The sequence below is a fragment of the Streptomyces sp. NPDC014006 genome, from assembly GCF_043088925.1.
GTDB lineage: Bacteria > Actinomycetota > Actinomycetes > Streptomycetales > Streptomycetaceae > Streptomyces.
This window is the reverse complement of record NZ_JBICAJ010000024.1, coordinates 1-50,738: the sequence shown is the minus strand read 5'-3', so window position 1 is coordinate 50,738 and position 50,738 is coordinate 1. Positions and strand designations below refer to the sequence as shown.

42 protein-coding genes and 9 pseudogenes are annotated in these 50,738 nt (G+C 67.5%); 30 read left to right on the top strand and 21 right to left on the bottom strand.

What is annotated here, in order from left to right; translation table 11 throughout:
* The first annotated feature begins 245 nt into the window (after positions 1-245).
* The gene (locus ACF1GV_RS40565; RefSeq protein ID WP_391691893.1) at positions 246-1,262 is read left to right on the top strand and encodes an ATP-dependent DNA ligase; all 1,017 of its coding nucleotides are present in this window, start codon (positions 246-248) and stop codon (positions 1,260-1,262) included.
* Positions 1,263-1,406: 144 nt separating this feature from the next.
* On the opposite strand, the gene ACF1GV_RS40560 is transcribed toward ACF1GV_RS40565, so the two are convergent.
* Positions 1,407-1,604 carry a hypothetical protein gene (locus ACF1GV_RS40560; protein ID WP_391691892.1) on the bottom strand — a complete coding sequence of 66 codons (198 nt, stop codon included), beginning with the start codon at positions 1,602-1,604 and terminating at the stop codon, positions 1,407-1,409.
* Positions 1,605-1,961: 357 nt separating this feature from the next.
* Between ACF1GV_RS40560 and ACF1GV_RS40555 the strand changes: the two genes are divergently transcribed.
* The 3 genes and pseudogenes from ACF1GV_RS40555 to ACF1GV_RS40545 all read left to right on the top strand — a co-directional run.
* Positions 1,962-4,349 carry a hypothetical protein gene (locus ACF1GV_RS40555; RefSeq protein WP_391691890.1) on the top strand — a complete coding sequence of 796 codons (2,388 nt, stop codon included), beginning with the start codon at positions 1,962-1,964 and terminating at the stop codon, positions 4,347-4,349.
* A 523-nt stretch (positions 4,350-4,872) separates the two neighbouring features.
* Complete coding sequence (locus ACF1GV_RS40550) at positions 4,873-5,799, top strand: hypothetical protein (RefSeq protein WP_391691888.1); 927 nt, start codon at positions 4,873-4,875, stop codon at positions 5,797-5,799.
* A gap of 174 nt (positions 5,800-5,973) precedes the next feature.
* A pseudogene (locus ACF1GV_RS40545) lies at positions 5,974-6,348 on the top strand (HNH endonuclease family protein); the annotation flags it as partial.
* Positions 6,349-6,405: 57 nt separating this feature from the next.
* Here ACF1GV_RS40545 and ACF1GV_RS40540 read toward each other — a convergent pair.
* The 4 genes from ACF1GV_RS40540 to ACF1GV_RS40525 form a co-directional block, all read right to left on the bottom strand.
* Positions 6,406-6,597 carry a hypothetical protein gene (locus tag ACF1GV_RS40540; RefSeq protein WP_391691886.1) on the bottom strand — a complete coding sequence of 64 codons (192 nt, stop codon included), beginning with the start codon at positions 6,595-6,597 and terminating at the stop codon, positions 6,406-6,408.
* Between the two features lie 198 nt (positions 6,598-6,795).
* Entirely contained in the window at positions 6,796-8,118 is a 1,323-nt protein-coding gene (locus tag ACF1GV_RS40535) for a helix-turn-helix domain-containing protein (protein ID WP_391691884.1), read from the bottom strand.
* A 743-nt stretch (positions 8,119-8,861) separates the two neighbouring features.
* Positions 8,862-9,560: an IclR family transcriptional regulator C-terminal domain-containing protein gene (locus tag ACF1GV_RS40530; RefSeq protein ID WP_391691882.1), complete on the bottom strand. Its 699-nt coding sequence runs from the start codon at positions 9,558-9,560 to the stop codon at positions 8,862-8,864.
* 355 nt (positions 9,561-9,915) lie between these two features.
* A complete protein-coding gene (locus tag ACF1GV_RS40525; RefSeq protein WP_391691880.1) occupies positions 9,916-10,950 on the bottom strand; it encodes a hypothetical protein in 1,035 nt (344 codons plus the stop codon).
* A gap of 461 nt (positions 10,951-11,411) precedes the next feature.
* On the opposite strand from ACF1GV_RS40525, the gene ACF1GV_RS40520 reads away from it, so the two are divergent.
* The 3 genes and pseudogenes from ACF1GV_RS40520 to ACF1GV_RS40510 all read left to right on the top strand — a co-directional run bounded on the left by ACF1GV_RS40520 (position 11,412) and on the right by ACF1GV_RS40510 (position 14,405).
* A complete protein-coding gene (locus tag ACF1GV_RS40520) occupies positions 11,412-13,145 on the top strand; it encodes an NAD(P)/FAD-dependent oxidoreductase (protein WP_391691878.1) in 1,734 nt (577 codons plus the stop codon).
* A 58-nt stretch (positions 13,146-13,203) separates the two neighbouring features.
* A pseudogene (locus tag ACF1GV_RS40515) lies at positions 13,204-14,107 on the top strand (transposase); the annotation flags it as partial.
* A 31-nt stretch (positions 14,108-14,138) separates the two neighbouring features.
* Positions 14,139-14,405 carry a hypothetical protein gene (locus ACF1GV_RS40510; RefSeq protein ID WP_391691876.1) on the top strand — a complete coding sequence of 89 codons (267 nt, stop codon included), beginning with the start codon at positions 14,139-14,141 and terminating at the stop codon, positions 14,403-14,405.
* A gap of 523 nt (positions 14,406-14,928) precedes the next feature.
* Here the strand turns inward: ACF1GV_RS40510 and ACF1GV_RS40505 are convergent.
* The 3 genes from ACF1GV_RS40505 to ACF1GV_RS40495 form a co-directional block, all read right to left on the bottom strand.
* Entirely contained in the window at positions 14,929-15,099 is a 171-nt protein-coding gene (locus tag ACF1GV_RS40505) for a hydrophobic protein (RefSeq protein ID WP_121790737.1), read from the bottom strand.
* A gap of 195 nt (positions 15,100-15,294) precedes the next feature.
* Positions 15,295-16,215, bottom strand: a complete 921-nt coding sequence (locus tag ACF1GV_RS40500; RefSeq protein WP_391691874.1) for a transposase family protein — start codon at positions 16,213-16,215, stop codon at positions 15,295-15,297.
* A 410-nt stretch (positions 16,216-16,625) separates the two neighbouring features.
* A complete protein-coding gene (locus tag ACF1GV_RS40495; protein WP_391691872.1) occupies positions 16,626-17,054 on the bottom strand; it encodes a DUF6086 family protein in 429 nt (142 codons plus the stop codon).
* A 171-nt stretch (positions 17,055-17,225) separates the two neighbouring features.
* On the opposite strand from ACF1GV_RS40495, the pseudogene ACF1GV_RS40490 reads away from it, so the two are divergent.
* Positions 17,226-17,393, top strand: a pseudogene (locus ACF1GV_RS40490) (IS5/IS1182 family transposase); the annotation flags it as partial.
* Between the two features lie 9 nt (positions 17,394-17,402).
* Here ACF1GV_RS40490 and ACF1GV_RS40485 read toward each other — a convergent pair.
* Positions 17,403-17,633, bottom strand: a complete 231-nt coding sequence (locus ACF1GV_RS40485) for an e9imm peptide (protein ID WP_391691895.1) — start codon at positions 17,631-17,633, stop codon at positions 17,403-17,405.
* Positions 17,634-17,734: 101 nt separating this feature from the next.
* Between ACF1GV_RS40485 and ACF1GV_RS40480 the strand changes: the two genes are divergently transcribed.
* A complete protein-coding gene (locus tag ACF1GV_RS40480; protein WP_391691870.1) occupies positions 17,735-18,151 on the top strand; it encodes a hypothetical protein in 417 nt (138 codons plus the stop codon).
* On the opposite strand, the gene ACF1GV_RS40475 is transcribed toward ACF1GV_RS40480, so the two are convergent.
* Positions 18,100-18,375 (bottom strand): hypothetical protein, encoded by a 276-nt coding sequence (locus ACF1GV_RS40475; RefSeq protein WP_391691868.1) that lies wholly within the window; start codon positions 18,373-18,375, stop codon positions 18,100-18,102. The two genes, ACF1GV_RS40480 and ACF1GV_RS40475, sit on opposite strands and share 52 nt — an antisense overlap.
* Before the next feature lie 109 nt (positions 18,376-18,484).
* Between ACF1GV_RS40475 and ACF1GV_RS40470 the strand changes: the two are divergent.
* From ACF1GV_RS40470 to ACF1GV_RS40460, 3 genes and pseudogenes are all read left to right on the top strand, one after another.
* Positions 18,485-18,544: pseudogene (locus tag ACF1GV_RS40470) on the top strand (hypothetical protein); the annotation flags it as partial.
* Positions 18,545-18,648: 104 nt separating this feature from the next.
* A complete protein-coding gene (locus tag ACF1GV_RS40465) occupies positions 18,649-19,320 on the top strand; it encodes a hypothetical protein (protein WP_391691866.1) in 672 nt (223 codons plus the stop codon).
* A gap of 441 nt (positions 19,321-19,761) precedes the next feature.
* Positions 19,762-21,218, top strand: a pseudogene (locus ACF1GV_RS40460) (NF041680 family putative transposase).
* 155 nt (positions 21,219-21,373) lie between these two features.
* On the opposite strand, the gene ACF1GV_RS40455 reads toward ACF1GV_RS40460, so the two are convergent.
* Both ACF1GV_RS40455 and ACF1GV_RS40450 read right to left on the bottom strand, forming a co-directional pair.
* Positions 21,374-21,574 carry a hypothetical protein gene (locus ACF1GV_RS40455; protein ID WP_391691864.1) on the bottom strand — a complete coding sequence of 67 codons (201 nt, stop codon included), beginning with the start codon at positions 21,572-21,574 and terminating at the stop codon, positions 21,374-21,376.
* A gap of 282 nt (positions 21,575-21,856) precedes the next feature.
* Positions 21,857-22,342: a GNAT family N-acetyltransferase gene (locus ACF1GV_RS40450; protein WP_391691862.1), complete on the bottom strand. Its 486-nt coding sequence runs from the start codon at positions 22,340-22,342 to the stop codon at positions 21,857-21,859.
* 123 nt (positions 22,343-22,465) lie between these two features.
* Here ACF1GV_RS40450 and ACF1GV_RS40445 point away from each other — a divergent pair, with 123 nt between their 5' ends.
* Both ACF1GV_RS40445 and ACF1GV_RS40440 read left to right on the top strand, forming a co-directional pair.
* Positions 22,466-22,807 (top strand): hypothetical protein, encoded by a 342-nt coding sequence (locus tag ACF1GV_RS40445; protein WP_384280595.1) that lies wholly within the window; start codon positions 22,466-22,468, stop codon positions 22,805-22,807.
* A gap of 707 nt (positions 22,808-23,514) precedes the next feature.
* Positions 23,515-24,891 carry a helix-turn-helix transcriptional regulator gene (locus tag ACF1GV_RS40440; RefSeq protein ID WP_391691860.1) on the top strand — a complete coding sequence of 459 codons (1,377 nt, stop codon included), beginning with the start codon at positions 23,515-23,517 and terminating at the stop codon, positions 24,889-24,891.
* A gap of 580 nt (positions 24,892-25,471) precedes the next feature.
* Here the strand turns inward: ACF1GV_RS40440 and ACF1GV_RS40435 are convergent.
* Entirely contained in the window at positions 25,472-26,299 is an 828-nt protein-coding gene (locus ACF1GV_RS40435; protein WP_391691858.1) for an SDR family oxidoreductase, read from the bottom strand.
* A 548-nt stretch (positions 26,300-26,847) separates the two neighbouring features.
* Complete coding sequence (locus ACF1GV_RS40430; RefSeq protein WP_391691856.1) at positions 26,848-27,039, bottom strand: helicase associated domain-containing protein; 192 nt, start codon at positions 27,037-27,039, stop codon at positions 26,848-26,850.
* A gap of 165 nt (positions 27,040-27,204) precedes the next feature.
* Between ACF1GV_RS40430 and ACF1GV_RS40425 the strand changes: the two are divergent.
* The 3 genes and pseudogenes from ACF1GV_RS40425 to ACF1GV_RS40415 form a co-directional block, all read left to right on the top strand.
* A pseudogene (locus tag ACF1GV_RS40425) lies at positions 27,205-27,989 on the top strand (IS5 family transposase); the annotation flags it as partial.
* Positions 27,990-29,080: 1,091 nt separating this feature from the next.
* Positions 29,081-30,702: pseudogene (locus tag ACF1GV_RS40420) on the top strand (diguanylate cyclase domain-containing protein).
* Positions 30,703-30,704: 2 nt separating this feature from the next.
* On the top strand, positions 30,705-30,881 hold the full coding sequence (locus ACF1GV_RS40415) for a hypothetical protein (RefSeq protein ID WP_391691854.1): 177 nt from the start codon (positions 30,705-30,707) through the stop codon (positions 30,879-30,881).
* Positions 30,882-31,343: 462 nt separating this feature from the next.
* Here the strand turns inward: ACF1GV_RS40415 and ACF1GV_RS40410 are convergent, their stop codons facing one another.
* The 6 genes from ACF1GV_RS40410 to ACF1GV_RS40385 form a co-directional block, all read right to left on the bottom strand.
* Positions 31,344-32,357: a Gfo/Idh/MocA family protein gene (locus tag ACF1GV_RS40410; RefSeq protein WP_391691852.1), complete on the bottom strand. Its 1,014-nt coding sequence runs from the start codon at positions 32,355-32,357 to the stop codon at positions 31,344-31,346.
* Positions 32,354-33,373 (bottom strand): Gfo/Idh/MocA family protein, encoded by a 1,020-nt coding sequence (locus tag ACF1GV_RS40405; protein ID WP_391691850.1) that lies wholly within the window; start codon positions 33,371-33,373, stop codon positions 32,354-32,356. Before ACF1GV_RS40405 ends, ACF1GV_RS40410 begins: the two co-directional genes overlap by 4 nt.
* Entirely contained in the window at positions 33,370-34,122 is a 753-nt protein-coding gene (locus ACF1GV_RS40400; RefSeq protein ID WP_391691848.1) for an HAD family hydrolase, read from the bottom strand. The genes ACF1GV_RS40405 and ACF1GV_RS40400 overlap by 4 nt, the downstream gene beginning before the upstream one ends.
* Positions 34,119-34,583, bottom strand: a complete 465-nt coding sequence (locus ACF1GV_RS40395; protein ID WP_391691846.1) for a PTS glucose transporter subunit IIA — start codon at positions 34,581-34,583, stop codon at positions 34,119-34,121. Before ACF1GV_RS40395 ends, ACF1GV_RS40400 begins: the two co-directional genes overlap by 4 nt.
* Positions 34,580-34,813: a glucose PTS transporter subunit EIIB gene (locus tag ACF1GV_RS40390; RefSeq protein ID WP_391691844.1), complete on the bottom strand. Its 234-nt coding sequence runs from the start codon at positions 34,811-34,813 to the stop codon at positions 34,580-34,582. The genes ACF1GV_RS40395 and ACF1GV_RS40390 overlap by 4 nt, the downstream gene beginning before the upstream one ends.
* A gap of 162 nt (positions 34,814-34,975) precedes the next feature.
* Positions 34,976-35,701, bottom strand: a complete 726-nt coding sequence (locus ACF1GV_RS40385; protein WP_391691842.1) for a GntR family transcriptional regulator — start codon at positions 35,699-35,701, stop codon at positions 34,976-34,978.
* 290 nt (positions 35,702-35,991) lie between these two features.
* Between ACF1GV_RS40385 and ACF1GV_RS40380 the strand changes: the two genes are divergently transcribed.
* The 8 genes and pseudogenes from ACF1GV_RS40380 (at position 35,992) to ACF1GV_RS40345 (ending at position 43,855) form a co-directional block, all read left to right on the top strand.
* Positions 35,992-37,227 carry a PTS transporter subunit EIIC gene (locus ACF1GV_RS40380; protein WP_391691840.1) on the top strand — a complete coding sequence of 412 codons (1,236 nt, stop codon included), beginning with the start codon at positions 35,992-35,994 and terminating at the stop codon, positions 37,225-37,227.
* A 33-nt stretch (positions 37,228-37,260) separates the two neighbouring features.
* Entirely contained in the window at positions 37,261-37,527 is a 267-nt protein-coding gene (locus ACF1GV_RS40375; protein WP_391691838.1) for an HPr family phosphocarrier protein, read from the top strand.
* A 14-nt stretch (positions 37,528-37,541) separates the two neighbouring features.
* Positions 37,542-39,105, top strand: a pseudogene (locus ACF1GV_RS40370) (phosphoenolpyruvate--protein phosphotransferase).
* 67 nt (positions 39,106-39,172) lie between these two features.
* Positions 39,173-39,951: pseudogene (locus ACF1GV_RS40365) on the top strand (glucosamine-6-phosphate deaminase).
* Between the two features lie 20 nt (positions 39,952-39,971).
* Complete coding sequence (locus tag ACF1GV_RS40360) at positions 39,972-40,892, top strand: ROK family protein (protein ID WP_391691836.1); 921 nt, start codon at positions 39,972-39,974, stop codon at positions 40,890-40,892.
* A 73-nt stretch (positions 40,893-40,965) separates the two neighbouring features.
* Complete coding sequence (locus tag ACF1GV_RS40355) at positions 40,966-41,946, top strand: hypothetical protein (RefSeq protein WP_391691834.1); 981 nt, start codon at positions 40,966-40,968, stop codon at positions 41,944-41,946.
* 238 nt (positions 41,947-42,184) lie between these two features.
* Entirely contained in the window at positions 42,185-42,607 is a 423-nt protein-coding gene (locus ACF1GV_RS40350; RefSeq protein WP_391691832.1) for an ATP-binding protein, read from the top strand.
* 522 nt (positions 42,608-43,129) lie between these two features.
* On the top strand, positions 43,130-43,855 hold the full coding sequence (locus ACF1GV_RS40345; RefSeq protein ID WP_391691830.1) for a GntR family transcriptional regulator: 726 nt from the start codon (positions 43,130-43,132) through the stop codon (positions 43,853-43,855).
* A gap of 247 nt (positions 43,856-44,102) precedes the next feature.
* Here the strand turns inward: ACF1GV_RS40345 and ACF1GV_RS40340 are convergent, their stop codons facing one another.
* Positions 44,103-44,252, bottom strand: a complete 150-nt coding sequence (locus ACF1GV_RS40340; RefSeq protein WP_391691828.1) for a hypothetical protein — start codon at positions 44,250-44,252, stop codon at positions 44,103-44,105.
* Positions 44,253-45,053: 801 nt separating this feature from the next.
* Between ACF1GV_RS40340 and ACF1GV_RS40335 the strand changes: the two genes are divergently transcribed.
* The 5 genes from ACF1GV_RS40335 (at position 45,054) to ACF1GV_RS40315 (ending at position 50,024) form a co-directional block, all read left to right on the top strand.
* Positions 45,054-45,491: a hypothetical protein gene (locus ACF1GV_RS40335; protein WP_391691826.1), complete on the top strand. Its 438-nt coding sequence runs from the start codon at positions 45,054-45,056 to the stop codon at positions 45,489-45,491.
* 50 nt (positions 45,492-45,541) lie between these two features.
* Positions 45,542-46,510 (top strand): ABC transporter permease, encoded by a 969-nt coding sequence (locus ACF1GV_RS40330; RefSeq protein WP_391691824.1) that lies wholly within the window; start codon positions 45,542-45,544, stop codon positions 46,508-46,510.
* 110 nt (positions 46,511-46,620) lie between these two features.
* Entirely contained in the window at positions 46,621-47,625 is a 1,005-nt protein-coding gene (locus ACF1GV_RS40325; protein ID WP_391691822.1) for a sugar ABC transporter substrate-binding protein, read from the top strand.
* Between the two features lie 132 nt (positions 47,626-47,757).
* Complete coding sequence (locus ACF1GV_RS40320) at positions 47,758-49,299, top strand: sugar ABC transporter ATP-binding protein (protein ID WP_391691820.1); 1,542 nt, start codon at positions 47,758-47,760, stop codon at positions 49,297-49,299.
* Positions 49,300-49,634: 335 nt separating this feature from the next.
* Complete coding sequence (locus ACF1GV_RS40315; protein ID WP_391691818.1) at positions 49,635-50,024, top strand: hypothetical protein; 390 nt, start codon at positions 49,635-49,637, stop codon at positions 50,022-50,024.
* The last annotated feature ends 714 nt before the right edge of the window (positions 50,025-50,738 follow it).

Sequence of the window (50,738 nt, the reverse complement as noted above, 5' to 3'; positions counted from 1 at the left end):
CCCGTGACGGCCCGCGGTATCAGCGGAGCGAGCAACTCCCACTCCTGATCGGTGAGTTCATGACGACGTATCACCCCACCATGATCCACCACCCACTGATCTTTGAAGACGGACCCTAGTGCGTCAAGCTCCCGCGCGGCTGCCAGGCAACGACAACGAAGCTAACGCCGCTGGTCATCGGCGGACCTCGACACCGGTGGCTGCGCCGGGTCGCGGGGACGATGTCCAGCCCGTAGACCGGACCTATGGTGCTTCGGCCGCCGGTGGAGCCGATGCTGGCGCAGGCCCGTGACACGGTGCCCGCGCCGGGCAGGCTGCCTGGTGAGCTGCGATATCAGCCCAAGTTCGACGGCTACCGGGCGATCGTCTTCACCCCGTGGCCGGCGCCCGGCCCGCTGCTGGTGCAGTCCCGCCGGGGCAGCCTCATGCAAAGCCGCTTCCCGGAGTTCGTGGCCGCGGCCACGCACCTGCCCGACGGCCTGGTCCTCGATGGCGAGCTGGTCGTATGGGCGGACGGCCACATCTCGTTCGAGGCGCTGCAGCAGCGCGCGGTCTTGGGAGGCCGGGCCGCCGCCCGCCTCGCTCAGGAGATGCCGGCGCACTTCATCGCCTTCGACCTCCTCCAGATTGACGGGAAGGAACTGCTGCACGTCTCCTACGGCGAGCGGCGCGCCCAGCTGGAGCGGCTGTTCACCGACCGCGAGCTGAGTGCCCCGTGGACGCTCTGCCCGGAGACGACCGACCCGTCGACGGCGAAGGAGTGGCTCGCGTCCTGGACGCAGGTGCCCGGGGTCGAAGGTCTGGTGATCCGGGGGAGCGGGCAGCGGTATCTGACGGGAGCCCGCGCGCTCTACAAGGTGCGCCGACGGGACACCACCGAGGCAGCGGTCGGCGCGATCACTGGCACCATGCGCCAGCCGCAGACGCTCGTGCTGGGCCGCCTCGACGAGACCGGGGCGCTCCGGCCGGTCGGCCGCAGTACGCCGCTACGGCCGGACGCGGCACGCGACGTGGCCGAGCGGCTCACACCAGCAGGGCCTGGCCACCCATGGGAGGGCGTCCGGTTCACGGCCTCCTGGCGATCGCGAACGCCGCTCGACGCCGCACTCGTTGAACCGGAGCTGGTCGCCGAAATCATGGTGGACACAGCACTGGAGCGCGGATCGTGGAGGCACCCGGTGCGCTTCGTCCGGCTTCGGCAGGACATGGCGGTCACGGACGTCCCGCCTTTCGGCGCGGGCGCCGCCTCCGCCAGCAGTTGACCGTCCCGACCCCTCCCGACGCGGTACGGCTTGAAGATCTCTACCCGTATCACACTCGAGGACTAACGCGTAACTGTGCGTCGCGGTTCAGCTCGCTTTGGAGGCCCACCGGCACTGGAGCCTGTCCGCGGCGGGTGGGCTGGGTCAGGTGAGGAGGGTGGCGAGGGCGCCGGCCACCGCGGCGGCGAGGGTGAGGACCGCGGTGAAGGCTGTGGCGGCGCGGGTGAGGGCGGCGGGGTAGGTGGCGCCGTCCATGCGGGCGAGCTTGCCCGCGCCCGCGGCGGCCAGTACGGCGATGACGAGCACGAGTGCGGCGGTTAGGAGGACGAGCGCGACGTTCATGGCAGATTCCCGTCAGGGGTTGGGGTGTTGACGTGCACGAAGGTCTCGTAATCGGTGTGCGCCGGGGTGCGCCGGGACGAAGATGAACACCGGCGAACACATCACCACCCGCGGGGGCGAGTACGTGCACGACGAACAGACCGGTCACACTCCGGACTCGGCGCTTACGGAACTGCGCAGCAGGCTGGCCGACGGGCTGGCCCGGGCCCGGCTCAACCAGACGCAGCTCGCCACCCAGGCAAGGCTGGGGCGCACCACCGTGTCGCAGGCACTCTCGCCCAACAAGCCTGTGCCCTCTGCGGAGACGGTGGCGGCACTGGCCCGCGTGCTGAAGCTGCCGGTGGGGAGCTGCTGGAGATGCGGCGGACCGCGGCCCAGGAACCGGGCACGGCCACAGCAGACGGGCTGGGGCGTCCGATCGGTCAGTGGGATCCGCATGCGCTGGAGGTCCACCCGGCCAGCAGCGCCCAGGATGGTTCCGGCTCGCCCGGCCAGCGGCTGCTGCCCGGCTATGTGCCCCGTGAGCACGACCGGATCCTGGCGGAGGTGGTCCGGGACGCGGCGACCGGCCGCAGCCGGATGCTGGTCCTGGTCGGCGCCTCCTCGACGGGCAAGACCCGGGCGTGCTGGGAGGCCGTGCAGCCGCTGGCGGAGCAGGGGTGGCGGCTATGGCACCCCTTCGCCCCCACCCGCGCCAGGGCCGCCCTCGAGGACCTGCACCGGGTCGGCCCGCGCACGGTCGTATGGTTGAACGAGGCCCAGCACTACCTAGGCGATCGGGAGGCTGGGGAGGAGATCGCCGCGGCCGTGCATGGCCTGCTGACCAGTCCGCAGCGTGGGCCGGTTCTCGCCCTGGGCACACTGTGGGACGACTACGTCAAGCAGTACACCGCTCTGCCCCTGCCCGGTGGACCGGATCCGCACAGCCGGGTCAGGGAACTGCTCGCCGGCCGTACCGTGAGCGTCCCCGACGCCTTCGATGTCCGCGCCCTGGCCGCGGCGACGGCATTGGCTGAAGACGGTGACCGGCTGCTGGCCGACGCCCTCACCCGCGCCCGCACGGACGGACGCCTCACGCAGGACCTCGCCGGAGGCCCCGCGCTCCTGGAGCGCTACCGCACCGCCAGCCCGGCCGCCAAAGCACTACTGGAGGCGGCGATGGACGCCCGCCGCCTCGGCGTCGGCCTGCACCTGCCGCAGGCCTTCCTCACCGATGCCGTCCCCGACTATCTCCATGACACCGACTGGAACCAGCTCACCGACGACTGGGCAGAGAGGGCCTACACCGAGCTCGCCGAGCGGGTGCACGGCAAGCAGGCTCCCCTGAGCCGAGTCACCCCCCGACCGCAACGGCGTCCACCCAGCCTCGCCACGCCTGCCGACGTCCCCTCATCGCGGTCGGCGGGGCCGGTGTTCCGCCTCGCCGACTACCTCGAACAACATGGCCGCACCACCCGCCGCCATCTGTGCCCGCCTGCCTCCTTTTGGCACGCCGCCCATACCCACCTCAGTGACCTGGATGACCTCCGTAACCTCGCCCGCGGCGCTGGCCATAGGCAGCGGCTGCAGTGGGCCCATCACCTCTGGCGCAAGGTCGCCGACGCCGGCGACCCGGACGCCCTGCTCAGCCTTGCGCGAATCCGGAGGGATATTGGGGATCTGGAAGGCGCCGAGACCTTGGTCCGGCAGGCTGCCGACTCTGGAAGTCCCTTTGCCCTGGTCAGCCTAGTGACGATGCTGGAGGAGTCAGGGGACCCGGAGCAGGCCGAGATATGGGCTCGGCAGGCCGCCGACGCCGGCGACACCAGTGGCCTGGCGGCCCTGATGCGGATTCGAGGGCTGGCCCGGGGTTGGGAGGACGCCGAGGCTCTGGCCCGGCATGCCGTCGATGCTGGAGACCCCAATCTCCTGACCACGCTGGCGTTTGTGCGGGAGCTGGCTGGCGACTTGGAAGGCGCCACAGTCCTTTACCGGCAGGCCATCGACGCTGGTGACATGGGTGCCCTGACCGGCCTGGCGCGGATACGTGGAGAATCCGGCGACTTGTTGGACTCTGAAGCCCTTTACTGGCAGGCCGTCGACGCGGGCGACATCGGTGCCCTGACCGGCCTGGCGCAAGTACGAGAGCGGGCCGGGGACCTAAAGGGCGCCGAAACCCTTTACGAGCGCGCCGCTGACGCCGGTGATGCCACTGCCCTGACCGGCCTGGCGCGGATACGGGAGCAGGCCGGGGACCGGGAGGGCGCCGCAGCCCTCTACCAGCGCGCCGTCGACGCCGGCGACATTAGTGCCCTGATCAGCCTGGCGCATATACGGGAGCAGGCCAAGGACCGGAAAGGCGCTGAAACTCTGGCCTGTGAGGCCGCCGAAGCTGGCATACCCTTTGCCTTGACCAGCTTGCTATGGGAACGGGAGCAGGCCGGGGACCGGGAGGGCGTCGAAGCCCTCTACCAGCGCGCCGCCGACGCCGGTCGCCCGGATGTCTTGGCCGACTTGGCGCGAATGCGGGAGCAGGCCGGGGACTGGGAGGGCGCCGAAGCCCTCTACCAGCGCGCCGCCGATGCCGGTGACCCCTCTGCCCTGACCATGTTGGCGTGGGTGCGGAAGCAGGCCGGGGACTGGGAGGGCGCCGAGGCTCTCTACCGGCAGGCCGCCGATGCCAGCGATTCCCCACTTGGTACTGGCGGAAGACAGTGGCTGTATGGGCTGGATCCGGACGGCTCGCATACTCCTCCCTGGCACTGATCCGGGACGCCTCAGCTGCCAGAAGTGGGCATTGACCCGGGCGCAGCAGCGCGCGCTGCCGCAGGTCGATGGGGCCGTCGGCCTCGCGCAGCGAGGGGAGCGTGGGCGCCTCTGCGCACAGCCTGCACAGCCCGCACAGGCCGATTACCGGCATCGGGCTGGCACCGATGAGGCTGTGGGAGGTAGAGCTGTTGTAGACGGGCCGGCAGCAGCCGGGGCACAGCAGCCCGCCCTGACCACCGGCTCGGCCAGCGGAGCCTGGCTACACCGCCGCTCCCTGCCTCCTGCCAGCTGCTGCGCGACGACCGCATCGTCGACGAAGTCCGGGCCGCCGACGGCGACGCCCGGATCCTGGGCGGCCTGAGGCGCGTCGAGCAGCTCCTTGCGGGTGAGAGCCTCGCACCTCTTCGCTCCCGCCAGCGGCCGACAAGACCCTGCCCTAGGACCGGCGGAGCAGGCCGCAGCCGTGGTGATCGCGGAATTCGCATGCCTCTGGCCCATGGTGCGGCCTACCGTTTTGGTTGTGACGACAGATGCATGGCATGTGCTGAGCCGCTCCTTGCAGACGCTTCGCGAGGAATTCGACAACACCTACGACCGGTACAACGGCCTTGCTGCCCCCGGGGCGCCAGGCTCTGAGGAGCTTTGTGAAGACCGTGGTTTGGCGGGAGAGTGGGGGGACCGGCCGGTGCATGAAGCGCATCTGGCCACGATTTCGCCGGTCATGGCTGTCATGGATCACCTCGACAGCCTCGGTCTGCTGTTCACTTCGCCTGGCGGTCTGATGGCTTCACACACCGTTGCCCGGGGCGCGCTCGACATCGCAACCCAGCCCTGGTTTCTCCTGGAGCCGGGCATCGGCGCCCGCGAGCGGGTCCGTCGCCACATGAACTACAGACTGCAAAGCCTGAAAGAGCAGTCACTCATGGTTGGAGACCTTGGGGCATCGCCCGATGCCCAGCAGCATCTGCAACATCTGCGAGAACGCACCGAGCAAATTCTGCGTGCCGCCAGACACCACGGGTTCTCTGTCAAGGGAAAGATCGCGGATAAGTTCAGACCCTGCTACCTAGGCTCGTCGCCGGCGCCCAGCACCACAGGCCTAGCTGGACAGATCGTTGCCCCGGGCGGCAGCCCCCTGGGCACTCTGCTCTGGCGGGCTACCTCAGCCGTCGCGCACGGGCAGGCTCATGGCCTGATGATGTTCTACGCGGACGCGCCAGGAGCCCCGGGCACCGGACCCGGAGATCACTTCGCGTACCGACAACTGCAGTTCAGCCCTCAAGAGGCCGCACAACGCTGTGCGGGTGCCCCGCTGGCCACCCTGTCGATGCTGCGACGCCTATATGCCCACTGCGGTTGGCCAACCGCCGACCTCGAGAGGGTTAGCAGTGATCTTGCTCGGGTTTGGTTGCACATCAGCGGCATGACACGATCCACCGCCGCCTGACCCCGGATGCTCTCCTCCGGGGTGCCGAGGGCAGCACCAGTAGAAGGCATCCGCTTAGCGTACGTCTTTACCAAGCGTGTCGACTGCCTGCGGCCGACCGGTGACGCCCGCTGACCGCTTCCGTGAACGGTTAGCGGCGCTTATGCAGCCGCTCTACGCCCACCCCACGCCCAGTGGTACTCGCCGTACGACGACCGGTACATCTACGGCCCGCGGGGCCTGGACATCGACCATCTCGTGCCGCTGGCCGAGGCGTGGGACTCCGGCGCCTGGCACTGGACGGCCGAGGAGCGGGAGGCGTATGCCAACGATCTGGGCGATGACCGGGCGCTGATCGCGGTGTCGGCGGCGTCGAACCGGTCGAAGGCGGCCCAGGACCCCACCACCTGGCTGCCGCCGGCCGCGGGATACCGCTGCCAGTACGTCACCGACTGGATCGCCGACAAGATGCGCTGGAGCCTGAGCATTGACGAAAGCGAGCAGGCCGCCCTGTCGGAGAACCTGAACGACTGTCCCAACGTGCCGGTCACTGTGGAGCTCGCCCGCTGACGTCAGGCACGCACCGACCCGTCGCGGGCCTGTTTCCCGCAGTTTCGGTGGCGAAGGTCAGAGTTGACGCTGCAGCAACCAGAACGCGAGGCCGACAATGCCGCCGCCTGTGGCGTAGGCAGCGCCGCGCAAGGCGCTGGAGAGTGCGGCGTCGCGGCGGCGTCGGATCCACGCGGTGCTCCGCGCCAGTCGGCCGGTGCCGGGTTCTTCGGGGACCGGGCCGGGGGTGGGGAGGTCAAGCTCGCTCATGATGAAGCTCTTTCATATGGAGGTCGTAGGAGTCGGGCGCCACGGGCGGCCTGCCCTACAGAGCAAGAAGGTGCCCCGCAGGCCGCGAGGCGGAGCGTTTCCCTGTCGCAGCCGGCAGGAGGACCGGTCGGCCTGCCCTGGCCTAACATTGGGCAGGGCGGCTGGTGTGAGTCAGCGGGCCGGGCCCTTGACGGCCGCTCAGGCGCCGCTGTTCGTCGTGGCGGCGGGCACGAGGTACGTGCTGGCCCGGACGCTTTCAGCGCCTTCGCTGGACCCGGGTGTTTCCGGCGCCGGACTCTCTCCGGGGTCCCGGTGCTGACCGGCCATCTGCTCAGGCTCGTCGGGTTCGTTCCGTGTCAAGGTCTGCGGCACCACGTGCTCAGCCGCTTGAGAGAGGCTAGCCTGTCGCGCACGCTCTCGGCGCGCGTGCAAGGTGTCGTAGTCAAGGACGAGAATGACGTCCAGGTTGAAGGTCCGACGAAGACGACGGCGCAGCACTGTTTCCAAGGGCGCATGCCACGCGGTGGTACCGAGTACGGCTCCGGCCTCCTTGTTAGTCACGAACACCTGCACATCCAGCTGGTGATGTTGCAGGCGTGCCTTCAACACCGTGGAAGAGCGCAGTGCCCGCACCTCCTCGCGGCTGAAGACCCCCGACCGGTCGTCCAGGAGGTCGCCCCATGCCTCACGGACGCGCTCGTTCAGCGATGGGCAGTCCAAGCAGGTGCTACGGCCCATCACGACGTCGGACAGTTTCACCCGCAGCGTGGCACCGCACTGCAGGCATTCCACCGTCCAGGGGATCTGGAAGCCTCGGTAGCGCTCCAGGGAGTCGAAGTTCGCCTTGCGCAACAGACGTCGGGCCATCTCCTGGGAGACCGTGCCATCCGGGGCGCCTGCCACCACGGTCTCCAGTTGCTCAACCTCGCGCTTGAGTGCCCAGCTGGTGTCGTCGACACGCTGCTGCGCCCGTACCCACGCCTCAAGCCACAAAGTGTGGCGGTGTTCAGCAAGGCCGCATCCGATGAGGAAGGCCTGCAACGACGCCATGGATCCCGGACTCTGGCGACGTTCGGCGATCCGGTTCGCGGTGCTGCGTGACAACTCCAGGCCGGCAGCCCGTGCCCTGTGCTGCATCGTGCGGTAGGACGGCGCTCCCAGGGACAGGCGCAGCTCTGCCAGTGCGGCACACAGATCAGGAAGGTCCCTGATGAGGTGCGGCTGCGGTGCCTGGGCCCGGGCGGTGCGACGATCTTTACGCCCGCGGTAGGCGTCGGACCACAGCCGGTCGATTTCACCGACGTCCAGTCTGCACGCATGTGCGAATGCGCGGGCCACGTCCAGCTTGGGCACCACTTGGCCTGATGCCGCACGCTGCAGGGTTGCCGGGCTGTAGCTGCGCGTGCGCTGCGACAGTTCGGCATAGGAGAGACCGCACTGCGTGCGTCCGGCGCGCAAGGCTGTGGCGAGCTTGCCGAGCGGACTCCGGCGGTCCGGAACCGGCTTTTCAGGCCGTGCCACCGCATCCCACCTCGCTCCCGCGAAGAAGGTGACTGCTGGGCATAAGGGTGCTCTCCCGTCTCTTGCTGTCCCGCTGTGAACGTGGACGATTCAATGGCTCCAACCATTCGATGCCTAGCGGTAGTTGGCGCTACCGGAAAGGCGCACAGAATCCTGCCACCTCGTTCTTCGCCGCAGCACGCTGTTGACGGATAATTCGTTTCCGTCTCGTATTACGAGGCATGTAGTGTGTGGCATGAGACGATGTTGAAAGAACTGCTGATCAGCGGATTCGCTGAACCACGAAGATTATCTTCTCTGTGGCGTGACTGTTTAAATTCATTTTGACCCAGCGCTGCTTGCGTGGACATCGGCGGCCTGACACTATCCAGCGTCGCCGCTCGCCGCGGCGGCGCCCTGTCTCTATGGCTCCAACCGCAGTTGAACAGGGATTTCGAGCCGGAAGCGTTGGCGCGTCGGAAGGCTTGCGGAAGAAGTCGATCGCGAGGCGGTCGGCTTCTTTCGTTTTCAGAAGAAGAATCAGCCGCGTCAGGTTGTCACAGAGCGATACTCGGCCGAGTGTGCGCTTTCCTGACCGAGATACCCGCAGGAACCGGACACCCTTAGCGCTGCTCCGCGGGCCCTCTCCTACATGATTCCTCCGTGGCGAGGCGGCGCCCCTCCGCCCAGTCGACACTGGCCCACGGCCCGCCGGGGCGTCGCTTCCCACGTCCTACTCGCTCCTGCCAGGATCCCCACACTCATCAAGGCAGGGCGCGGCGAGCCACAGGCGGTTGCGGCCAAGCATGGCGCACAGGCTGCGCGTCACCGTGCTGCATGTCCTCGGTGAGCAGGTGCGCCAGGAGCAGTCCGGGCGCACGCCGGCTCAGAAGCTGGGCGGTATCGACGAGCCGTCGGTGCTCGGTGACGGGCAACGAGAGGGCGACGCTGGAGGCTCGGCCGGGCAGCCCCAGTGAGAACGCGACGCACAGCTCGGTGTCGGATTCGAGGAGATCGAACTGCGCCGAGTGGGGGCCGGGCCCGTCAAGTTGTTCGAACAGACTGTGCTTGTCGGTGATGGTGCGGTCGGTAAGCTGGAATGACGGATAGCGGCTCAGGTGATCCATTCGCGCGGCGAAGTTGAGCTGGGCCAACAGGCTTTTGCCAACGGCGCTCGCATGCCCGGTGTCGCTGAACGGCGCCCGCTCCTGCACAGGGGGCGCGCTCGCGCTGGATGCGCATTCTTGGATGGTGATCTCTCCGCTGGTGTAGGTGCTGACGTAGACCGCGGCGCTGAGTTCGTCGCGTAGTCCGGCGAGTGTGTGCCGAAGCAGGGTGCGGTCCGGGTCCGCTGCCGAGGCCACCTTCATCAAAGAGCTGGGGAAGTGCGCCCCGGCGCGGGTTTCGATGAACTGCTCTTCGCGCAGCCAGTCCAGCAGCCGCACGACGTCGTGGAAGGGCATGCGGGTGCGGCGGGCAAGGGAGCGCGTATCTACGGGGCCCCTGACCCGGCAACAGTGCAGGAATGGCTCACGGCCTGCACCCAGGTGTCCGGTCCTTCTTGGTGAAGGGCGGTTCCTGGTCCGCGCGCGGCGGCAGCTCCCCCTCGGCGAGGATGGTGTGCCGGTTGATGCGGTAGGTGACCGGGGGAGCCGGACAGAGCTGCGGGCAGGGGCTGTTCGTCGTCGACGATCTCGGCGTCGACGATTTCCAGTGGGTCGGTCGCTTCCGTTGCTGTCGTCGGCACCGTGGTCGCTCCTGAATGTCTTGTGCTGGCCGGACGGGTGCGTCACCCGTCCGGGCACCAGCGGGGTGGGGTCAGAACTTGGCGTAGTGAGCGCCAAAACAGTCGCTGCACAGGCCGAGGTCGTCTTCGCCGGGCGGGTAGGGGGTCCCGCACGAGTAGCAGAGCTCGATGGCGTCGAAGTGGGTTCCGCAGTGGCCACACAGGAACCGCTCCTCGTCGGGAGCCGCGAGCACCCGGAGCCCGGTCAGAGGGAGACGCGTCTCGTCGCATTCCGGGCATTTGGCGAAGTCGATGGTGTCCTGCTGAGTCCAAACCAGAGCCCAGTGAAATATCGCCTGGTCCGCGCCGTAGTAGAGCGCGTGGCAGAAGCGGCAGTCGATCACTTCGCTGCCGTCACCGATGACCAGCGCCCACTGGTCGCATTCGGGGCAGCGAAGGGTACGGTCGCGCGCGTCCTTCAACTCGTCGCCCAGCCGGGCGAGTCGCGTGTCGATGTAGGCATTGATGCCGCGTACCTTGCGGCTCACGTCCACGAGGTCCTCGCGCAGCTCTGTTTGCTCTTGGTCCGGAAGAGCTGGGAGGAGCTCGTCAAACGCGAAGGCTACGAGGAAGTCCAGTACCTGCGCTGCGCGTGTCTCGATCGCGCGGGCCTGCGCCCTCAGCCCGTAGTGCTGGAGGGAGTTGCGCCACTTGGAGAGGATCGCCAGGCTCTTGGTGGACTTGTCGTCGATCGCGACGCCCGCGATGTCCTTCAGTCGTGCGATAGCGGCGGTGGTGGTGCAGCTCTCGAAGTCGCCGGCATCGAACTTCTCATGCTTGGCCGTGCCTGGGTCCTTGAGCACGAGGCTCCAGTGCTCCTGCCGAAGACGAGCCTTGAGGAGAACTTCCGCGGCGGCCTGAAGGTGTAGGACGGCGTACTTCAGCATGCGCGGCGTCGGCGTGCCGAGGCTGAGGTTGTCGCAGGCGCTGTTGAGGTAGTCGACACCGTTCTCTACAGGGGGGAACTCCACCTCGTGCGCGAGAGGAGACTCCGTCTCTTGCGTCGTGCCGTCGCGGAGTCCGGGCTCGGTGCCGGCCCCCTCTTCGTTTCCTCCGCTAACGGTCAATGTTTCAATCCTTGCTGACGCGGGGTTTCCTGACCGCCCGGGGCGTGACTGGGGTCCGGTGCCCAGGGGGCGGCGGCGAGTGGTGCTCACCGCGCCATCCTGGGCCGGCGCACCGCTACCCGTCCACGGCGGCCAGGCCGTACGCGACGACCTGGCCGCCGTGGCGAGCGCAGGCGTGGGAGCTGCCTCGGCGGCGGTCGGGATGAGCGGGGCAGCAAGTGTTCCGACCGCGATGGAGGCTGTCATCACCGCTGTACCGATGTTCCAAGCGCCGGTGTCCGGTCTGTCTCGGTTCGGGGGTCGCCTACCTTCTTGACCGACCTGGACCCGTACGCCATGTGGTGTGTACGCCGTAGTGGTGGGATGCATGGGGTCATGATGAGAGAGAACCACGCTGGCCTGCGGGTGACGTGCGCTGTTGGGATGGCCACGGCCGTGGGAGGACTTAGTCGGGGGCGTGAATGATCGGGGAGCGCCCCGCGCCGCCGGTGATGTTCGTGATGCACCCAGAGGCTGATCTACGGCTGCGACTTGCGGAGCTGATCAGGGACTCGTTCGATGGCAGCATCTTGGTCCTCGGTGTGCCCAACTACAACGAGCTTAAAGCGGCGCTGAAGGATGGGATCAAGAAGAAAAACACGAAGCAGCGTCTTCGTGTCGTGGCCATTCTCGCCGATTCCACCTCCTGGAACGCGTCCCATCAGGAGTTCATCAGAGGGTTCCTCAAGAACGTGCTTGAATGCAATAGTGCGCACGTAGAACTGCCAACCGGCAAATTCAAGAGCCCCCTTCCCGCGAGTCCACGGGAAAGTATCTTCGAGGATGAGCGCGAGGAGTGGAAGTTTCAGCGCTACGTGGAAAACCTGTTCCGCGATTGGAGCCCGGATGATTATGAGCTTTCCCTCGAGAGCGAAGGAGGCCACCCGTCAGCACATGTGCACAGATTTCTCCTTCAGGAGGGAATCTCCTACAGATGGACCGAAATCCCTGATTCCGGCCGCACTCCCCGCCTCACCGCAAATCTAAGAGGAGACGACGAGTCGTTTCCTGTGACGCTCGGTGAGCTCACTCGGCGTTTGATCCTAAGAGAAAAGAATCCGCCCAGGCCCGACCGGCGGTTTGATCTCGTCATTGTGGGAGCAGGCCCTGGTGGTCTGGCTGCCGCGGTGAGCGCGGGAATGACGGGCCTGAGCACGCTCGTGATCGAATGCGAGCGGCCGGGTGGAAACGCGGCACTGTCCATCAACCGCATCGAGAACTACCTCGGGTTCCCTGGCGGCGTGACCGGTACCAAGCTGGCCAAGCTGGCGGTGGAGCAGGTGCGGGCTCTCAGAGAGGTAGAACTCTGTCCGACTGTTAAGGCGACCGGCATTGAGGAGGAGAACGGTCATCGGTACCGCATCAGCGTGACGGGGGCCAACGGCCTGTCTCACGTGTCAGCGGGGATGGTTCTCCTTGCCTGCGGGCAAACACCTCGTCGGCTGGAGACGGAGGTCGACGGACAGCGTACGGAGTTGGATCCCGTCGGCCTGGACGTCCGCTACGTCATGGAGCCCCATGATGCGATCGACGCCTACAACATGGACATCGTCATTATCGGCGGCGGTGACACTGCGGGCCAAGCGGCTCTCCTCTATCACAAAGCCGGATGCAATTCGGTGAGCCTGGTGACCGAAAAGTTCCTCATGGCTGGCAAGCTGGTTCAGGAGCTGCGCGCGCAACGCATTCATGTCCAAGAGGACTTGAGCATCATCGATATTATCCCACAAGGAGCGAGAGCCGAAGTTCAGGTATCGCCGCCGAGCGCTATGGGGTCGCTTATGGCTGATCGCGTGCATGTGCTGATCGGCGGCACGCCGAATACAGAGTGGCTCAGGAAGGACGATTCGCCGTTCGTCAAAATGGACGAAAAAAACTACATCCAGACCGACAACTACGTGAGTAATCCAAAGTTCCCATTCATGACCAGCCGCCCCGGCATCTTCGCCGTGGGGGACGTAAGGGTCTACGCGAGGCGGCGGGTCGCGCAGGCCGTGGGGCAGGGGGTAGCGGCGGTGGCGGCGATGGAGGAATGGCTGGACGTCGAGCAGGGAGGGGTCCACAACTGGGAGAGGGTCCTGGACAAAACGCAGCCAAGCCTGTGGCGGAGCTGGCGCGAAGCGAGGAAGGCGGTGGCAGACAGGCCGGACGCCTGAGTGCTGCCGACCGAGCCAGGGGTTTGGGCGGTGCCGCGGAAGGGGCTTCACTACGGCCCGCCTGGAGCCCGGCGCCGACATCGCCGCGGTAATCACGGTGCAGATCCGCGAGGTCGTCGAGCGACTGGTCGCCGTCGGCCAGTGGCGGCCGGGTGACCTGGAGGTCCTGGTCGTGCTGGACGCCGGATACGACGCCCCGCGCATCGCCCACCTGCTGGCCGACCTGCCCGTCGAGATTCTCGGCCGGCTCCGTTCAGACCGGGTGATGCGGCGTCCGACACCCACTCGCGAAGAGTTCCACCTGGCCAACCCCAAGGGTGGCCGGCCGCCCAAGCATGGCGGCGAGTTCGTCTTCGGCGACGCCACGACCTGGGGCGTCGAGCAGGCCGCAACGGTCACGGACACCCGGCTCTGTGGAAGGCGACCGCGCAGGCATGGGACCGGCTGCACCCGCGGCTGTCCCACCGGGCCGCATGGCTTGGTGGTCGCGTACCGGCGCCGCCGAGGCGGACCTCGACCGCTGCTGGCAGTCCTTCCTCCGCCATTTCGACATCGAGCACACATTCCGCCTGTTCAAGCAGACCCTCGGGTGGACCAAGCCCCGACTCCGCAGCTCGGAAGCGGCCGACCGGTGGACCTGGCTGGTGATGGCCGCCTATGCCCAGCTCCGGCTCGCTCGCCCGCTGGCCACCGACCTCCGCAGGCCCTGGGAAAGACCGACCGAGCCGAACAAGCTGACACCCTGCCGCGTCCGCAGGGGGTTCAGAAACCTGCACGCGAAGACCGGCTCACCCGCCGACGCACCGAAACCCTCCCGTCCCGGCCCAGGCCGACCGCCCGGCTCGAAGAACCGCTATCCGGCTATCCGTCATGACGTGGGACGCGTCCTCGCCACCGGCGAGGCATACAGCCGTCCCGCCCACCACAAGGTGGGCACCAAACCCCGCAGAACAGGCGGCTGACGAGCGACCAGAGGACCAGCACACTGAGCGCATGCGCTATGAGGAAAGAGCCAAGCTCACGGTCGTGAAAATCCTGGTCCGGCTGGCCTTCCTTGTCGCCTCACCAGTGCTGCTGATAGCAGGAGCGCCGATCCGCCGCCGCTACCTCCGCTACGTCTGCCGCGATGAGGCCACGCAGATCGTGGACAAGGAGCGAGGTTGGGTCAGCGCCCACTACTTCGTGGTCACCGACCCACTCCTGCAGTGGCTCTGCTGGCCCACAGAATCACTCGCCCGTCTCATCGAGCGCCGAGGTTAAACGACAAGCTCAGCGCAAGCGCACCACGGTGGCGATTGTGCTGGGAGTAGCTGCAACGGGTCGGCGATCCGTCCAGGCGAGCCCACAGCCAGGCGCTGACAACGACGGCCAGCCGCATGAGGAAGCTCCAGAGCGTCACTGCTTGGTTGGGGCCGGCTGTTAAGGCCTGGGGGGTCATGAACTGCCCCTGTGGGGGCATGAACCGCCCCTGCGCGCACGAGCGCTGGTCATGGAGAGTGGCGGTGGTGTGGCCCGCGCTGTGCGCGGGGTCGTGAACGGCGCGCGCTTCGATGACTGGTTGTTGAGTGTGCAGCGGCCCCGCAGATAGGAGGAGCAGGGTTCCACTGCTGGGTCTGCGGGGCCGGTGCATGGCTCACGTACCCCGCGGTGCGTCCGATACGCCCGATCCCTCCTAGTTGCTCGGAGGGGTGGCTGTTTACGTGAATGGGGGCTCGGCCATGTCCGGCCGAGCCCCCATCACCTTTCGCGCATGGTGCGTTTTTCGCGCCGGGCGCCTTCTTGTCTACCAGCGGTACCAGCGGCCCTTGCGGCCTGCGCCGTCCGCGGAGCGGACGACGAAGCCCAGCAGCCACACGATCAGCACGATCACCGCGATCCACCACAGCGCCTTCAAGGCGAAGCCCGCGCCGAAGAGGATCAGAGCCAGCAGCAGAACCAGAAGCAGGGGAACCATAGTTATCAACCTCCTGGCCCACGGATGCCCTTACCTCAGCCCTACAAGCACATAAAATGTGCGTTACTTCCACGAAGTACGGGGCATATGCGCGCGGCGCGCTATGCAGCGTTCCCCCGGTCGTGCCCCGCACGCACCCTTACGAGCTCGTGCACGGTAGGCGGTGAGACGTCTGGAGCTTTGGTGGGCGCGGGTTCACGTTTGCCGTGTCGGCTTCAGATCCGCGGTCTGCTGGTGGGACAGCAGGCCGGCGATCGCTTGGATGGTGTCGCTCATGTGCTCGCGGCGGCCGAGGTGGCGGGTCAGGGCCCGCCAGTTCTTGAGATGGGCGATGCCGTGCTCGACACGAATACGACGTGAGGAGTGTGCCTTGCGCTGGCGTTCGTGCATCTCCTCGTACCAGTCGGGGGCGTTCTTCTTGAACTTGCGGTGCGGTGGGGTGACCATCCGGCCGCCGGTCTGGGCGCCCAGTCCCTGATAGCCGGCGTCGGCGAGAATCTCCAGCGCCGGCCCGTCGGCCAAGAGCCTGACCAGCCCTAATTGGCGGGCGTGGGTGATGTCCGCGCAGCTTGCAGGCTGTGCTGGGCTGCACCACAGCACGCGGCCTTCGCCGTCTGTGACCCCCATGGACTTGACGGCGTTCTGCTTGTTCTTGCCGGAGATGAACTTGTCGCGGTTCTTGTGTCCGGCGGCCGGGCGGCGAACCCGGATCTCCGTGCCGTCGACGATGCCGGTCGTCCCGCTCGAGCCGAGATGGTCGACGACCTCGGCCAGGGTCCGCAGCCGCATGTCGGGGCTGACGGTGCACCCTCGCTCGGCGAGCAGGGGCCGCACCTCACCGACGGTCCGGGTGATGGTGGAACGATCCACGCCGAACCAGCAGGTCAGCACGTCATGGGTGACCCCGTGACGAAGATGGACGAGCGTGGCCAAGAGCCGGTCGACGAACACCAGCCGGTGCTTCGCGCCGGCACCCACGGCCCGCTTGTGCACACGCGTGGCAAGCCTCGTTTGGTGACGCTCCTGCCACAACGGGCCGATTTCCTCGACGAGTTCAGCAATCACTCCGGCAGTCAGACCCGTGATCCGCCGATTGCTGATGATCAGCGCACGCATCGAGTTCCCCACCACCTGACCATGATCAACCATCCAGGCTCGATGTCTCACCGCCTACCGTGCACGAGCTCGTTAGACGCCCTCACCGGGCACGTCCGGTCTTTCGCCCGGATGCTCACCGAGCGCAAGGGCGAACGTCTACCGGAATGGCTCGACGCCGTCCGGCAGGACGATCTGCCACCCATACGTACCCTGGCCGCCGACATCGACCGCGACCGTGATGCCGTCACTGCCGGCCTCACCCTGCCCTGGAACTCCGGCGTCGTCGAAAACCACGTCACCCGGTCAAGATGCTCAAGCGCCAGATGTTCGGCCGAGCCGGTTTCGATCTCCTCCGCAAGCGTGTCCTGCTCTACTCATAGGGCATCGCCTTCTGATGCCTTTGAACACTCGCGGGGGGCAGAGCAGGCTCAGGCCGCCATGAAGCGGACCAGCTCGAGTGACTTGTACTGAAGGGCGGCTGCCCAAGCCTCCTCAGAGGAAACCGGGGCCGCCGACACCTGAACATCCTTGAGGCCGCCGTTCTCGTCGAAGCCTGCTGGCGGCCAGTTCACCTCGATGTCTGCCCTCTCCGCCAGGACCAGCACCGTGGCGACGAAGCCCTCGGACAGGGCAGCCATGACTGGGTGACGCGTTCTCCAGTGCCACGCGAGCAGGGCGTCGACGAACTCCTTGAACACGAGAGGGTCGATCTGGCACTCGTCAGCCTGCATGGGGCCGATGCCGGACGGCAGACCCAGTTCGGCTTGGTAGACGCTCACCTGGCTCAGGAACAGCCGGGAGGCCCCGTTGGACGGGTTCCACAGGGTCTGGTCACCCATGTAGTAGTACTGGCTCAATGCAGCCCTCCCTGCTGGCCGTACCGGCCAGCGTCGCGAGCACATGACATTACGGTCAGTCAGCCCTCCACGAAAAGTGAGCCAGAACCCAAACTCGTGAAGACTTATCGCCCCAGAGATCGCTAACCGCTGCTCAAACTGGTCGACAAACGCTGTCACTGAAGGTGAACGAAGCCACCCGGCTTCGACGACGAGCGCTACAAGAAGCGCAACACCGTCGAACGAGCGATCAACAGGCTGAAGCAGTCCAGGGCCGTGGCCACTCGCTATGACAAACGCGGCTACGTCTTCCTCGGCACCGCAACCACCGCAGCTCTGCTCATCTGGCTTCGGAGTTGAGCCCCGACTTCACAAAGCGACTGGCCGATACGCCAGGGCTCGATCAACCACCTCATCAGCCGAAAGCTCCCGCTCCGGCGGCCAGAAGATCAAGTCCCTGACCTGTCCGGACGGGCATGTCAGGGCTCTGTCCAGCCTGTCCAGCCAGCCGTCCACCTCGTCGTCCGAGGCGTAGTCCGCCTCCATGATCCGCTGCACGAGTGCGACCGCCTCCGCGCGACTCATCTCCTCAGCACTCATCAGGTCCCTCCGCCGAGTCACCCTAACGAGATCCTTGATCGCCCGGACAACTCCTAGTCGGTAGATGTTGCGCATCCGAACGAGCAAGGAGTGCAGCAAAGTTGGACGAGTTCTCGCGCGATGTCCGATCGATTCGCCTGCCACGGTGGGGGCATGTGGCCGCGAACCCGGGCGTGGTGCCATGGCTGGTCTTCGATGAGGAAGGGCGGGCTGTCGAGCCGGTACGCCGGTACCTGATCGATTGCGTCGCCCGGTACAACCGGTCCCGCAGCGTACGCAGCTACGCCTTCGACCTGCTGCGGTGGTGGCGGTGGCTGCGAGTGGTGGATGTTCCGTGGAACCAGGCCACTCCTGCTGAAGGACGGGACTTCGCGTTGTGGTTGGGGGCGACGGTCAAGGTCCCCAATGCTGCGCGGACGATTTCCACCGCGCCAGCGGGCACCATCAACCCGATCACCAAGAAGCCCTACCTGGACGACCGGTACGGCCCCGCACCATCCGGCACAGCAACGCGGTGATCCGCAGCTTCTCCAGCGGGCATCCCGCCGTACGGCACGCACGTCACCGGGTCCACGACGCCCGCCACCTGCCCCGGGCAGCGCTTCGGGGTGCTGGCGTGGTCGTCGTCGGCGTCGGCGGCCAGGGCGGCGACGAGGAGCACCAGGGCGAGCGCGATAGCGCCGACCACCAGGGCGACGATCAGGCGGGACGTGCGGTCGCCGGGCAGGGGATTGGTCTTCACGGCGGGGCCTGGCCGTGGTGGAGATGCGGCCGCCGATGACGCGACCGCCTTCGCCATCCAGGAGTGACTCGCCGCGCGGTGCGCCCTCGCACCGGCGGACCGTACGACCCGCGAACCAGGCGTACGACTGCGCTGCTTCGTGAACCTCCACCTGGAGCCAGACGCGTAGCTGGGGGACGCGGACACGGTCATCCGCCTGTGCCATGGCGAAGGCGGGCCGCCGGGTACGACAGCAAGCTGTGGTGCAGCCGGCAGGGGCACCAGCCCGCGGCCATGGCCGCCCGGCTGCGGGTGCTGGCCAAGGTACGCAGCTTTTCTGCACGCGGTACTCTCGCCGCCATGGGGCTCGACATTACCGTCCTGATCGCCAACCGTTCGTGGCTGGAGCAGGTCCCGCCGCAGAAGCGGGTGGAGCGGTTGAGGGATGCCTGGTACGACGACGAGACGGGACTCTGGGACGAAACGCCGCGGCCCGAGGACGGGTGGGCTTGGCCGCAGGGCCCCGACGGCGCCTTCTTCGCCGCATACGAATTCCGGCACACCCTCGGCTCCTTCAAACCGCATTTCTGGGCCGGCCATCGGTGGGAACGCGTCCGCGACCATGTGGACCTCCCGCTGCGCACCGAATTGGACACATTTCTGCTCGGGCTCATATGGGACGGGCTGGATGGCGAGCCCGAGCACCTTGGTGCGGACTTCTTCGGCGAGGCCAGTTACGGCGTGCTGCTCGCACTGTCACCGGAGAACGTGCGGGAGCTGGCCGCAACCTGGGATCGAGTGCTTCCTCATCTCCACCGGCTGCAGGGGCCCTTCGCCGAGCATGCCGCAGTCTCCGACGGATGGATCAGTGACTTCGACGCGTTCGCGGACCTGCTGACGCAGTGGGGCGACGTCCTGACTGAGGCAGCCCGACGAGCCTGGTGCGTCGTGGGTGTGAGCGAGTAGTTCGCCTCGACAAGAGATGCACGGGCAAAAGGGTCACACTCCGTGTGATGTGTCGGCTTCATGGCGGTGGGGTCATGGCAGTGACGGCTGGTCAGGAGCGGCATGTGCTTGCAGGTCTCTGGCCTATGGCGATGGTTGGTCGCTGACACGAGGCGGTGCTCTGTGTTCTGGTGGCCGACAGGGCGCGGTACATCCCCAGGCGGCCCACTGTCATGTAGGCGGCACATCGCACTTCCGTGGTGACCCACATGGGAGCAGCCGCCTATGCAGGAAGGCGGTCCGGGCCTCTATGACTGCGCTAGCTTGATCTTTAACGTCCGGCGTCGAATAGCGCCTCGAACTTGATCACTCGGTTCGGTAACCGCCGCACGCCAAAGCGGCCTTCGTCTGAACATGTGCTCCGACCAAGGAACACACACGTCCAGCGCGAAGGCCGTGAGGATGAGTCTGCTGCATCGCGATGCCCACGAAGAGCCGTTGGCGGAACTGTCATGCTTCCGGGGCGAGTTCTACTCCTGTCTCACCGCTCGTTCGGATGCGTTGTTCGAGCTGGCTGACGCCGTTCTGTGCGGCGACGGGCCGGTGAGGTCGCTGGCCGAACTGTCGCTCGTGGGCGAACACCGCCGCGGTCATGGCGGGCTCTACGCTGCCGTCGCCCGTGGCCGGGTGGACACCGGCCGGCTGCAGCGGGCCCTGGCCGCGGTGCCACTGCCGCGTGCTGTCGACGGCCGGCTGGTCCTGGCCATCGACATCACCTGCTGGCTACGCCCCGATGCCCACACCTCACCACAGCGGATCCTGTGTCACACCTACGGCCGGGGCAAGGACCAGCACATCCCTGTTCCTGGCTGGCCGTACTCGATCATCTGCGCGCTTGAGCCGGGCCGCAGTTCATGGACCGCGCCTTTGGACGCACTTCGCCTGGCACCCGGTGACGACACCGCCACTGTCACCGCCCGGCAGCTGCGAGACCTGCTCCACCGACTGATCGCCGCCCGGCAGTGGAAGGAGGGCGACCCAGACGTCCTCGTCATCGCGGACGCCGGATACGACGCACCCCGCCTTGCGTTCCTGCTCAAAGACCTGCCGGTCCAGGTGCTCGCCCGGATGCGCTCAGACCGGGTCCTGCGCCGGGCTGTCCCGCCCCGCCAGCCACACACAATGGGCCGCCCGCCCCGGCACGGCGGCGAATTCGTCTTCGGGCAGCCCGATACGTGGGGCGTCCCGGACACCGAAACCGTCACCGACACACGTCTCTACGGCACCGCCAGGGCCCGCTCCTGGAACCGGCTGCACCCCAAGCTGACGCACCGCTCTTCCTGGGCAGCCGCCGACGGCACCCTCCCGATCGTCGAAGGGATGGTCATCCGCCTGGACATCGACCACCTGCCCAGCGGAGCAACCCCCAAGCCGGTCTGGCTGTGGTGGTCCGGCACCGACGGCACCCCCACGGACGCCGACCGTCTCTGGCAGGCATACCTGCGGCGCTTCGACATCGAGCACACCTTCCGCCTGTTCAAGCAGACCCTCGGCTGACCTCCCCGAAGATCCGCAACCCTGAGGCAGCGGACCGCTGGACCTGGCTGATCCTCGCCGCCTACACCCAACTCCGTCTCGCCCGCCCCCTCGCCGCCGACCGGCGTCGTCCCTGGGAAAAGCCCAGTTCCCCGGACAGGCTCACTCCCGCCCGCGTCCGCCGCGACTTCCGGCACATCCGCCCACAGACCGCTTGCCCGGCCAGAGCACCAAAACCCTCCCGTCCCGGCCCAGGACGGCCACGGGGGCGAAAGAACACTCGTCCCACACCCCGCCACGACGTGCACACACCCCGAAAAACACAGCCAGCAGAACGACAAAAGAAGAGGTCAACCACCCTCAAACCCCGCCGCACGGGTTAAAGATCAAGCTAGAGCAACCCCCCGCGGGAGCGGGGGACGGCGGTCCGTCACCCAATCTCCGTTGGGCCTGCTGCTCGTCGGGTGTTCCCGCTCTGCACCGCTTGGGGGGCTGATCGATAATTGGGTGGTGAGACCGTGATCTCCATGCCCCTGTCCTACTCGCCGGGAGTGTGCGGAGCGTGTGCCAGGGGAGACCCGGCGGCCTCCGGCATGACGCTGGCGCCGCTGAGGTCCTCGCACAAACGCAGTTCCAGCTCGACGGCGGCCGTGTCGACCCGGGCCCACTGTTCGTCGGAGAGGTCGGGCAGGAGCGGGCGTAGGTGGTGCAGGGCGAACGCGACGATGCCCGGCGCCACGCTGTGCAGGAGGTTGGCGACGGCGGCGCTGTGCGCGTCGGGATGGAGCTCGCCCCGCCCGACAGGGCGTACGCCAGCCTGTACGCGTAGTCCGCCTGCTCGGTGAGGGCGATGTTCGCGGTGGCGCGCACACCCGTGAGCCAGTCGGTGGTGAACAGCAACTGCTCGATCGCGGCACCGGACACCGTGGATTCGGCCGCAGTGGTGATGTTCTCCATGCCCGGTCAACTCCCCGACCGGCAAGGCGGGCACGGTTCCGCTCAGGCCACAGCCCAGTGCGGGTTACTCACCGGCGGTGGCAGCCGTGCCCTTCACGGCGAGAATCTCCGAGACCGGGCAGCCCCACGCCGCGCCCGGTGCGGCGGGGCCGTAGAGCGTGAACCCGCACGCCTGGAAGAACGCCTGCCGGTCAGCCGCATCGCCGCCGTCTTGCGGCACCAGTGCCAGGAACGTGTGGCCGGCTTCCTGGGCCCGGCGGGCGATCTCGGCGAGAAGCGCCCGACCGACCCCGCCGCGACGAGCGGCATGAGCGACGGCCATCGTCAAGACGAACGTCTGCTCGCCGGGATGCCCCTCCCGGCCCTCGTCGTGCCCGAAGTTGCAGTGGAGCTGGAACTCAGCGACCCCGACGACAGACCCGCGGAGTTCGGCCACGACGACGTCCAGGCCCTCGGGGTTGTAGAACCTGCCGTCTCCCAGATGGTTCGAGTACAGCAGCTCCTCCACCACCGAGTAATCGGCTTGGACGAGGTCACGGATGAGTGGCATGACCCAAGTGTTCCAGGACCGCGGGGCGGAGGCACCGTCTACGGGCTCCGCGGTCTACGAGCGCTTTGCCTGCTGGCCCATGGTGTCGACTCCGGCAGAGGTGCAGAGCACTACGCTCCTTCCATGTGGAGTGAGTCGAACAACTATGGCTTCGAGAACGAGCTGGACTACCTGCGGTCGATCAAGAAGGACGACAGCTATACGTTCACGTACCCGTTCGAGTACATCGCTAAGAACTACGGGAACGACAATTACGACATCGGCACAGCGGACATGGTGGTCCGGGTCCAGTGGAACGACGCGGAGGCCGGTTACACGGTGGCCTACGACGTCCCCGAGATGGACAAGATCGACCCCGCTGAGGGGAACGGCGATGCAGCGAGCTTCTACGAGAGCGACGTTTACTGGAGGCTCGTGAGCGACCTTGACGGCATGGGGATCAGCTCCGAGCTTCGTGCAATCTAGGCACGGGTGGCTTGCCGTTCCCCGGCCTCCAAAGGTCCGGGGAACGGTCACGGTGCGGGAGCAGGGCGGCGTCGACGGGGATGTGGTCGGCGACAGCGCGGGGCAGCATGTTCGCGAGCAGGTGGCTTTCCCCCATGGTGTCGGTCTTTGAGTCGTAAGTGATCAGGTAGACGTTGTGTATGGGGCGCTCACTGCCGTTGGCCGCATTGGCGATCCAGTAAGGCGCGGCGAGGTCGTACCCGCAGCAGTCGCCGCGTTCGTCGCGGCAGACCACTGCTTCGGCTTCTGGCGGCTTTCTTTGTTCTCCGCGCGCCGCAGGGTGACGGCGCCGACCCACAGCGCGCGGTGCTGCCGAGTCCGCTTATCCAGGCAGGGATCGTTCCCCTGTCGATGTCCATGCCTGCACTGTGTTCTGGCCAGCCGCACGAGACGTGCGTCTTGAGCGACTTCTGAGCTCTCCGCGGGCGTTGCGGGACCCGCGCGCGGCGAAGCGCCCTGGCAGCCGCAGGGGCCGGACCGGTCAACACCGCGATAGGCGTGGCGTAGTGGCCGCCGTCAGGGGCCACCCCAGGGCGACGGCTGCCTCCCCCGCCGCTGCGAAAACCTGTCTCGAAATCGCTGTGACGATCCGCTTTTCAGTCGTGTACTACTGGGCATCAACAGTGCTGTAGCCAAGTACAGCACTTAGGCTGAGAAGGGGGAGCACGTTGGTCTACGACATTCGCCCGCTCGCAAACGGGCTGCGGACGGACCACCCGGTTCCGGGTCTGCCGTTCGTCGACGACTCGCACCTGCCGCTCGACGAAGGCCCGGACGCCATCGAGGCGGTCGGCCGCAACAAGGGCGAAGGCATGTGGGGCCGCTGCGACACCTCCCACGCGGGAGGGTGGCTGGCCTTCACCACCGACCCCATCGCCCACCACCTGGGCTGGGCCGTGCGCCACCACCCCGAGCACGGCCGCACCGTCCTCCTCCTCCGCGACGAGGACACCGCCAGCCTGCACACCTACTGGTCCGGCGCGCCGCTGCTGTTTAGGGCCGGCGGTTACTGGTGGGACGGCGATACCTGGTACCGGCCCGGCCAGATCTGGGACCCGGTCACCGAGGACTACGCACGCCACACGGCACGCGCCACCGCCACCGTCCACGCCGCCGACCTCCTCGACGGTCACGCCTACCCCGACCGAGCCCACCTGCACAAGGTCGCCACCTTCGATCCGGCCACCGCCAAGCCGGAGAACTGGATCGACGACCTGACCCGGTGGGCGCAGCGCCACCAGAAGCAGGACGACCCTCTGCCGCTGGAGCGGTGCGTCGTCGACCTGGCCAGTCCCGAACTCGCCGGTGACCGGCTGCTCGGCGTGCCCGAGATGGCCGCACTGGGCGGCATCACGGCCTCCACCCTGCGCGGCTACATCTCCCGCGGCGAGAACGACGTCCCCCTACCCCAGGCGACCGTCGGCGGCCGCGCACAGTGGTCCCGCCCGGTCGCCGAAGACTGGGCCGAAGCCCGCCGCCGCTCCTCCGAGGGGCTGAAGGAGGCCATGTCGGCCGGCGACCGCCACCGTCTCGCTCCGGGGGCCGCCCAGATCCGCGACCGGCTCAGCGAGACCTTCTTCCGCCTGCTGTGGAAGCGCCCCGACACCCGCAAGCGCTGGGCGCTGCGCCACCGCAACGAGCCGAGCGTGCGGGAAGTAGCCGACCAGCTCGCCTTCGAAGTCGCCGACAGCCTTAGGCAGATCATCCCCACCGACGCTCTCGGACCGACCATCCGCCACGCCGTCCTGGAGGACCTCACCACCTCGCTGCGCACTGCCAAAGGCCGGGGCGGTGAACTCAAGGGCTTCGACCTCATCCTGTCGCTGCCCCTGGCAAAGATGATCAGCTGGTTCATCCAGCACTTCCCGACCTCGGCCCAGTGGTACCTCGGCGAGGTCATGAGCGAGGCGGACAAGCAGCTCGGCATCCCCGCTCAGGTGTCTGGCGAAGCGCTACGGCGGTCCGCGATCACGAACGGGGACCTCGACGCCCAAGCCGCGAAGGAGTTCTTCTCCCGTCTCGTGCCGAGGGAACCGGAGAGCTGAGACCACCAGCGGACACCGGGACAGGTGCGGGAGCCAGCACAGCGGCTCCCGCCTCGAGGTGGGGCGTAAGAGCGTCCCGAGTCGGTGCGGCCCGCCCTGTGAGGCGCACGTGTACCGAGGCGAGGCACGCCAGGCAGCGCCCCGCTCACTCCCGGGCGGGGCTCCGTCTGCGCCCCCCGCGTCTCTCCGCCTGGTGACTCCACGCTCCACCCCCGTCTGTGATTCCTCCCGAACATCGTCGACCGCAGTCCGCAGGGTCACCAGATGGCGTACGGGCGCCGTGCCTCCAGGCGTAGCGCGGATACCGGCTCAGCGCTGCGCCGTGCTCAACCCGGCTACGCCGGGCGCCGGGAGAAAACATCTTGCACGTGGCGGGTGTCTCGTCTCGCCCCTCGACGGGCGTCTCAGCCACGGCCGGCGGAGTCAGCCGCGGACCGCTCCTCCTGCGCCCAACTCGGGCCGCAGCTCACCGGCGCGCAGGCCGAGGCCTGGCGGATCCCCCTGTCCACGCGTCCACCTTGCCCGGCTACCTCCACCTGCGCCCCGGCCCCAGCCAGCAGCTCGGTGTCGGGCTGGGTGGTCATGCTGGTGTGGTGCAGAACTGGTGGGCGCCGCGCAGTGTGGTGCGTAGTTTCCGCTGGGTGGCTCGGCTGTCGAGGCGTACGTCGAGGGCGCCGGGAAGGGTGCTGTGGGCTCGTAGGCCCGTGGGCAGCCGGGAGGCGTCCAGGCCGTCGCGTCTGGCGATGAGGGTGCCGAGTTCGTGGCGGCTCACAGCGTGGGGCCCTGCCAGGTGGTGGACGCCGGCCGTGTCGCCGTACGCCAGTTCCAGAAGGGCGGCGGCCAGGTCGGCGACGTGCACCGGGCAGCGGACGTCGTCGGTGAACAGGACGCCGTCGCGGGTGCCGGCGGCCAGTTCGTGCACGATGCGCTCATGCACGGAATCGCCGTCGCCGATGATCAGTGACGTGCGGGCGACGACGGCCTGCGGATACACGAGGAGGATCCCGGTCTCCGCTGCCGCCTTCGCCGCCCCGTACGGGGTGACGGGGTCGGGCAGGCACGACTCGTCGTAGTGGACGCCGGCGCCGGAGAACACCGCGTCGCTGGACACGTGGACCAAGCGGCTTCCGTACCTTGCCGCCGTCATCGCCAGCCGGACGGGCCCCTGCGCCGTCACCGCCCAGTCGGCGTCGCCGCTCGATGCGTTGACGACGAGATCCGCGCCGACTTCGGCCACGACGGCGTCCACGCGTCCAGGATCCCGCAGGTCAAGTGGGTACCACGCGGCGTGGGGAGCGGTGCCGGGCCTGGTCGCGTAGGTCGCGGCCGTTGCGTGCCCGGCCATGGCCGCCTGGCGGATCAACTCGGTGCCCAGGAAACCACTGCCGCCGATGATCAAGACCGTCATGGCGCGACACAGTAGACCGTCCCGCGTCCGCGCGGACCGCTCCGCAGCAGCACCGGAAGAACTGTGACCCACGTCACCCGCGGACGGCTTCCGGGTCACCCGGGGACCGTCGATTGCCCCACCCGCTGACCAGGCACTCTACAGAAAACCCTCTAGAAAATGAGGACCTCGAATAGGCGCTCCACGACCCGGAATCCCTGGAAAATTACGGACCGCCCGCGACTTACCGCAGTCCCGCAGTCGAGTTGTTCACTCGGCGACCTGTGAGCCTTCCCTGACGGATCACCGCCGATTGGCGGCCGCAAGTTCGGATCCCTGCCAGCGCATCGTCGGCGCCCCGCGCCCGAGGCTGCATCCCGCGCCACCACTCAAGCCGTGATCCCGCGTTGCCGCCACCAGCTGGTCCTGAGGGCGCGGGCAGTGCAGGGCCTGTTCCCACCAGCGGGCCACCACCTATGCGCCAGCGTGAACGAGAGCGCGCCGAGGTAACAAGGTCGGCCACGCCATGTGTACGCTCCGGGGGCGCCGCAGGTACTGCCTACGTTGGGTTATGTCCATCGCATGGCGATGGCGGAGAGCTGCTCGATTCGCTCCGCGGAGAGGGTTGCGGCTCTGGATCTCTGGTTGCTGATCCATGCACCAAGCCGGATCTGCCATTCCTCCTGGTCCTGGCCGCTGCCGCCCTCCCTGCACGCGCCGCGTGCCGTGGCGGGGTGGGAACAGTGGTCGGAGGCGGACAAGCAGCGCCTCGGCGCGCTGTTGGGTACCCGCCATCGGGGGGAAGCGCTGCTGCACCACGTCGAGCGGACCGTCTACGACGTCTTCCATACCCCGGGCGCGGATGACCCGCTGCCCGCTCTCTACGCGCTCGGGTACAGCGAGCGGGGACGGGCGCTTGAACCGCATTGGGGCGGGGTACCTGGAGTTGGATTGTTCCGGACGGGCTATGGGAGATCGCGAAGCCGCTGATCCCGCCCTCAAGGATGCGTCCGCAGGGCGGAGGAACGCAGGACACGCCTGATGAGACGCTGTTCGCGGCGATTATCTACGTGCTGGTCAGCGGCTGCGCCTGGCGCCAACTACCGCCCTGTTTCGGCATCTCGAAATCGACGGCTCACCGTCGGTTCCTGATCTGGTCGAGAGCCGGCCTCTGGGGGCGGCTGCACGAGGCCATGCTGCACCGACTCGACGACGCCGGCCTCATCGACGTCACCCGCGTTGTCCTGGACACGGCCCACGTGAGGGCTAAAAAGGGGGCGAACACACAGGTCCGAGCCCCGTGGCCGGGGCAAGCCGGGTTCCAAGATGCACGTCCTGTCGGATGCAAACGGGTTGCCCCTCCTTGTCGGCGTCTCCGCCGGCAACACCCACGACAGCGAAGGGCTGAAGCCCATGGTCGAGGGTCACCAAACGAGACGACCCCCACCGGGGCCGCCACTTCAAGCCCCAGCGCCTCCACGCGGACAAAGCGTACGATCGCGCTGATCTGCGGAAATGGTTACGCGGCAAACGCATCGGTGTACGGATCGCACGCAAAGGCATCGAGTCCAGCGAACGATTGGGCCGTCGCCGCTGGGTCATCGAGCGGACGATGTCCTGGCTGTCCGGCTACCGACGCTTGAGCCCTCGCTACGAGCGCGATCCTCGCAACTACCTGGCCTTTCTCGGCCTCGCAGCCGCTCTCTGCTGTTGCAGCGGGCCCGGCAGGCCTACGAAGCCGGCGAGCAGGGGCGGCAACAGGCGCTGTCGATCGCCACGTTGCTGTTCGTCATGCTCGGCCAGGCCCAGGCCAAAGTCGCCGAACTGACACGCCGCGCCGACGCGCTGGAGGCGGCGGCGATCGAGACCCCGGGCGGCCAGGGGGTGGTGGAGCTTTTGTCCCGGGCGCAACGGCAGGAGACGGAGCTGCGCGAACAGCTGGTCCGTGCCGAACGGGAGCGGGGTATCGCCCAGCAGGTCGCCGACCACGCGGCCCGTCGCATTCACGAGCTGGAGCGTGAGCTGGCCGAGCTGCGGCTGCGCATGGGGGAGGACGAGCCCTCCCGGACGCAGGAGCCGGCGCCTCTGCTGTCCGGCCCCGACTTGAGCGCTTTCAGTTCTGACGATGCCGCGCTCGACGACGTGGACCGTGCGCTGGACAAGGCGCGCGCCGTCCTGGACGAGGGGCACGAGTCTGTTCAGCAGGCCGCCGACGAGATGGGCTACTGGTCGTCATCCGCGTTGCCTTCGGCTGTTGGGCCGGAAGCCGGGAGCACCGGGCCCGGACAACTCTCGCAGAACCCGGGAAGGCCGACCGGCGGGTTGTCCGGAACAACCCCGGACAACCCGCCGACCAGCCAGGATGCATCCTTTCCCGCGCTGGAATCCCCGCAGTCTCCGCTCGCTGACGCCCCGGGGGACATTTCCGAGGCGGTCCACCGGATGTCGGGAGGAAGGGATTCGCAGGACATCGCGATGCGGCTGGGCCGGGCCGTCGTTCCCACGATCGCCGATTCGGTCATGGTCTACCTGCGGGACCCGATTGCGGTGGGTGACGCGGACGAGGGTCCGCTGGTGCTGCGGCTGCAACAGGTGTATCCGCTGCACGCCGCAGCCGGTGCCGCCTTATGCGAGGTACGTCCCGGCAGCGCGCTCTTCGACGTGCTGAACGGGGGAGTGCCGGTCACCGCGGACACGCCGGTCGGCGGCATTGCGCTGCCGGAACTGCTCGGTGAGGGGCACGAACTAGGCGGGAGCCACACCGTCCTGGTGCCGCTGCACGGTCGCCGGCGCATCATCGGCATGGCTGTGCTCCTGCGCGATCCTGCCGGCCAGGCCTTCCAGGAGGCTGATCTGTCAGTGGTTGCCGAGTACGGTGTCCGCAGCGCGCTCGCCATCGACAAGAGCCACGATCTGCAGGCCGCGGTACAAGACCTCCATCTCGGCCGCAGTTTCTCGGACACGCTGCAATCAGTTGCCGACGGCATCGTGGCTCATCTGGGATATCAGCTGGCGTGCGTCAACCTGGTCCGCCCCGATGGCGACCTCGTCGTCGCCGCTCTCTCCGGCAACTCCGCCGCCGAGGCACTCATCACCGGCCGCGTCGGCTCTCGCGAGTCCTGGGAGCGCAGGCTGTCCATGGGCCAGCACTGGGGCGACCTGGTCTTCATATCGCACACCGAGGGCTGGGTCCTCGACGATGACGACGTGCCGCAGTGGTACACCGAGGGTCCCGAACCTCAATCCGAGGACGAGTGGCATCCCTCCGACCGGCTGTTCGCACCCATGTACTACCCGAACGCTTCCGGTGCCCCCAGCGAGGAGCTGGTCGGTGTGATCTCGGTGGACTTGCCCCTCACCCGCCGCCGTCCCAGGCCGGACGAGCGCCGGAACCTGGAAGAGTTCGCCTTGCAAGCCGCCATCGCGATCACCAATAGCCGTCTGCGTTCCAACATGCAGCGCGCACTGGTCCGGATGGAAGGGCAGCAGAAGGCCCTGCGCGCCAGCGAGGAGAGCTTCCGGCAGGCCTTCGAGTACGCCCCCAACGGCATGGCCATCTCCGAGATGGGCGGCGACCAGCACGGCCGCATCCTCCGGACGAACGACGCACTGTGCCGCATGCTCGACCGCCCGGCCGCTGCGATGCGCCGCTACTCGTTTTCCGACTTCATCCACCCCGAGGACATAGGCACACTCCTCAGCACCAGCCCGGAGGGCGGGTACGCGGAAGTGCGCCTTGGCCGCCGCGACGGAACCTACCTGTGGGTCTCACTGCGCCACAGCGTGGTCGCGGACGTCAGCGACGGCCCCCGGCAGCTGCTCACCCACATCGAGGACATCGACGACCGCAAGCGCCGCGAGCTCGATCTCGCCCATCGCGCCTCACACGACGCCCTCACCGGCCTGCCGAACGCCACCGAGCTGCACACCCGCATCGAGGCGCAGCTCTGCACACTCCGAGAACAGAGGCTTGACGCACCCGCGCCAGGATTCGACGACCCGTTCCTCTACGACGACCACCCTGCTGAGACCGCGCACCGCCACCTTTCGGCTCCCGCGGCCGACCACCCCCACGGCCTCGCCGTGATTTTCTTCGCTCTCCGCGACTTCAAGGCACCAACACCCATTTCGGGTATGACGCTGGGGACAGCGTGCTCATTGAAGTCGCCCGGCGGCTCCGTCAGGCCGCACGCGAAGGCGACACGGTCGCCCGATACGGCGGTGACGAGTTCGTCGTCCTCGCCGCAGAACTCGCACCCGCCGATGCGCAGACCACCGCGGTCGCGCTGCAGACGCAGATCCACCTGCCGATCACCCTGGACGACGAGATCGTGCGCATGCACGCCGGTGCCGGCATCGCATGGGCCCAGTGCGGACAGGCTCCCGCGGACATCCTGCGGACGGCCCGCGCGCACGCGGGTTGAGCTTGTCGGACCAGCTCGCTCTGCTCGTCGCGCTGCTCCTGGTCGTCGTCGTGGTGCTGCTCGCGGCCGGCGTTGCCTACGTCGTGCACCGCCACCCGACCTGGGGCCAGCCCATTGGCGCCGCATTCGGCGCGGTCACGGTGATGGCCGCTCTGGTCGGCCTGATCCTCGCTCGGTGAGCAGCATTTCCCTGCGTGCGGGGCATCGGGGAGCCCGACCACGCACGGCTCTTGGTGGAGGTCTCCCAGCACGTCAACCTCCGGGTGCGCCATGTGGCTGAGGCACTTGAGGCGGTGGTCACCGGCAAGGAGCCCTTGCCCGAGGGGCTGCGGGATCACCTGGTTGCGGCGCTATCGCGTCGGCAGATGCGTGGGTTGAACAGCGGTGGGCGGGGTAGATGGGTGCGGCCGGCCGGGAAAGGGGTCGTGGCCTGGGGAGGTCAGAGGTGCCCTTTCCCGGCCCTTTGGTGTCCGCGTCGACCATTGCAGCGATCAACGGCTTCTGGTAGGACCTTAAGACGCGAGTCCGCGGCTTGGCCGCGTGCAAGTCGCGGTCGAGTAGGACGGCTGCTGCTCCGTCACGAGAGCGCGGTCATGTCTTGGCTTGTTCAGCATGGGGCGCGTTCCTTGCGCTGCGCGCCATCACCGTGGTGCGGCAGGTTGGTTGGTGCGCAGTGACTGGTTGGCGGCAAGCACGATCTTGAGGGTTCGCAGTCCGGCGAATCCGTCAGGGTGGGCTCGCAGTCCTGTGCGTGCTGTCGTGAGGAACTCCTCGAGCATGGCGGCGTCGAGGTCGGTGGTGCTCGGTTCCCAGCGTGTTTGCGCCTGGCTGGTGTCGTAGCCGCGCAGCAGGGGCGGGAAGGCGTCGAAGTAAGCGGTGCCTTTCTGGCCTATGCAGGTCAGAGTTAGCCCGCCCCAGGTGGGGTGGGTGGGGGGATGGCTCCAGCTGCAGTCGATCGTGGTGACCAGGCCGTTGGCGTAGGTGAGGGTGATCAGGCCGCTCGTTTCCACCTGTGGGGAATCGGCTTCGTCGGCGAGGAGCCGGTTGGCCTGGGCGTAGACCTGTGTGGGCAGTTCGCCGTCTAGGAGAACGTCCATGAGGTCGGCGATGTGGACGGTGTGGTCCATGATGGCGCCGCCCCCGGCGAGTGCGGGGTCCGCGAACCAGGGCTGCTGAAGGGCGGGGTTGGACGAGTTGTTGACTCCGTGAACGGTGATCAGTTGTCCGATGGCGCCGTTGGTCACGGCGTGGCGCAGGGAGGCGAAAGCGGGGTGGAAGCGTACTGGGTAGGCGGTCATGAGGTTGACACCTGCGGACTCGCAGACGTCGATCATGGCTTGGGCGTCTATGGCTGTGGTGGCCAGGGGCTTTTCGCAGAGGACGTGGGCCCCGGCTGCTGCTGCTTGCTCGACAAGTGCCCGGTGCCTGCTGGTCTCGCTCGTGACGATCACGGCTTGAGGGGCGTCGGCAAGGGCTTCGTCGTAGGTGTCGACGTAGGGCACGTCGAGGGAGTGGGCCAGGTTCTTGCCGCGGGAGGGGTCGTTCGGGTTGCCGTCGGGGTCTGTGGTGATCAGTTCCACGTCGGGTCGTGCGCGCAGCAGTTGCAGGTAAGTGGCAGCGTGGACGTGCGCGAAGGACAGGATGGCGATCTTCACGGGACGATTTCCTCTGTAGTTGGTGCGAGCAGCGCAGTCAGTTCGATGGCCTGTCCGGTGGCGGCGGAGGCGCGGGCGGCTTCGGCCAGGCGCACGGCGGCTACCCCGTCCTCGGCACTGACTCGAGGGGTTGGCCCGTCGGCGCATGCGGTGGCGAGCTCCCTGAGTTGGGCGAGGAAGGGGTCTTCTCCCCAGTCGCCCGAGGGGACGCCTTCTGTTTCGCTGGCAGTGCTCGTGGCGATGCGCAGGGCCGGGTGGGCGAGCGAGTCGTGGGTGAGCGTGCCGTTGGAGCCAGCGATGTGGAAGGTGTATTGGAACGGCGTTGCTGGAGGCCCCCAGTGTCCTTGGACGTGGGTGATGACTCCGGAGGTGTGGGTGAGGGTGGCGGAGCCGGCCGCCACGGGGGCTTTGTGCGCAAGGGCCGTGTGGTGGCCGCGCTGGGTGGCGTGGATGCGCACCACGTCGCCGAAGAGCCAGCGGGCGATGTCGATGTCGTGCAGCATCTGATCGGTGAGAATGCCGCCGGACAGAGCGGGGTCGGCGAACCACGGGCTCCAGGTGGGATACCGGCCGGAGCGGCTGAAGCGGGCCACGGCGATGCGGCCGAGGCTGCCTTCGCGCAGGGTTTGCCGGGCACGCTCGTAGGCGGGGAAGTACCGCACGACGTGGGCGGGGAAGAGGTGCAGGCCAGCCTGTTTGGCGGCGTCGGTTATGACGCGAGCGTCCTCAGTGGTGAGGGCAAGTGGCTTCTCGCATATGACGTGCGCTCCGGCCCGGAGGGCTTCCAGCGCGAGGTCGCGGTGTGTGGGGGTGGGTGTGCAGATGTCGGCGATGCCGGCGCCGTCGAGGGCCTGTCCGAGCGAGGTGGCTGTGACGGCTCCGAATTCTTCGGCCAGGTGTTGCGCCTGTCCGTCGGTGGAGTAGATGCGCACGCGTGCGCCCAGCGCGGTCCAGGCGGCGAGGTGGGTGCGGGCGATGAAGCCGGCGCCGATCAGGGCAACGTCGAGTGTGGTCATGGCCGGATGCTTTCTTGGTCGCTGCCAGGTGGGACGGGAGACTTCTGCGACGCCGGACTTCCCTGGCTGACGGCCTCGTGGACGAGGCTGGACGTCGTCCAGCAGGCGCCGGCCCGGACGAGGTCGGTCGCGGTCGTGGTGGTGGTCACCCCGACGATGTCGCGGACGCCCGCCTTGATGAGCGCGCGGATGCCTGAGGGGGAGTCTTCGAAGGCCATGCATCGGTCAGGGACGGCATCCAGGGCTCGGCACGCGGCGAGGTAGCCCTCCGGTGAAGGTTTGCCGTGGCGTACCTGCTCGGAGGTCACGACGATGTCGATGAGATGGCGCACATTGAGAGCGCCGTTGAGGATGCGTTCGGCCCAGACGGCTCCTGCGCTGGTCACCACCGCCATGGGCACTCCTTGGGCATGCAGTCGGCGGATGAGATCGGCGGCACCGGGGACGACGGGGACGGTGTGGGCCTGGCTGAGGATGAACTCGGTCATCTCGGCCACAGCCTGCTCGGTGCGGGTGTCTGACGAAGGCCCCGGCAGACCCGGCAGGACATCGGCCGGTCGCCGGCCCATGTAACGCTGCTCGTACTCGCTGTCGGAGACAGACAGGCCCCGGGCGTCGAAGAGCGCCTGCCAGCTTCTGCGGTGGACGTCTTCGCTGAGCACCAGTGTGCCGTCCATGTCCAGCAGAACTGCCTGGGCCGATTCCAGAGCGAGGGCCGGACTGCGTTCACCGGGCTGCACATGGGTCATGAGGCAGCCCAGCTGAACAACAGTGCTCCCGCGGTGACGTTGCCGGTGATCGCGGGCGGTTGTGCGGATCCGGGAGCAGAGTCCAGGACCACGATGGGGCAGACGGCGGACAGACCGGCTGCCCGGACGGCGGCTGCGTCGAAGGTGATCACTTGCTGACCGACATGCACGTCGTCGCCCTCGGCTACATGAGAGGTGAAGCCGTTGCCGTCCAGCCGCACGGTGTCGATGCCCAGGTGGACGAGGACGCCGACGCCGTCCGGGGTCTTGATGACGAAGGCGTGCGGATGCATTTTCAGGACTGTGCCACTGACGGGTGCGAGGGCTTCCACCTCAACTGCTGCGGGAGGGGGGTCGATGGCCACCCCGGACCCCACGAGGTGGCCGGCGAAGACGGGGTCGGAAACCTTGCCCAGGGCCATGAGTGCGCCGGCGAGAGGCGCGTAGACAGCGAGGCTCACAGCATGTCCTTGATGTCGTCGGCAAGGCTTTCCGCCTCAGCTCCCACGACGACCTGCACCACAGATCCCGAGGTCAGCACACCGTGCGCACCCGCCTGCCTGAGCGCCTGGACATTCACGACGGAAGGGTCGCGGATCTCGGTACGCAGCCTGGTGATACAGGCTTCCAGATCGGTGATGTTCTCCGCGCCGCCGAGTCCGTCAACGATGCGTTGTGCCTTTTCTGACATCAGTTGCTCCTTCGGACCGCACTGCCCGGGGACCCTTCCACGGCAGTGGTAATTACCAGTAATGACCAGACCGTAGCGCGGCGAGCAAACCCGTGCAAGGCACCGACATTCATGAGCATGACAATTTGCGCCTGAAAGCCCCACCGCCGCGGAGCCGACCGCCTACTCGGAAAGGGTCATATGCACCTTGTACCGATCGGCCCGGAACCACGTGTAGGCGTGCTCGACCGGCCGGCTGCCGCTGTAGGCGATCCGGTCGAAGGCCAGCACCGGGGAGCCCTTGGCAATGCCCAGCACAGTAGCGATCTCCGGGGAAGCCGAGGCGGCACCGACCGTCTGCTCGGCGCGGTCGACCGGCAGGCCGTAGCGCGCGGCCAGGGTTTCGTAGACGGAGGCGCTGAAGTCGACGTCGTCCAGATCGGGGAGCAGTTCGCTGTCGTACCAGGCGTCGTCGACTGCGATCGGGGTTCCGTCAGCGAGCCTGAGCCGGCGAACGCGCCAGGCCTGGCGCCCGTCGGGCAGCTCCAAGCCGGCAGCGACGGCCGCAGAGGGCGTGTCACGGCCGACGGACAGCACAACGGTGCCCGGCTTGAGCCCAAGGCGGCGCATGTCCTCATGGAAGGAGGCAAGGCGAAGCTCGGAGCGATGAGCCCGTTCGGCCACGAAGGTACCGCGCCCGTGCACTCTGACCGCGAGCCCTTCGGCGACGAGCTGCCCGATGGCTTCCCGTACGGTCACACGGCTGACGCCGTGGTCCGCGCACAGCTGGCGCTCGCTGGGCAAGGCGTCGCCGGCGGCGAGCTGGTTGGTGCACATGTCGACGAGGATGGCGCGCAGCTGGGCGTGCTTGGGCAGCACACCCTTGGCGTCGATCTGCTGCTTGCTCATGGGATTCCCCCTACGTGAGGGCGCTGGAGCGCGCTCTGTGGTCATGACCAGTATGCACCTCGGATTCTCATGCGGCCGGTGTACGCCCCGGAACTGGCATGCATGCATGCATGCATGCGGGCGTGCACGGGCATTGACACCTCTCAGGCTAGGGGTAATTCTGGCCATGCAACTGGTCATGACCAGACAGGACCTGTACTGTCCTCGTTCATCCCAGCTTGCTCATCGCCGGATACGGCCCGTTTCTCCGCCGTGGTCGTCCCCTCCAGCTCACACCCGTTGAGGTCGTCATGAGTGCCACCACATCCTCACCCGCAGCCCCGGCCCGCCGTTCCGGCCTGGGGAACCTGCAAAAACTCGGCCGCAGCCTGATGCTGCCGATCGCCACGCTGCCTGCCGCCGGGCTTCTGCTGAGGCTCGGGCAGGACGACGTGCTCGGCCGCTTCGCTCCTCTGAAGGACGCGGCCTCCGTGATCTCGGCCGCGGGAGGCGCGCTCTTCACTCACCTGCCACTGATCTTCGCTGTCGGTATCGCCATCGGCTTCGCGAAGAAGGCCGACGGGTCCACAGCCCTCGCAGCAGTGGTCGGCTACCTCGTCCTGGACGGGGTCTTCACCGCCATGTCCCCCATCGTCCTCAACGGCGAGAAGGATCCATCAGGCGCACAGGCGACGATCAACTTCGGGGTGCTGGGCGGCATCGTCATCGGTCTGCTGGCCGCTGTGCTGTGGCAGCGCTTCTACCGCACCACGCTCCCGCCCTACCTGGGCTTCTTCAGCGGGCGCAGGCTCGTCCCCATCATCATGGCCCTCATGGCCCTCGTGGTGGGCGTCCTGATGAGCCTGATCTACCCGCTCTTCAACAACGGGCTGACGGCCGTCGGTGAAGCCGTCGACCAGAACAGCATCATCGGCGGCGGCATCTACGGCATGGCCAACAAGCTGCTGATCCCGCTGGGTCTGCACCACATCCTGAACTCCGTTGTGTGGTTCATTCTGGGCGACTACAACAACGTCCACGGGGACCTCAACCGCTTCTTCGCCGGCGATCCCCATGCGGGAATCTTCATGACGGGCTTCTTCCCGATCATGATGTTCGCCCTGCCGGCCGCCGCCCTCGCCATCTGGCGCGAGGCACGCCCCGAGCAGCGGAAGACCGTGGGCGGCATCATGCTCTCCGCCGCGCTGACCAGCTTCCTCACCGGCATCACCGAGCCGATCGAGTTCTCCTTCCTCTTCGTCGCCTGGCCGCTGTACCTGGTCCACGCCTTCCTGACCGGCACCTCGCTCGCCCTGTGCAATGCCCTGGGCATCCACGACGGGTTCACCTTCTCCGCCGGCCTCATCGACTACGTACTCAACTGGGGCAAGGCCACCCACCCCCTGCTGCTCCTGCCCATCGGCCTGGGCTACGCCGTCCTGTACTACGTGGTGTTCCGCTTCGTCATCCGCCGCTGGAACCTGCGCACCCCCGGTCGGGAAGACGACCCCACCGAGCAGAGCCAGCTTGAAACCGCCTCCCCCTGAAATGTCCATCCCCCGCTACGAAAGGACTCGTCCATGGCGCAGCGCGTCGTCACCATCGGCTCGCACGGCGGCCTTCATGCCCGTCCCGCGGCTACCTTCGCTCAGGCCGCTGGCCAGGCACCTGTTGCCGTCACCATCGCCGTCGACGGCAAGGAACCCGTTGCCGCCAGCAGCCTGCTGGGCGTCATGGCCCTCGGCGCACGGCACGGAGACCAGGTCAGGCTCACGGCCCACGGTGAGAAAGCTGAAACTGTCCTGGACGAACTGGCGCAGCTCCTGGAAGGGGAGCACGACGCGTGACCACGACGGCAGCCATGCTCATGTCCGGCCACGGTGTCAGCCAGGGCCTCGTTTGCGCCCCGGTAGCCCGGCTGAGACCCCCAGCGACCACCGACCCCGATGCAGCTCCCGGCGGCGATCCAGCACACGAGGTCCAGCGGGTACGCGACGCTCTGGCCCAGGTAGCACAGCAGCTCGCAGCCGTCGACGGCGGAGTAGTGGGTGACATCTTGCGGGCCGGAGCTGCAATGGCTCAGGATTCTGCGCTCCTGCAGGTCATCGCCGGCCACATCGGCCGAGGCAGCCCGACCGCTCACAGCGTCACCCTCGCCATCGACACCTACTGCCGCCAGTTGCGGCAGCTGGGCGGATACATGGCAGACCGTGTCACCGACCTGCAGGACATACGCAACCGTGCCGTCGCGCTCCTGCTCGGCGTCCCCCTGCCCGGCGGCCCCTTCGTCCTGGTCGCCCACGACCTGTCACCGGCCGACATGGCAAACCTCGCCACCAGCGATGCCGTCGCCCTGCTCACCGAGGCCGGCGGACCCACCAGCCACACCGCCATCCTCTCCCGCAGCCTCGGCCTACCCGCTGTCGTCGGCAGCCACGAGGCCGCCATTCTCACGGACGGCACCCCCGTCATCCTCGACGGGACATCGGGCACGGTGGAAGTACACCCCATGCCCCAGCGCCTGGATCAGGTCTGCCGTCAGTCCCAGGCCACACCGCAACACCAGACCTCCGGCCCCGGACACACGGCGGACGGCCACCGCATCGCCCTGCTGACCAACATCGGCACCGCGGCCGACGCGGCCAGAGCGGCAGCAGCCGACACCGCAGGCGTCGGGCTGTTCCGAACCGAGTTCCTCTTCCTCAACCGCTGCGAAGCACCCATAGCGGACGAGCAGACCGAAACCTACATCAAGGTCTTCCAGCACTTCGCCGGACGTCCGGTCACCGTGCGCACCCTCGATGCCGGATCCGACAAGCCCCTGCCCTCCCTCGGCCTACCAGACGAAGAAAACCCCGCCCTGGGCATCCGCGGCCTGGGCACGGCCCGGCTCCAGCCCGACGCGCTCACCACACAGCTCTCCGCGCTCGCCGCGGCCCAGCATCGCACTGGGGCGCAGCTCAGAGTCATGGCGCCCATGGTGTCCACCCCGAGCGAGGCCGCTCACTTCGCCGACCTGGCCCGCAGCCACGGCCTGGGCACCGTGGGCGTCATGATCGAAGTCCCCGCAGCCGCGCTGCGCGCCAGCGACATCATCCAGCACGTCGACTTCGTCAGCATCGGCACACCTGTGGCAGCCGGCCGTCCTCTCCCTCGTCGCGCAAGTTGGCAGGGCTGCCACCGATCTCGGGCGGCCGGCAGGCGTGTGCGGGGAGGTCGCCGCCGATCCGCTCCTGGCAGCCGTATGGGCGGGGCTGCAGATCACCAGTCTGTCCATGGCCACCCCGGCCGTTGCCGCCGTCAGAGATCAGCTCACCCGCCTCTCCCTGAAGCAATGCCAGGAGATGGCGTCGGCGGCCCTCGACTCATCCGACCCAGATCAGGCGCGCGCCGCCGTGCAGAAAGCGATCAGCCAGTTCTCATGACCCGTTCCTTCTCTCCGTCCCCACGGCCCGGCAGCCGATCCTGCGCTCTCACGATGGGAACACCGGTATGGAGGTCGTAATCCGCCCCGACGCCGGCGAAGCCGGACGCACGGTGGCCGACATCGTGGACCGGGCACTGCATGACGGCGTACGCACGCCGGGCTGGCCACCGGCTCCTCCCCGCTCCTGGCCTACCGGGAACTGATCCGCCGGCACCAGGACGAGGGACTGAGCTTCGCCGGTGTCGACGCCTTTCTCCTCGACGAGTACGTAGGACTGCCCGCCACCCACCCGCAGGCCTACGCCCAAGTCATCCGCCGTGAGTTCACACAGCACGTCGACCTCGATCCCGCGCGCCTGCATACACCCGTGTCCACAGCCCCCGATCCGGTTGCTGAAGCTCGCCGCTACGAGAAGGCACTGGCCGCCCACGCCCCTGTCGGCGTACAGATCCTCGGCATCGGCAGCAACGGGCACATCGGCTTCAACGAACCCGCGTCCTCCCTGGCCTCACGCACCCGGCTCAAGACACTCACAGACGCCACCCGCCGGGACAATGCACGCTTCTTTACAAGCCTGGAGGCCGTGCCACGGCACGTGATCACCCAAGGACTGGCCACCATCAGTGAGGCCAGTCACCTGGTGCTGATCGCCACCGGCCCCCACAAAGCCCACGCGATCGCCGCCGCGGTGGAAGGACCGGTCAGCACCCGCTGCCCGGCTTCCGTCCTGCAACTGCACCCGCACGCCACCGTCGTGCTGGACGAGCTGGCGGCGGCCCAACTGCAAGACCTGCCGTACTACCGGCACGTGGCCCGCCACAAACCGGTCGGTCAGAGGTACTGATGAAAAACGCACCCAGTGTGGTGGCCGTCGATCTCGGCGGTACTACGATCAAGGCAGCGCGCCTGACCCCTCAGGGAACGGCAGAGGAAACACTGCGGCTGCCCACCCCCGTCGAGCGAGGGCAAGAGGCGATCCTCAACGCTGTCGCCGAAACCGCAGCCGCGCTCACTCGGCCTCACACTGCCGCCGTCGGCCTCTGCTCCCCCGGACTCGTCGACTCGGCCTCTGGAACGGTCCGCTTCGCAGCCAACCTCCGGCTCCGCGACGCCCCCCTCGCGCAACAGGTGGCCGAATGCACCCGTCTACCCGTCATCCTCGAACACGACGTCCGAGCCGCAGCCCTGGCCGAACACCGCCTGGGCTGCGGCAAAGGACTCGACGATCTATTCGTCGTCGTTCTCGGCACCGGAGTGGCCGCCGGAATCATCAGCGGGGGCCAGCTCATCCGCGGCGCAGAGGGCATGGCCGGTGAATTTGGACACCTCACCGTTCACCCCGACGGCGAACCCTGCGACTGCGGACAGCGTGGCTGCGTCGAGGCCTACGCCGGCGCCCGCGCCATCGTGCGCCGCTACAGCCGCACCGGCCGACACGTCCCCACCGCAGCCGACATCACTGCTCGGCTGGAGACGGACCCGGCCGCCGCACACATATGGAGCGAGGCGGCCGACGCCCTGGGTCGTGCCCTGGCCAACGCCACCGTGCTGCTGGACCCCGAGATGATCGTCCTGGCAGGGGGCATGTCCGTCGCAGGCGCTCTCCTCCTCCATCCGGTCCACAGCGCCCTGGAACAGAACCTGGCCTGGCGTCACGCTCCGCCCGTTCAGGTCTCACCGCTCGGCGCAGGCGCAGGTCTGCTCGGGGCAGCCCTGCACGCAGCCGAAACAACCGGCGCCTTCACTCTCCCACCCCACACCCCCGCCCTTTCCACATCTCCCTGACATTCGCCACGGGGGCCGCCAGCCGCCACGGACGGTTGGCCGCCCCCGTCCCGCACCGCAAGGAAACAACCGAGTGTGGTTCCGCAGAACAATCCGGCAACAGCCACGCCGCGTCGTTCCCGAACTGGACGACAGCGAGCTCGGCCGCGTCCTGTCCCATCTGGGCGCCCAGATCGCTGCACAAGGCGACAACCTCGCCCAGGCCAACGACCGCGGCGCCCTGACCTACCCCATAGAACAGGCGCTGCGAGACCCGGGCAGAGACTGGGACCGGCGCATCCACCGTCTACTTGTCCTCAGCTCTCTCAGAGAAGCACCCGTCCTGGCCCGCCAGTGGCACGCCCGACAACCAAACTGCCCCGACGCATTGGTGTTCGAAGCATTTGCCGGACTCGCGCAACACGGCTCCGGCGACGCTTCCGACCTCGGGTCGGTGATCGCGTTGTGCCGGCAAGCGGCAAAGCTGCTTCCCGACGATCCGGCTCCCTGGGTCGCCCTGATCACCTGTTACCGCCTGCTGCGGGCCGCCACTGCCGATGTGCGCTCGGCGTGGGAAGGCGTCAAGATCAGGGATCCATGGAACCGCGAAGCACACCTGCAAGTACTCCGCTACCTGTCCCCCCGTGAATGCGGTTCCCACGCGATGATGCTGGACTTCACCGACGCAGTCAGAGCTCAAGCACCACCGCGCTCGCCAGTCGAGTCGCTGGCCCTCCTCGCCAGCCTCACCCAGTACCTCACCCTCCGGGAAGCCGACGACATCACAGCACTCACGGCACACCGCCACTGGAATCACCCCCAGGAACGTGCCCTCATTGACAACGCACTCGCCACGTGGACACAGCCGGGCTATCTGACACATGCTGCGGCACTCAGCGACCTCAACGCCCTCGCCTACGTCCTGATCAAAGCCATGCGCCTTCGGGATGCCTCGACCGTTCTACAAGAGATCGGACCGGTGGTCACAGCATGGCCCTGGCAGGAAGACGGGCCTCCGGTAGAAGCGTTTCGCGACTGGTCTCGCCGAGCCAAGCGTGCCGCTGAGCAGCGATGACCAGACCGCTGCCCCCACCGAACACCCCTCACGAGCGGCATCAGCACCCCGTTGGCCGCCCCCTCACGCGAAAACCGGGAGCGTTTTGGCACCCCGCACCCGTTGACAGAAGACTCGGACATATCGAAACTGGTCATATCTGGTTATTACCAGCTTCAATCTAGAGCCGAGGCACGTCATGGCACTCCAAGCACCCCCGCACTCCCGATCGCTGGCAGCCCGCCCAGGGGCCACTACGGTGCCCCGCATCTCGCTCCATCTGCATCACCGCACAGGCAGCAAAACACCCGACTCGTTCGCCGTCACGCTGAAGACTCCCTGCACGGCCGATATGCCGCGCATCCGTGGGCGGGCGCGCGACTTTCTCGCCGGTCGACGCATGCCCGACAGCGTCCTCGACGACGCGCTGCTGGTGGTTTCCGAGCTGCTCACCAACGCGGTCCTCCATGCCCTGCCCCCGGCGGTGCTGCAAATACACTGCGACGATCAAGGCCGGGTGCACATCGAGGTCACTGACGGAGGCCCCTGCGTCAAGCGGCAAACCACAGAGACGGACGACGAGCACGGACGCGGCCTCTACATCGTCGCCGCCCTCTGTGCCAGTCACGGCACAATCACTCGCCGCAAGGGCGTAACTCGCTGGGCCCGCATCGACCTCTAAAATCAACGTCAGCCACTCTCTGCTCGTGTGTCACGGTACTTCGCGCTGTACCTCTATAGCGGAGCCACGCACCTGAGTTCGCCCTTCTCAGCCAAAGGGCACTCCGCTTCGGTCACCAACCCACCAGAGCCGGACCTCCCGCATCTGCGCCATAAGCCGAGCCGCCAGGACCTTCCCCACCGAATGACGCGCACCCGACCGGCCCGTGAAAGCGACGGCCCGAAGGGACCACCATCGTCGAAGTCGTCGCCCACGATGGCAGCCTGCCCTGGGCCCGAGTCGCTACGCCTCGTCCGCCTTGAGACGCTCCAGTCGCTCGTGCAGAGCAGCGATCTGCACGGTGATGTCGCCATGTTCCATGCGGTTGGCGGTGAGGTCCTCGGCGTATTGCTGTAGTGATCACGTGCCGTGGGATGTCCTGCAGGCTTGCAGGCGCTTCCTCGCCGCACCGCGAATCAGAGGTGCATACTGGTAATAACCAGAGAAGCGGCGCGTCGGCGCCCTCACACAAGGGGGGATCTCATGGCCAAGCAGCAGATCGACGCCAAGGGCATGTTGCCCAAGCATGCCCAGATGCGCGCCATCCTCGTCGACATGTGCACCAACCAGCTCTCCTCTGGTGACGTCCTGCCCAGCGAGCGCCAGCTGTGCGCGGACCACGGCGTCAGCCGTGTGACCGTGCGGGAAGCCATCGGGCAGCTCGTCGCCGAAGGGCTCGCGGTCAGAGTGCACGGGCGCGGTACCTTCGTGGCCGAACGGGCTCATCGCTCCGAGCTTCGCCTTGCCTCCTTCCATGAGGACATGCGCCGCCTCGGGCTCGAACCCGGCACCGTTGTGCTGTCCGTCGGACGCGACACCCCCTCCGCCGCCACCGCTGCCGCGCTCCAGTTGCCCGAAGGGCGCAAGACCTGGCATGTTCGTCGGCTCAGGCTCGCAGACGGAACGCCGATCGCCGTCGATGACGCCTGGTACGACGCCGAGCTGCTTCCCGGTCTGGACGACGTCGACTTCACTGCCTCCGTCTACGAGACGCTGGCCACACACTATGGCCGCCCGGTCGAGCGCGCCGAGCAGACCGTCGGCGCCGGCTTGGCGTCATCGGAGATCGCCACAGTGCTGGGCGTCGCCAAGGGCTCCCCGGTACTGACCTTCGACCGGATCGCCTACAGCGGCAGCCGGCCGGTCGAGCACGCCTACACGTGGTTCCGCGCCAACCGGTACAAGGTGCACATGACCCTCGCAGGTTAGGAAGCTGCCAACTCCGCGCGCGGGCGGGCGGGGCTTTCCCTCCTTTATGTCACATGACACACAGCCTTGCGTCACCTGGCCTGTGAAGGGCCCGGAGCGGAGGATCACCATGCCCGCGTCCTGGGCATACGGTCTGCACCGACCCCCGCAGACAGGGGCAACCGATAGAGGAGAGGCGGCCGGCAACGGCCGACGGGAGTGGGACACGCAGGCGAAGTGCCGCATCGCGGACACTGAGGACGAGGCCCTAGCTGGCGAAAGTCCAGCAGTCGTCGAAGAGCGTCGACCAGGGTGCACAGTTCGGTTTTTGCAGCAGCTCCTGACGTTGCGCGGCGCTCGCAGGGGCCCAGGGCATCAAGAACCAGGAGTGGTCGGCGCGGAAGTCGAGAATCGGCATGGCCAGGGGATGCCCGTCCAACAACTGGTTTGCTCAACCTAGTTGTGCCGAGGGTCTTGTGGGCCGCCCCGACCACGTCCGTCCGTGCCCCGTCCTGGGCGGGTTCAGGCGGGCAGGCGTAGTCCTAGCGCTCGGGAGCGGCGCGGCGGACCGCGGCGTAGGCGCACTGGCCGAGCGGTGCAGCCGTCGCGGCGACCGGGGGCCGGGGTGTGCGGTCCGGCGGTGTGCCGGTATCCGGCGTGCCTCATACACCTGGTCGCCGCTGACGGTGCGGGCTTCGAGTGACTCGTAGCCGTAGGGGGATTGGCGGACCGTCTCAGCGTAGACCTACGGCCTGCGGCCCCGGGCAGTCAGCGAGATCAGCAGGTGTATGCCGACGTTGACGCAGCCGGCACGACCGGGCGCACCGCCGGTGTGTTGCTGCTGGACCTTGTGCGTGTCCCTCTCGCGCGAGACGCGGTCTGGCAGCCGGCGCCCACGACGGTCAGCTTCTCCTGGGGCGCAGGCAGCGGCGCTCTGCGCGGCCCGGACGTTGGCGCCGCGGGTCTGACGCGGGCTAGCGGTCCGAACCCTCTGAAACGACGTCACCGGTCCGGAGCTGTCTGCATTTCTTTTCACCCGGCAGTTGACATCGCCCGGTCCTTAGCCCACGCTCTCCATACTGGTCACTACCAGATATGACCAGTCTTTCGGCTCGGCGGGGTAGCTCGTTCCGGCGCTGCCTGGCCTTGCTGGCGGCGTGCTCACCGCGAGGCTGCCGCAGCCGTCCACGAAGGTCTGAGGAAAATAGGAGTGTTGGACATGCGAACAGGTCTCATCGGCGCGGATGCTTTGGGCGCCGTGCACGTGGTGAACCTCGAGACGGCGGTACCGAAGTGCCGGTTGCCGGCTGCCGCTTCGGAGCGAATTCCGCCCGTCGCGCCGCAGGCCATCCGCTCCGCTGGGGCCGACGCCGGGGTCGTTGAGGAATCTTCCGACCCGGGCAGTGAGGACGCGGTCGTCACCGCCACGCCGGCCGAGAAGCAGCTGCCGAGGGCTTCCCTCAAGGCGTGCCTTTGCGGTCGGGGCGGGGTCGCGGAGTTCCTCGATGACAGGCTCACCGCGATCCGGCGCGGATCGGCGACCCCAGCCCACCGGCAGGACGCAACGAAGGTCATCCAGGTGGCGCCCGCCGCTCTCGCCTCGGCCGGGGCCGAAATGGTTATCGACGTCCCGCGGCAGGAGGTCACGCGAGCATGAGGATCAGTGCAAACAGAAGGGGTCTCCTGCGGCGTTTCGGGCTCTGGCTGGTGTTCGCCCTCGTCACGAGCATCCTGATGGTCGTGTCCCCGACGTTCCGCTCCGTGGTCAACCTGGAAAACATCCTGGAGCAGAACGCGATCATCGGCATCGTCGCCTGCGGCATGGCCGTCATGATGATCTCTGGAGGATTCGACCTGTCGGTCGGTACCGTCGGAGCCACCGCGTCGGTCGTCGGCGCAGTCGTCTCCGTTCACCACGGCACGCTCCTGACCGTCGCCGCCGCACTGGCCGCAGGTCTCGCCGTCGGTATCGCTAACGGGCTCCTGATCGCGAAGGTTCGCATCAACGCTTTCGTCGCGACTTTCGCCATGGCCAGCATCGTCTCCGGGCTGCTGTTCGTCGCCACCGGCGCCGAGTCCCGGCAAGGCGTCACCCCCCTACTGGACAGCGCCGCCAACTCCCGTATAGCCGGCATCCCGGTCATCTTCGTCGTCTTCATGTGCTGCCTGCTCGCGGTGTGGTTCCTGCTGACCCGCACCAAGTACGGCCACTACCTCTACAGCGTCGGAGGCAACGCCGAAGCCAGCCATCTGTCGGGCGTACCCGTGCAGCGTGTGCAGGTCTTCGCCTTCGCCATGGGCGGACTGCTGGCGGCGGGTGCGGGCCTGCTGCTGCTGGGCCAGACACTTGTCGGCCAGCCATCGGCCGCAGCCGACTGGCCCCTGGAGGCCATTGCCATCTGCGTGGTCGGCGGCATCGCTCTGACCGGTGGTGTCGGGCGCATCGAGGACGTCCTTGCCGCGACCCTTCTGCTCGGCGTCATCTCCAACGGCCTCAACCAGCTCAATGTGTCGCCGTACTGGAAGCCCGCCGTCACCGGCCTGGTCATTCTCATGGCCGTCGTCATCGACCGCTACGGCCGGTCCAGCCATGAAGCCAGGCGCAGCAGCAGGAACTCCTCTCCACCCTCTGCCGCGCCTACCGCCGCCCGCCTGCCCCAGTCGGCCAAGGCCTGAAGGCCGACCGGTCGGTCCTGGGCGGCGCACCTGCGCCCCAGGACACGTAGTGATCCGCACATCACCAAGTCCTCGCGGACTTCCGTACGACAACGCCCCAAGGGAGCACCATGTCCGCAACAACGCCCACCCTCCGCTCCGTCAGACGCGGCCTGGCCGTCATGACCGCCACCGCATGGCTTGCCGCACTCACGGCCGGCTGCGGCAGCAGCAACAGCAGCAGCACCTCCGCCGCTGGCAAGGACAAGACCTTCACCATCGGTCTCGCCAACGCCAGCAGCGAAATCCCCTTCCTCGCCTCGATGCAGTCCGCCTTCGAGTCGGAGGCGAAGCGGCTGGGCATAAAGACCGTCGTCCTCAACGGCAGCCTGGACAATGCCAAGCAGGCAGCCAATGTGCAGAGCCTGGTGGCTCGCCGTGTGGACCTGATCCTCGTGTGCTCCTCCAGTCCGACTGCGGTCATCCCCGCCATCAAGCAGGCGAAGAGCGCCGACATCCCCGTGATGGCGCTCAACGCCCAACTCGCACCCGGAGCCGACGTGATTACCTACATCGGGGCTTCGGACTTCCAGTACGGACAGGGAGAGGGCAAGCTCATCGTCAAGGCCCTTCCGCACGGCGGAAAGATCGCGGTCGAGCTCGGGCCGCTCGGCGACACCCCGCAGGTCGAGCGACTCAAGGGCATCAAGGATGTCCTGAAGAGCCACGCAGACATCAAGATCGTCGCCACGCCGGTCGACAACTTCACCAACAGCGAGAACCTGTCCGTAACCCAGGACCTGCTGTCGAAGTACCCCAAGGGCAAGCTGGATGCGATCGTCGCCGAGGGCCCTGAGATGTACGTCGGTGCCCAGTACGCGCGGAAGATCGGACGCAACGAAATCCGCTTCATCGCCGGCGACTACTCCAAGCAGGTCGAGGCGGCCGTCAAGTCCGGCGCCCTGTACGGCACCGTCAACCAGAGCCCCGTCCTGGAGGGCAAGCTCGGCGCCCAGTACGCCAAGTACTGGCTGACCGGCCAGAAGGACAAGGTCAAGCGGCCCACGTCCTACATCCCGCTGCCCCTGATCACCAAGGACAGCGTGGACGCCAACCCCGCTGAGTGGAGCGGCTGACGCCCGACCGCCCTGCGCGCCTGCCACCACGCATGCAGGCGCGCAGGGCTCCTGGCCACCAGTCGGCCAGGCAGCGCGCACCGCAATACCTCCGCCACCAGACACGCCAACGCAACAGAGGAACAAGTGTCCATGCCCAGTGACATCAGGCTCCAGCTCTCGGGCGTTACCAAGCAGTTCGGTCCCGTTCAGGTTCTTGACCATGTCGACCTCCAGGTGCGTGCCGGTCAGGTCCACGGGCTCATCGGGCAGAACGGTGCGGGCAAGTCCACTCTGGTGAAGACCCTCGCCGGCCTCTACCCCGACCACGGCGGCGTGATCACCCTCGACGGCAGGCTCGCGACGCTGGGCAGCCCGCGCCAGTCCCGGGCGGAGGGAATCGCTGTCATCCACCAGGAGTTCAGCCTGGTCTCGGAGATGACCGTCGCCGAGAACCTCCTCCTCGGTCAGGAACCCGGACGCTGGCGCTACAGCCGCCGGACCGTCCACCACCGGGCCCAAGCCCTGGTCGAACAGGTCGGCATCGAGATCGGCGCGAGCCTCCACACCAGCGTCGGCACCCTCAGCCCCGCCGTCCGGCAGCGCATCGAAATCGTCAAAGCCCTGGCTGAGGACGTCAAAGTCCTCATCATGGACGAACCCACCGCCCGGCTGGCAGAAGCCGAGCGCCAGTCCTTGTTCCGCGTCATACGCGACTTGGCCAACCGCGGCGTCGGCATCATCTTCATCTCCCATTTCCTGGAAGAAGTCCGCGACGTCACCGACTGGCTCACCGTCATGCGCAACGGCAAAGTCATCGCCTCCCAGCCGACCTCATCCCTGACGGTGGTCCAGATGGCCGAACTGATGCTGGGTGAGAAGTTCAAGCAGACCCTGGACGAGGAAGTAGCCGCCCACCAGGCCGACGACAACAAGCCCGTCGTCCTTCAGGCCGATGCCATCACTTCGGGCCCACGCCTGCGCGACGTCACCATCAGCCTGCGCGCCGGCGAGATCATGGGCGTCGCCGGTCTCGTCGGCTCCGGCCGCACCCGGCTCTGCCGGATCCTCAGCGGTGCTGACAAACCGACCAGCGGTCGTCTACGTCTGCGCGGCAAGGAGGTGACCTTCCACTCCCCGCGGGGTGCCATTGCCCATGGGGTCGCCCTCGTACCGGAGGACCGTAAGCACCAGGGCCTGAGCCTGTCCGCTCCGCTAACTTCGAACCTGAGCCTCATGGCCCTGCATCGCCGGCTCGGCCGCTGGGGCGTCGTTCCGCAACGCACGGTCCAGCAGCTGAGTACCCGGCTCGTGACGGAACTCGAGATCGTCCCCGGCGACATCCACGCCCATGGCGCCACGCTCAGCGGCGGCAACCAGCAGAAAGTCGTCCTCGGCAAAACCTTCGCCGCCGAACCCGACGTCCTCATCATCGACCAGCCCACCGCCGGCGTGGATATCGGCACCAAGGCCCAAATCCACAGACTGCTGCGCGAACGCGCAGACGCCGGTGCAGCCGTTCTCGTCGTCTCGGACGATCTGGAGGAGCTGTATGCACTCGGCGACCGCTTCCACGTCCTGCGTCACGGGCAAACCGTCTGGGAGGGCACCAGCGCCGACGTCAGCCACAAGCAGCTAGTACAGCTTATCTCGTCAGGGCTGACCGATCACGACGAGCAAAGCAGAATGCCGTAGACGCCGAGAGCTCTTTGCGACTCCGCTGCCTGGTACCGCCGCCGCTACGTAGCGATTCGGCCGTGCCCGCGGACCAAGCGGTTGAACCGGCTCAGGCAGCGGGCGAGCCCGAGGGCGTGCCGAACTGGCAGCCGCCAGGCAGATGGACCCGTGTCGGGGAATCACGAGGCGCCGCGTGAGGTGTCGTTGGTCAGGTGCCTGGCTCTCAGTCGTCCGGGCGGGCATGTCGTAGAGCTGAGCTAGGTAATGATGCGGCGCCGGGGGAACCTGATCGTAGCTGGCGGCTGCCCAGCCCTGCATAACGGCCCCGCGGAGCGCCTCGGACCCGGGGCGGGGTGCCGGTCACTTTCCGTCCATTCGGGCAGAGCGGGTGCCGGTTTCCGGGCGGTTCGTGCGCCCCGGTCCGCGAACGCCTGGACGCCTACCTCACCCACCGCACCGCCCGCTGGCCGGCGACCGCGAACCCCTACCTGTTCACCCACCCGCAGAGCGCCAACGGCACCGACCCGGTCGGACCCCGCTTCGTCTACACACGCCTGGGCCCGCACCTGAACACCCGCGACCTGCGCACCGACCGACTCCTGCAAGAAGCTCTCGCCGGTGGCGACGCCAAACGCATCAGCGAAATGTTCGGCATGACCATCGACACCGCCCAGCGCTACACCAGCATCCTGGGCCACCCCGCCTTCAACGACCCAGCCCTCCACACGCCCAGATCACCGTGATCCCCGGCAGCTGCACCCCGCTCCAGACGACGCTGCAGGCCGGCAAGGCGTGCAGAGCAGGCTCTGTCCGGCCGGCCACCGTCTCGTCGCATGGGTCGCCAGGCCCTGCTCTCGCTTGCCGACCCAGCCATGACAGGTCTTACGATCGGCCCGTGATGGATACCCCGACACATTGGACCGTGCGCCAGTCGGCTCGGTCGCGTGGCCTCCTTGTCAGACCTGACAGACGCGATGAGAGTTGAGTCGCGCGTTGATCGCGTCGCGCCAGGAGCCACCGGGTTTTGGGGGCAAGGCGATGACCCGTTGCGGCAGGTGCACCTCGGCGCCTTTAAAGCCGCCTGCCATGCGGCGGCCCGGTCGATTCGGGCCACGGTCGGCGAAGTGACTCCGGCCGGAGCCACGCCGAGTTTCCATACGGTTCTCATCACCGCCCCCGGCATTCGGTCGACCGTCCTGTGCCACGACGTACTCCCTGCGATGTGCCGGTTTTGTGTCGGTGGGTGGGTGTCAGTGACGGCACATCAGAGCTGGGTGTTTCCGCTGGTCGGGTGTTGAGGTAGGGCGGGGTCACTGTCGTTGGGTGGTTTCTGTAGCGGTGTGGCTGTCATGGGGTGGTACGCCCCGCTCTGTTCCACTGTCTTGAGAACGGCACTTCTGATCCTTCCGAGGTCTGCGCGGCGGCACGGTGGCCGGTGTCGGTCTTGCGCGGGCGGA

Bases quoted from the DNA above. Each gene is read 5' to 3' on its own strand.
- ACF1GV_RS40435 (WP_391691858.1), bottom strand. From the start codon at position 26,299: ATGACGGTCTTGATCATCGGCGGCAGTGGTTTCCTGGGCACCGAGTTG.
- ACF1GV_RS40555 (WP_391691890.1), top strand. From the start codon at position 1,962: ATGCGGCGGACCGCGGCCCAGGAACCGGGCACGGCCACAGCAGACGGG.
- ACF1GV_RS40485 (WP_391691895.1), bottom strand. From the start codon at position 17,633: ATGAGTGCTGAGGAGATGAGTCGCGCGGAGGCGGTCGCACTCGTGCAG.
- ACF1GV_RS40465 (WP_391691866.1), top strand. From the start codon at position 18,649: ATGGCCGCCCGGCTGCGGGTGCTGGCCAAGGTACGCAGCTTTTCTGCA.
- ACF1GV_RS40450 (WP_391691862.1), bottom strand. From the start codon at position 22,342: ATGCCACTCATCCGTGACCTCGTCCAAGCCGATTACTCGGTGGTGGAG.
- ACF1GV_RS40500 (WP_391691874.1), bottom strand. From the start codon at position 16,215: ATGCGTGCGCTGATCATCAGCAATCGGCGGATCACGGGTCTGACTGCC.
- ACF1GV_RS40405 (WP_391691850.1), bottom strand. From the start codon at position 33,373: ATGACCACACTCGACGTTGCCCTGATCGGCGCCGGCTTCATCGCCCGC.
- ACF1GV_RS40390 (WP_391691844.1), bottom strand. From the start codon at position 34,813: ATGTCAGAAAAGGCACAACGCATCGTTGACGGACTCGGCGGCGCGGAG.
- ACF1GV_RS40345 (WP_391691830.1), top strand. From the start codon at position 43,130: ATGGCCAAGCAGCAGATCGACGCCAAGGGCATGTTGCCCAAGCATGCC.
- ACF1GV_RS40320 (WP_391691820.1), top strand. From the start codon at position 47,758: ATGCCCAGTGACATCAGGCTCCAGCTCTCGGGCGTTACCAAGCAGTTC.
- ACF1GV_RS40335 (WP_391691826.1), top strand. From the start codon at position 45,054: ATGCGAACAGGTCTCATCGGCGCGGATGCTTTGGGCGCCGTGCACGTG.
- ACF1GV_RS40385 (WP_391691842.1), bottom strand. From the start codon at position 35,701: ATGAGCAAGCAGCAGATCGACGCCAAGGGTGTGCTGCCCAAGCACGCC.
- ACF1GV_RS40380 (WP_391691840.1), top strand. From the start codon at position 35,992: ATGAGTGCCACCACATCCTCACCCGCAGCCCCGGCCCGCCGTTCCGGC.
- ACF1GV_RS40375 (WP_391691838.1), top strand. From the start codon at position 37,261: ATGGCGCAGCGCGTCGTCACCATCGGCTCGCACGGCGGCCTTCATGCC.
- ACF1GV_RS40325 (WP_391691822.1), top strand. From the start codon at position 46,621: ATGTCCGCAACAACGCCCACCCTCCGCTCCGTCAGACGCGGCCTGGCC.
- ACF1GV_RS40530 (WP_391691882.1), bottom strand. From the start codon at position 9,560: ATGCCCTTCCACGACGTCGTGCGGCTGCTGGACTGGCTGCGCGAAGAG.
- ACF1GV_RS40400 (WP_391691848.1), bottom strand. From the start codon at position 34,122: ATGACCCATGTGCAGCCCGGTGAACGCAGTCCGGCCCTCGCTCTGGAA.
- ACF1GV_RS40505 (WP_121790737.1), bottom strand. From the start codon at position 15,099: ATGGTTCCCCTGCTTCTGGTTCTGCTGCTGGCTCTGATCCTCTTCGGC.
- ACF1GV_RS40520 (WP_391691878.1), top strand. From the start codon at position 11,412: ATGATCGGGGAGCGCCCCGCGCCGCCGGTGATGTTCGTGATGCACCCA.
- ACF1GV_RS40540 (WP_391691886.1), bottom strand. From the start codon at position 6,597: ATGAGCGAGCTTGACCTCCCCACCCCCGGCCCGGTCCCCGAAGAACCC.
- ACF1GV_RS40560 (WP_391691892.1), bottom strand. From the start codon at position 1,604: ATGAACGTCGCGCTCGTCCTCCTAACCGCCGCACTCGTGCTCGTCATC.
- ACF1GV_RS40340 (WP_391691828.1), bottom strand. From the start codon at position 44,252: ATGCCGATTCTCGACTTCCGCGCCGACCACTCCTGGTTCTTGATGCCC.
- ACF1GV_RS40510 (WP_391691876.1), top strand. From the start codon at position 14,139: ATGCGCTATGAGGAAAGAGCCAAGCTCACGGTCGTGAAAATCCTGGTC.
- ACF1GV_RS40565 (WP_391691893.1), top strand. From the start codon at position 246: ATGGTGCTTCGGCCGCCGGTGGAGCCGATGCTGGCGCAGGCCCGTGAC.
- ACF1GV_RS40445 (WP_384280595.1), top strand. From the start codon at position 22,466: ATGTGGAGTGAGTCGAACAACTATGGCTTCGAGAACGAGCTGGACTAC.